The sequence below is a fragment of the Nocardia pneumoniae NBRC 100136 genome (assembly GCF_000308755.1).
Taxonomy (GTDB): Bacteria; Actinomycetota; Actinomycetes; order Mycobacteriales; family Mycobacteriaceae; genus Nocardia; species Nocardia pneumoniae.
In genome coordinates, this window is sequence record NZ_BAGF01000152.1 from 1 (window position 1) to 57,671 (window position 57,671).

Sequence of the window (57,671 nt, forward strand, 5' to 3'; positions counted from 1 at the left end):
CGGATCGTGACGACCGGGCACCCCGCGGCGACGCGTCGCAGGACCGTCGTCGTGGCGGCGAAGGCTCCCGCGTCGGCGGCGGTCGTTCGTTCGATCGGCGTCCGCCGCGTCCGGAAGAACCGGATCTTCCGGACGAGGTGCAGGCCACCGATCTCGACCCGGCCGTCCGGCGTGACCTGCTCAGCCTGGACAAAGGCAATGCCGAGACGGTCGCGCGCCATCTCGTGATGGCCGTGCGCCTCGTCGACGACGATCCGGGTTTGGCTCTCGCGCACGCCCGGGCGGCCCGGCAGCGTGCCGGTCGGATCGCGGTGGTTCGTGAGACCGCGGGGGTGGTGGCTTACCACGCCGGTGAATGGGCGGAGGCTCTGTCGGAGTTGCGGACGGCACGCCGGATGTCCGGTGGCTCCGGCCTGCTGGCCGTGATGGCCGACTGCGAGCGTGGTCTCGGCCGACCGGAGCGCGCGATCGAACTCGGCCGCAGTGACGAGGCGCGAGCTCTGCGCGGAGACGAGGCCACCGAACTGCGCATCGTCGTCGCGGGCGCACGGATGGACCTGGGCCAGTACGACCAAGCGGTCGTCACGTTGCAGACTTCGGACCTGGACCCGTCACGTACCGGTTCGGCCGCGGCCCGCCTGTTCTACGCCTACGCCGACGCCTTGGTCGCCGCGGGCCGGACGGACGAGGGCCTCACCTGGTTCCTCAACGCGGCCTCGGCCGACGTGGACGGCGAAACCGATGCGGAAGAACGCGCTGCCGAACTCACCGGCGACGTCGATCTCTGACCGAATCCCGCTGCGCTCGATCGCGGCCGTGCGTCGGTTGACGCCGGAGAACAGCGCTGGAAACCACTGCACGATTCTGCGCTGCGGGTCGACGTGGTGCCGATGCTCGCCGCCGGACGGACCAGGCACGGGGCCCATCGACGAGGCGCGCACGGGGAATCGGGGTGTCGGCCGCAGCGGATGTTGTTTGCGAGACGCTGGATTGATGCTCGATCGGGCTGGTGCCGCAACGGCGTTGTCGGCACGAAGAAGCGAGTCGGCAACTGCCTCTCGGGCGAACTCTGCTGTCGTTGAAGCTGCATCTCGAGGTCGGTAAGGAGCGAGTCGACTCCGGGGCGTGCGGTGGCGGCCTGGCGGGCGACTCTGCTTGTCGCTGCCGAAGCCGCACCTCGGCGCTGGCACGGTGTGGGTCGACTTCGGCTGCAAGCGCGATTCTGCGCTGGGTCGAGGTGGTGCGGACGGTCGCCGCGGGATGGACCAGGCCGCGACGGCGATGTCGGCTCGAAGGAGGGATGCGGTGGCGAGGCGGGGCCAGCGATTGCGGGCTGCGGGGCGAAAGCGGTGCGCAACGGTCGCAGCGCCATGCGGCCGATTCGGCGAGCTGGCCCATCGGTGCCGGTACTCGGCTGCGCCGCTGAGCCCGAGTTGGGCTGGCGGTCGAGAGTATTGTGGCGCCAACCCGGCGCCGTCGTCCGTGTGGTGTACAGCGATGCCTTCGGAACCACGAGTGACAAGTGCTATGTGGCGGTTGGCATCCGGCCTGGGTGAGTGGCTGACGCCACGTCATTCCGGTCGGCCGTCTGGCGTAATGTTCGAGTGTCTCGGACTCGCCGAGCGGCTGTGCTGCCGGGGAGGCCAGCGGTATGCGAGTCGGCACGGCGCCGATCGGTGACACGGAGTGAGAGTGATGTGAAGCGACTACGGGATCGCTACCGAGCCCTGCTGCTGGATCTGGACGGCACGCTGTATCGCGGACACGAGGTGATCGAGGGCGCGCCGGAGGCGTTGACCGCGAGCGGGGAGGCCGCCCAGCGGCTGGTGTACGTCACGAACAATGCCAGTCGGGGACCGGCGGTCGTGGCCGCGCATTTGGCCGAACTCGGCTTTCCCGCGACTGCCGACGACGTCGTGACCAGCGCCCAAGCGGCCGCCCGGCTGCTGGCCGAGCGACTGGACCCCGGCGCGCAGGTGCTGGTCGTCGGCACCGACGACCTGGCCGCCGAGGTGGACGCGGTCGGGTTGCGCTCGATCCGGCGCTTCAACGGCTCCGCGCCGGCCGCCGTGGTACAAGGCCATTCGCCCCACACCGCATGGCCGGACCTGGCCGAGGCCGCCTACGCGTTGCGCGCGGACGCACTGTGGGTCGCCGCGAACACCGACAAGACCTTGCCGAACGAACGTGGCCTCGCGCCGGGCAACGGTGCGATGGTCGCCGCGCTGCGGGCCGCGTCCGACCGGGAGCCGGTCGTTGCGGGCAAGCCGTACGCGCCCCTGCTGGAGGACGCACTGGTCCGGGCGGACTCGCGCAGCGCACTGGTGGTCGGCGATCGGCTCGACACCGACATCGAAGGCGCCAACCGCGTCGGCCTCGACGCGCTGATGGTGCTGACCGGCGTCAGCACCCTGGACGAGCTGCGCGAAGCGCCGGACGAACGGATCCCCACCTACGTCTGCGACTCCCTCGACGCTCTCAACCACGCACCTGTCGAGTTCGACCCGGATGCCGACCTGGGGGAGGCCCTTCGCCGTAACCCGGGACGAGCTGTGACGGTCCGCGCGTCCGGTTCGGAAATCCGATAGCGTTGACGCCACGATGACTACTCCTACACCCCGTCCGAACGTTCCCGGAACGCCCGCTAGCGGGCATGGTCCCCCCCCCGGGGTTCCCTTCCCCGGTCAGCATCCGGGTGCGCAAGGGCGCCCGGAGCCGGCCGACCCGGATCGGATCCGCGGCGAGGTGGACAGTCTGCTCGCCGAGCTCGAGCGACCCGGCTGGAGCGGGGCGGCGCCCGCCGCCGACAGCGCCGAAGCCGGAGTCGACATCACCCGGCGCGCTCGCATCCTGGAGCAGGCACATGACGTGCTCGTACAGGCACTGGCCACGGTGGACAAGATCTGAGGTGGCCAGACGCACGCGGGTGGACGCGGAACTGGTTCGCCGCGGATTGGCGCGATCGCGAGAGCACGCGGTCGAGCTGATCGGTGCGGGCCGCGTCCTGATAGCCGGAACGGTCGCGGTGAAGGCCGCGACCGCCGTCGAGGCGGGCACGCCGCTGGTGGTGCGCGAGGAGCCCGACGAAGTCTCCTGGGCCTCGCGCGGGGCGCACAAGCTGCTCGGCGCCCTGGAACGGTTCGAGCCGCAGGGGTTGTCGGTCGCGGGCAAGCGCTGCCTGGACGCGGGCGCGTCGACCGGTGGTTTCACCGACGTGCTGCTCAGCAGGGCGGCGCGGGAGGTGGTCGCGGTCGACGTCGGTTACGGGCAGCTGGTCTGGCGCCTGCGCAGCGACGAGCGCGTGCGGGTCTTCGATCGCACCAACGTGCGCAACCTGACGCCCGAAACGATCGGCGGCACGGTCGAACTGGTGGTGGGGGATCTGTCGTTCATCTCGCTCGGCTTGGTGCTGCCCGCGCTCGCGGCCTGCGCCGCGCCGGGCGCCGACCTGTTGCCGATGGTGAAGCCGCAGTTCGAGGTCGGCAAGGAGCGCGTCGGCTCCGGCGGCGTCGTGCGCGATCCTGCGCTGCGTGCCGAAGCGGTGTGCGCGGTCGCGGCGGCCGCGGCGGGCCTCGGCCTGCGTACCGTCGGCGTCGTGGCCAGCCCGCTGCCTGGCCCGTCCGGCAATGTCGAATACTTCCTGTGGCTGCGCAACGACGGGCAGTTCGAATACGACCGCGAGCTGGTTGCGGCGCTGGTCGAGCGTGCGGTTGAGGAGGGTCCACAGTGAACACGCCGGCCCAGCCCTGCGGCCGGGAGATCTTGCTGGTGTCCCATCCGGGCCGGGCGGAAATCATCGAGACCGCCCACCGGGTGGCGAAGATCTTCGCGGACGCGGGCATCTGCCTGCGGGTGCTCGCCGATGAGGCGGACAGCACCCGATTCGAGGCCGAGCCGGGCGGCTATCCGGTGCGCGTGGTCGAGCACGGCCCGGAAGCGGCGGTCGGCTGCGAGATGGTGCTCGTGCTCGGCGGCGACGGAACCTTCCTGCGCGCCGCCGAGTTGGCGCGTCCAGCGGCGGTGCCGGTGCTCGGGATCAACCTGGGGCGCATCGGATTTCTGACCGAGGCCGAGGCCGAGCATCTGGACGAGGCGCTCGCCCAGGTGGTGCGGCGCGACTACCGGATCGAGCATCGGATGACCATCGACCTCACCGTCCGCGTCGACGACGAAGTGGTCGAGAGCGGCTGGGCGCTGAACGAGGCGAGCATCGAGAACGCTTCCCGCATGGGCGTATTGGAAGTGGTGCTGGAAGTCGACGGCAGGCCGGTGTCGGCGTTCGGCTGCGACGGCATCCTGATCGCCACACCCACCGGATCGACCGCCTACGCCTTCTCCGCGGGCGGCCCGGTGGTGTGGCCGGAACTCGAAGCGCTGCTGGTGATCCCGAGCAATGCCCACGCCTTGTTCGCGCGGCCGCTGGTGACCAGCCCGGCTTCCCGAATCGCGGTCGAATCGGTGGCCACCGGACACGATGCGATAGTTTTCCTGGACGGCAGGCGCACGCTCGCACTGCCCAGCGGCGGCCGCGTGGAGGCGGTTCGCGGCGCCGAACCGGTGCGCTGGGTGCGGCTGGACTCCGCACCGTTCGCCGACCGGATGGTGCGCAAGTTCCAATTGCCCGTGACCGGCTGGCGCGGCCGACGGCGAACGGAGAGCACACGTGCTGACAGAGATCAGGATTGACGGCCTGGGCGTCATTTCCACGGCGACCGCGCAGTTCCATGCCGGGCTGACCTGCCTGACCGGCGAGACCGGCGCGGGCAAGACCATGGTGGTGACCAGCCTGCATCTGCTCAGCGGCGCGCGCGCGGACGCGGGCCGGGTCCGGCTCGGCGCGTCCCGTGCCGTGGTGGAGGGCCGATTCACCGTCGAGGACGTCAACGACGCCGCCCGGGCCGAAGTCGCGCAGGTGCTGGAAGCGGCAGCGGCCGAGCAGGACGACGACGGCAGCATCATCGCGATCCGGACGGTCGGCAGTGACGGACGTTCCCGTGCGCATCTGGGCGGACGCGGCGTGCCCGCCTCGGTGCTGGCCGATTTCACCGCGCCGCTGCTGACCGTGCACGGCCAGAACGACCAACTGCGTTTGCAGCGCCCCGACCAGCAGTTGTCCGCGCTGGACCAGTTCGCCGCCGACGCGGTGGGCCCGCTGCTGCGGAAATACCAGGCGCAGCGCCGATCGTGGCTGGACGCGCGCGCCGAACTTCTCGAACGCACCGCGCGCAGCAGGGAATTGGCACTCGAAGCCGATCGGCTGAAGCACTCGCTGAACGAAATCGACGGCATCGCGCCCGAACCCGGCGAGGACGTGCGCATCGTCGACGAGGTGCGCAGGCTCAGCGATCTGGACTCGCTGCGCGAGGCGGCGGCGACCGCGCACGACGCGCTGGCCGGACCGGCCGACGCGTCCCGAGACGGTTCCGGCGCATTGGAATCGCTCGGCGCCGCGCGCGCCCGCATCGAAGCGGCCGACGACCCGGCGCTGGCCGCTCTCGCACCGCGCCTGGCCGATGCGATCGCGGTGGTGGTGGACGTCACCACCGAGCTGAGCGGTTATCTCTCGGATCTGCCGTCCGATCCGGGCGCACTGGATTCGCTGCTCACCCGGCAGGCCGAACTGAAAACGCTGACCCGCAAGTACGCACCCGATATCGACGGCGTGCTGGCCTGGGCGGAGGAGGCACGCGCGCGGCTGGGTTCACTCGACGTCTCCGAGGAGGCGCTGGCCAAGCTGGCCGCCGAGGTGGAGACCGCCGCCGAGCGGGTGCGGGAGACGGCGAAGAAGCTGAGCGCGGCGCGAAGCAAAGCGGCGGGCAAGCTGGCGGCGGCGGTGAGCGCCGAGCTGGGTGGTCTCGCGATGGGCAAGGCGCGTCTCGAGGTCGACGTGCGACCCATGCTCGCGGGCCCCCAGGATTCGGCGCCGCTCACCGTCGACGGGCAGGAGTTGCATGCCGGTCCGGCGGGCATCGACGAGGTCGAGTTCCGCCTGTCCGCGCATTCGGGCGCGCAGTCGCTGCCGTTGAGCAAGAGCGCGTCCGGCGGTGAGCTGTCCCGGGTGATGCTGGCGCTCGAGGTGGTGCTGGCCGGCTCCGATCATGGGGCGACGATGGTGTTCGACGAGGTCGACGCGGGCGTCGGCGGTCGGGCCGCGGTCGAGATCGGTCGCAGGCTGGCCCGGCTGGCGCGCACCCACCAGGTCATCGTGGTGACGCATCTGCCGCAGGTGGCGGCGTTCGCCGATACCCATCTGGTGGTCGACAAGTCCGACGACGGGAAGGGCACCGTCAACAGCGGCGTTCGCGCGCTGACCAACGACGAGCGGGTCATCGAGCTGGCCCGCATGCTGGCCGGTCTCGACGACACCGAGACCGGCCGGGCGCACGCGGAGGAACTCCTGGCGACGGCGCGCGCGGAGAAGGCGGGCGCCGCGGCGACGCGCTGACGGTCAGCGCACCGCCTTCCGCGCGCCGTTCATGAACACGCCGATCAAGTTCTTCAGGCCCAGCTCTACCACCTTGGCGGGCACGGGCAGCTTGGGATCGGATTCCATCGTGTAGGAGACCAGGGTGCCGTTGTCGGCGTCGGCGAAGGTGACGACGCCGACGTGCCGCTTCACCGGCGCGCCCTTGACGACCTTGTATTCCATCCGCTCACCGGGCACCAGCTTGGTGATCTCCTCGGTGACGCCGACCGGGCCGACGCCGATCAGGTGCTGGGCGCCGACGCCTTCGCGTTCGGTCAGGCCGGGCTTGGTCAGCTTGACCTGGACCGGCAGATAGGGGCTGATGCTCTCGCGCTCGGCGAAGAGCCGGTACACGACCTCGCGTGGGGCGGGAATGACGGCGTCGACGGTGGTGCTGGCCATGGTTCTCCTCTTCGAGTTACCTGTGACGGGCAGCATATAGGTACTGCGTCCGCCGCTCGGTGATCGTGTTGTCCGCGTCACATTCGGGGCGATGCGGTGCGTAGGCGGGCCGGAATACCGGTACGGCCGAGTCCCGAACTACCCGACCGGCGGTAGCTGCCCGTTCGCTATTTCGGCGCGCCTCCACCAATGGTTGAGGGTTTGCCGCCATCATCGGCGCATGAAAATGCTGGCGTTGTTGTCGAGGAACACCGAAACGCTGCCAGGTCTGACCGGGACAGCCCGGGTGGATCGCAACACCCGGCGACTGCTCGGGCGCGTCGGCCCGGGTGACATCGTCGTGCTCGACGAGATGGACCTCGACCGGATGACCGCCGACCGGTTGGTCGAGGCCCGGGTGGGCGCGGTGATCAACACCTCGCCGTCCATTTCCGGCCGCTACCCCAATCTCGGTCCGGAAGCCTTGGTGGCCAACGGCATCCTGCTGCTGGACACGGTGAGCTCGGACGCGTTCAGCAAGATCAAGGACGGCGTGCGGGTCCGGATCGACGACGGTGTCGTCTACTCCGACAAGCTGATCAAGAGGGAGCCGGAGGTCCTCGTCGAGGGCATCGAGCTCACCGAGTCGGCCATCGCGGAGCGGATGATCGAGGCGCGCAACGGTCTGGCCGATCACCTGGAGGCGTTCGCGGGCAACACCATCGAGTTCATCCGTACCGAGAGCGCGCTGCTCATCGACGGTTTCGGCGTGCCGGAACTGGATCTGGTGATGAAGCAGCGGCACGTGGTCGTCGTCGCCGACGGCCCGGACCACGCCGAGGACCTGCAGCGGCTGAAGCCGTTCATCAAGGAGTACGCCCCGATCCTGATCGGCGTCGGCCGTGGCGCGGACACGCTCAGGAGGCGCGGCTACCGGCCCGACGTCATCGTCGGCGACCCGGACGAGATCACCTCGGCGACCATGAAATGCGGCGCCGAAGTGATCCTGCCCGCCGACACCGACGGCCACGCGAAGGGACTCGAGCGCATCCAGGATCTCGGCATCGGCGCGACGACCTTCCCCTCGTCGGGTTCGGCCGCCGATCTGGCGCTGCTGCTGGCCGATCACCACGGTGCGGCGCTGATCGTCGTGGCGGGCGCTCCGGCCTCGCTCGACCACTTCTTCGATCGCGGCCGCCGCCACAGCAACCCGGCCACGTTCCTCACCCGGCTCAAGGTCGGGACCAAGCTGGTGGACGCGAAGGCCGTCGCCACGCTGTACCGCAACCGGGTGTCCGGGATCGCCGTCGCGCTGGTGGTGCTCGCCGCGCTGGTCGCGGTGATCGTCGTGCTGCTGGCCTCCAACCGCGGCGCGGACGTCATGGACTGGACCGTCGACAACTGGAACCGCTTCGCGCTCTGGGCGCAGGCGCGCGCCGGTTCGTGGCAATAGCCAAGGGAGAACCGATGATCACGCTGCGTCAGCACGCCACGTCGATTGCCGCGATCTTTCTGGCGCTCGCCATCGGCGTGGTGCTCGGCTCACAGACGCTCGCCGCCGACCTGCTGTCCGGTTTGCGGGCGGACAAGACCGATCTGCGACAGCAGGTCGACACCCTCACCGAGCAGCAGCGGCGGCTCGCGGATCAGGTAACGGCCGCCGACCGGTTCGTCGCCGGGTCCTCGGGCCGGATCCTCGGTGGCTCCCTCGCCGACCGCGGCGTCATCGTGTTCACGACACCGGACGCCGATCCCGGCGACGTGGAGGCGGTGACGAAAGCGCTCGAGACCGCCGGTGCGGCCGTGACCGGCAGGATCGCGTTCACCGACGCTTTCGTCGACGCGACCGAGGGCGACCGGATGCGCACCGCCCTCACCAACGTGATCCCGGCGGGGGCGCAGCTGCGTACCGGCGCGGTCGACCAGGGCAGCATGGCGGGCGATCTGCTCGGCCTGGTGCTGCTGCTCGACCCGGCCAACGGGCAACCCCGGAGCACTCCGCAAGAGCTCGGGCTGGTGCTGGAGACCTTGCGCGGCGGCGGCTTCCTCGCCTACGGCGATACGCCGGTCCGTCCGGCGCAGCTCGCCGTGGTGGTCACCGGAAACGGCGTCGACGCCGCCAAGGACAGCGTGGGCGCGAACACCGCCCGTTTCGCGGGCGCCCTGCGCGGCCGCGGTTCGGGGGTGGTCCTGGCCGGTCGCGCCGGAGCCGCCGAGGGAGACGGGCCGATCGCCGTCGTCCGCGCCGACGCCGCACTCGCCGCCCAGGTCAGCACGGTGGACAACCTCGAAAGGGACCTCGGCCGCGTCACCACGGTGCTGGCGCTGGTCGAACAACTCAACGGCGGCGCGGGCCGCTACGGCACCGGCGCCAAAGCCACTTCTCTGACGTTGGCCGCCCTCCCTGGCTGAGCGACGCGATCGAAGCGCCGTGACGGCCGGACGCCGATCCTCCGGCGTCGGCGTCCACGGTCGGCTTCCGCTTCGGTGAGCCGTTTCATCGCCAGGGCAGCACACCATGGCGATGTGTCCGGCGGCCGTGCCGCGACCCGTTTCACAGTCGGGGTGCCTGTGCTCTGATCCGCGGTCCGGCGATCGGTGGGCAAACGGGCGTGGCATTCGAACTGACGGGCGGATTCGTGTTACCGTGAAGACCCGTGGGTCAAACACGGATTCAGGCGCGAACGGCCACGAAGCACATCTTCGTCAGCGGTGGTGTCGCCTCCTCATTGGGTAAAGGTCTAACCGCCTCCAGCCTCGGGCAGCTGCTGACGGCGCGTGGACTGCGCGTCACGATGCAGAAACTCGACCCGTACTTGAACGTCGATCCCGGCACCATGAACCCCTTCCAGCACGGCGAGGTGTTCGTGACCGAGGACGGCGCCGAGACCGATCTGGACGTCGGCCACTACGAGCGTTTCCTCGACCGGGACCTGTCCCGGGACGCGAATGTGACCACCGGGCAAATCTATTCGTCGGTCATCGCCAAGGAGCGCCGCGGCGAGTACCTGGGCGACACGGTGCAGGTGATCCCGCACATCACCGACGAGATCAAGAACCGCATCCTCGCGATGCGCGGTCCGGACCTGCAAGGGCAGACGCCGGACGTGGTGATCACCGAGATCGGCGGCACCGTCGGCGACATCGAGTCGCAGCCGTTCCTCGAGGCCGCCCGCCAGATCCGCCACGACGTCGGCCGGGACAACGTCTTCTTCCTGCACGTGTCGCTGGTGCCCTACCTCGCCCCCTCCGGCGAGCTGAAGACCAAGCCGACCCAGCACTCGGTGGCCGCGCTGCGCAACATCGGTATCCAGCCCGACGCGCTGATCCTGCGCTGCGACCGGGAGGTTCCGCAGGCGCTGAAGAGCAAGATCGCGCTGATGTGCGACGTCGAGGTGGACGCCTGCATCTCCACCCCCGACGCGCCGTCGATCTACGACATTCCGCGCGTGCTGCATCGCGAGGGCCTGGACGCCTACGTGGTCCGCAGGCTCGGCCTGCCGTTCCGCGACGTGGACTGGACCGTGTGGGGCGACCTGCTCGAGCGGGTGCACTCGCCGCGCGAGACGGTCGAGGTCGCGCTGGTCGGCAAGTACGTCGACCTGCCCGACGCGTATCTCTCGGTCACCGAGGCGCTGCGCGCGGGCGGGTTCGCCTCGCGCGCCAAAGTGAACATCCGCTGGGTGCCCTCCGACGCGTGCGAGACCCCGGCCGGCGCGCAGCAGGCGCTGCGCGACGTCGACGCCGTGCTGATCCCCGGCGGATTCGGCATCCGCGGCATCGAGGGCAAGGTCGGCGCGATCCACTACGCGCGCACCCGCGGCATCCCGCTGCTCGGTCTGTGCCTGGGCCTGCAGTGCGTGGTGATCGAGGCCGCCCGCTCGGTCGGTCTGGCCGAAGCCAACTCGGCCGAATTCGAGCCGGACACACCGCATCCCGTCATCTCCACGATGGCCGACCAGGAACAGGCCGTGGCCGGAGAGGCCGATCTCGGCGGCACCATGCGCCTCGGCGCCTACCCCGCGACCTTGGCCAAGGGCTCGGTCGTCGCCCAGGCCTACGGCAGCGAGCACGTCTCGGAGCGGCACCGTCATCGGTACGAGGTGAACAACGCCTACCGCGACAAGATCGCCGAGAGCGGTTTGACGTTCAGCGGCACCTCGCCGGACGGACATCTGGTCGAGTTCGTCGAGCTGCCCGCCGACGTGCACCCGTTCTTCGTCGCCACCCAGGCCCACCCCGAACTGAAGAGCCGCCCGACCCGGCCGCACCCGCTGTTCGCGGCGCTGATCTCGGCGGCGCTGAAATACAAGGCGGCCGAACGTCTTCCGGTGGACATCCCGGGCGAAGAACTCGCGGGCGCGACCGACAAGGCGTAGCGGAATGTGGGCCGGGCCCGCGGGCGGTCCTCGTCACCGGGGAGTGTCCGCTCCTGCCGATAAGGTCGGGGCATGACCGACGACCGGGCCACGCCTACCGAGGGCGCTGCCGAACCGGGCAGCCACGAATTCGAGATCGTATCCAGCCGGACCGTCTACAGCGGCGCCATTCTGGCGTTGCGGCTCGACCAGGTGTCGATGCCGGGCGGTCGGGTCGTCGAACGCGAGGTGATCGAGCATCACGGCGCCGTCGCCGTCGCCGCGATCGATGGCGACGACAACGTGGTGCTGATCAACCAGTACCGCCACCCGATCGGGGCGCGGCTGCTCGAGCTGCCCGCCGGTCTGCTCGACGTGGCCGGCGAGGACCCGCTGCTCGCCGCGCGGCGGGAGCTGGCCGAGGAGACCGGGCTGGCCGCGCGGGAGTGGTCGGTGCTGGTGGACGTCGTGCTCTCGCCCGGTTTCACCGACGAAGCATTGCGGGTGTACCTGGCACGGGATCTGTACGAGATCGACCGGCCCGAGCCGGAGCTGGAAGAAGCCGACCTCGAAGTGGTCCGGATGCCGGTCGACGCGGCCGTGCGGGCGGCGCTGGCGGGGGAGATCGTCAACGCCACCGCGGTCGCGGGCGTGCTCGCGCTGGCGGCCGCGCGGGTCGGCGGCGCGGAGCTGCGTCCGCCGGACGCGCCGTGGCCCGGACAGCCCACCGCGCTTCTTCGCCGCCAAGCGGCGCGGAAGTCCGAAGACTGAGCGGTCGTGCTCGCCCGCGAGCTCGACGCCTACCTCGACCATCTCGCCGTCGAGCGCGGCCTCGCGCCCAACACCCTCGCCGCCTATCGCCGCGACCTCGGCCGCTACCTGGACTTTCTGAGCGGGCGCGGCATCGATTCGATCGACCAGGTCGGCGAGTCCGACGTCGCGGAGTTCACCGTCACGTTGCGCTCGGGCGGCGGCGGGCACCCGGCGCTGGCGGCCAGCTCGGCGGCACGCGCGCTGATCGCGGTGCGCGGATGGCATCGTTTCGCCGCAGCGGAGGGGTTGACCAGCACCGATGTCGCGCACGCCGTCAAGCCGCCCACGCCGGGCCGCAGGCTGCCCAAAGCGCTGCCCTACGACCAGGTGCTGAAGTTGCTGGAGGCCGCGGGCGGCGGGTCCGCGGACAACCCGGACGCCGCGGCGGGCGCGGACGGGGGCCCGCGTGGCCTGCGCGACCGGGCGCTGCTGGAAATGCTTTACTCCACCGGTGCCCGGATCTCGGAAATGGTCGGGTTGGACGTCGACGATCTGGACACCGAGGAACGGGCGGTCGTGCTGCGCGGCAAGGGCGGCAAGCAGCGCGTGGTGCCGATCGGGCGACCGGCGCTCGCCGCCGTGGACGCCTACCTCGTGCGTGGGCGGTCGATACTCGCCGCGCACGGCAAAGGAAACGCCGGAGCGCTGTTCTTGAACGCCCGCGGCGCCCGCCTGTCCCGGCAGAGCGCGTGGCAGGTGTTGCAGACCGCCGCCGAACGCGCAGGCATCGCGGCGGCGGTCTCGCCGCACACGCTGCGCCACTCCTTCGCCACCCACCTGCTCGACGGTGGGGCCGACGTCCGCGTCGTGCAGGAGTTGCTCGGTCACGCGTCCGTGACGACGACCCAGATCTACACGCTGGTCACGGTCACCACACTGCGCGAGGTCTGGGCCACCGCTCATCCCCGAGCCCGCTGATCCATTCGGCGCTGTCTTCCCGGGTTTCCTGGCGCGTCCGGCCGCCCGAATCGCGGTGTATTCGAACACGCCAGGCTGCCGCGGGATCCTGACGATGCAGTGACGAATCCCTCTGGAGTCAGGGCTATTCGGCGTGCTGGTGGACCGATATCCGAACGCGGTAGGGCTGGGCGGCCGTACGGTGCGCGAAATAAACGGGACCACGGTCCGGTTGTTCGGTCGTCGGGGTTCGCGCGATGCGGACGTCGGCTGCCCGGTCCCGAGCACAACGCGAGGTGAGTTGCATGGCAAAGTCTTTCATCGTCCACGAAGCCGACGTCGAAGCGGTGCCGCTGCCCGGCGGCGGGTCGTTCCGGCTGCTCGAGGACAGCGAGCAATCCGAGGGGCTGTTCGGGGCCAATCGCCTGACGCTCGCTGCCGGGGCGGACGGCACTCGGCCGCATCACCACACCAAGTCGACCGAGATCTTCTATGTCCTGGACGGGATAATGGAATTTCTCGTGGACGGCGAACTGAGCAAGGTGAGCAAAGGCGGTTTGGTGGTGATCCCGCCGAATGCGGTGCACGCCTTCGGCGCCGACGCCGACGGGCCCGCGGAGTTTCTGGCCGTGCTCACACCGGGTATCGTCCGCTTCCAGTACTTCCGGCAACTCGGCCGGATCGCGCGCGGGGAGGCGGACTGGGACAGCATGAACGACTTGCACGACCGGTTCGACGTGCATTTCGATGGCGGCCCGCAATGGCGCTGACCAGCGCGGGGCGAACACGCCGCGCGCAGGCGCGGCACTCGAGTGGCGTCAAGCGGTAGCGTCTATCGAGAGCTGGACCGTACGAAAGCGAGGTCGGGCACTGATCGGCCTCGCTACGCTCGGCGAGGCAACCGGCAGGAACGTATAAGGAGCAGCGGATCGTGACGACAGCCGGCGCGGCAGAACCGCCGATGGGTGCTGGGGCGGAGCCGCTCAAGGGCCCGCGATCGGGTCCGTACTCGGACGCCGCGGCGGAAACGCTGTGGGGCACCGGGGTGGAGCCGGTCCCGGAGGACGCGACGCTCGGCCCCACGGGCCGCCCGTTGCGGCTGGTTCCGGACCCGCCGCCGGTGGGCCAGCACGGCGACGCCCTGATCGTCGCCATGTGCAACCAGAAGGGTGGGGTCGGCAAGACCACCTCCACCATCAACCTGGGCGCCGCACTGGCCGAATACGGCCGCCGCGTGCTGCTGGTGGACTTGGACCCGCAGGGCGCGCTGTCGGCTGGTCTGGGCGTGGCCCACCACACCCTCGATCTGACCGTGCACAACCTGCTCATCGGCTCGAACCACTCCATCGACGACGTGCTGATGCAGACCCGCGTCCCGAACATGGACCTGCTGCCGAGCAACATCGATCTGTCCGCCGCGGAGATCCAGCTGGTCAACGAGGTGGGCCGGGAGCAGTCGCTCGGCCGCGCGCTGGCGCCGGTGCGCAACCGCTACGACTACATCCTCATCGACTGCCAGCCCTCTCTCGGCCTGCTCACGGTCAACGCGCTGGCCTGCTCGGACGGCGTGATCATCCCGATGGAGTGCGAGTATTTCTCGCTACGCGGGCTGGCGCTGCTCAACGACACCGTGGAGAAAGTGCGGGACCGGCTGAACCCGCGGCTGAGCCTGTACGGAATAGTGGTCACCATGTTCGACGCTCGACTGCTGCACTCCCGCCAGGTCATGGCGCGCGTGGTCGAGGTGTTCGGCGACTTGGTCTACGACACCGCGATCGCGCGCACCGTCCGTTTCCCGGACGCCAGCGTCGCGGGCGAGCCCATCACCACGTGGGCGCCGAAATCCAGTGGGGCCGAAGCATACCGGTCGATGGCTCGGGAAGTCATCCACCGGTCGGGCCGGTGAGCGGCCACTCCGGCCCCTCGTCTGCGTCCACCGACAACTCATCCGGCCAGGGGTCTTCCGCGGCCGGTGCCACACCTCCGCGCGAGGCCGATGCGCCGGACGCCGCCGAAGCGCCCGCGCCCCAGAGACCCGCTCGCCCCGCTGACTCTCCTGCGCTCGGAAACGCGGCGGCCGCGTTTATCGCCGCGGGCCGGGACGCGGCGGCGCAACGCCCGAATCCCGTGGTGCCCGGGGGTATCCCAGCGGAGCAAGGCGATTCGTCCGCTGCGCCGGAGGAACCCGTGGTCTCCGCGAGTGCCGCGCAGGAGAATCCGCGGCAGGAGCCCGCTCCGCCCGAGGTACCTGTTGGCTCTGCACCGAGTGGTCCGCCGCAAGCGGCCGACACACCCACGATTGCGACGAGTGCCACGCCGGGGAATCGACAGGCCAGCGATCCATCCGAGGCTACGGTGGGTACTTCGCGGCGAGCCGCCGATACACCTGAGATTCCGGGAAGCGCCGCGCGGAGGCCATCGGGCGACGTGGCCGATCCAGGCGCGAGTGCCGCGCCAGGGGAGTCTTCCCCAGAGACAGCCGCGCAGCCGTCGGCATTCCGACTACGCCTGAGCAACTTCGAGGGGCCTTTCGACCTGCTGCTCACGCTGATCAGCTCGCGCAAGCTGGACGTCACCGAGGTGGCGCTGCACAAGGTCACCGACGAGTTCATCGCCTACACGAAGGCGTTGACCGCGCACGCGGCCGCGCAGAACACCTTGCGGGCGGACAAGATTCTGGACCAGACCACCGAGTTCCTGGTCGTCGCCGCCACGCTGCTGGATTTGAAGGCGGCGCGGCTGCTGCCGTCCGGGGAGATGACCGACGCCGAAGACCTCGAACTGCTGGAGGCGCGCGACCTGCTGTTCGCCCGGCTGCTGCAGTATCGCGCGTTCAAGCAGGTCGCCGAGTTGCTCGGTGAATTGGAGGCCGCGGCGCTGCGCCGGTACCCGCGTGCGGTCGGTCTGGAGGAGCGGTACACCGATCTGCTGCCCGAGGTTACGCTGGGTGTCGGGGCGGCCGAGTTCGCCGCGATCGCCGCGGCGGCCTTCCGGCCCCGCCCGGTGCCGAAGGTCGGGCTCGACCACTTGCACACGCACGCGATCTCGGTGGCCGAGCAGGCGGCGCTGGTGCTGGAACGGCTCAAACAGCGCGGTGCGGGTGCGTGGACAACATTCGGCGAGTTGGTCGCCGACTGCGAAGTCCCCGTCCAGATCGTCGCCCGCTTCCTGGCGCTGCTCGAGCTGTATCGCGGCAAGACGATCGAGTTCGACCAGCCCGATCCGCTCGGTCCCTTGTCGGTCAGCTGGATCGGCGACGACGCGGCCGAGCAGATGGAGGCCGTGACTATCGAGGAGGACTACGGGTGAGCGACCAGCGAGGCGGAGTCATGAGCGAGCAGGTGACTGATCTCACTCCGGAACCGCTCGAGGACGCCGAGTTCCGCTCGGCGCTGGAGGCCATGCTGCTCGTGGTCGACGCTCCCGCCCCGGTGGACCAGCTCGCGGCCGCGCTGGGCGATACCGCCGAGCGGGTGGAGAGCACCCTGCGTGCGATGTCGGCCGAACTGACGGCGCGGTCCAGCGGTATCGATCTGCGTTTCGTCGGTGACGGTTGGCGCTTCTATACTCGCACCGAGTACGCGCCGTATGTGGAGCGGATGCTGCTCGACGGCTCCCGATCGAAATTGACCCGGGCGGCGTTGGAAACGCTGGCGGTGGTGGCATACCGTCAGCCGGTGACCAGGACCAGGGTCAGCGCGGTGCGCGGCGTGAACGTCGACGGGGTGATGCGCACGCTGCTGGCCAGGGGACTCATCGCCGAGGCAGGTGTCGACCCGGAGACCAACGGGACGCTGTACTGCACGACCGAGCTGTTCCTGGAACGGATCGGGCTCCCGTCGCTGAGCGACCTGCCGCCGCTGGCGCCCCTGCTTCCGGGCGTCGACCTGATCGACGAGATCAACGAGAGCCTGGAGACCGACCCCCGGTACACCAGGCTGAAGAAACCCGCCGAGGCCGATTTGGACCTCGGTACCGAAGAATGACAGGACATGATGAATACGCCCGCTCGCCGAGATGGCACACCGGATCGTAGGAAACGCGGCGCCCAGCCCGAACGGGGCGCGAGCCGCACTTCGAGCGCACGCGACGCGCGTTCGGCTCAACGGGGGATCACCGCCCGCGGCGCCCAGCAGGGGAGCGCGGGCCGCCGCGCGGCCGCGCCCGCCCCGACCCCACAGCGGCAGGCGAACCCGGGCGGCAAGAAGAAGCCCAAGCCACAGCGGCAGGTCGCGCAGCCGCCGCTGCTGAGCAACGCCAAGCCCGCGCGCCACCAGAACGTGGCACCCGCCGAAGGGCACACCAAACTGCCGTGGGGAGAAGGGGAGCGGCTGCAGAAGGTCCTCGCCAAGGCGGGCGTCGCCTCGCGCCGCGCCGCCGAGGAGATGATCGCGCAGGGCCGCGTCGAAGTCGACGGCATGATCGTGCGCGAGCAGGGGCTGCGCATCGACCCACAGCACGCGGTGGTGCGCGTCGACGGCACCCGCGTGGTGGTGCGCGAGGAACTGGTGCACGTCGCGCTGAACAAGCCCAAGGGCTGGCAGTCCACCATGTCCGACGATCTGGGCCGTCCCTGCGTCGGCGACATCGTGGCCGAGCGGATCGCCGCCGGTCAGCGCCTCTTCCACGTCGGGAGGCTTGATGCCGACACCGAGGGCCTGCTGCTGCTGACCAACGACGGGGATCTCGCGCACCGGCTCATGCACCCGTCCTTCGAGGTCTCCAAGACCTACCTGGCGACGGTGCAGGGCGAGGTCAACAACCGTGCGGTCGGCAAGCGGCTGCGGGAGGGCGTCGAGCTGGAGGACGGACCCGCCAAGGTCGACCGTTTCCAGGTGCTCGAGCTGGGGGAGGGACGTTCCCTGGTGAAGATCGTGTTGCACGAAGGGCGCAAACACATCGTGCGCCGACTGCTGGACGCGGTCGGCCACCCGGTCATCCGGCTGGTGCGCACGAATATCGGTCCGGTCGCGCTCGGCGACCAGCGGCCCGGCACACTGCGCGTGCTCGGCCGCGATGAAATCGGCAAACTCTACGAGGCGGTGTCGTTGTGAACGGTCTGGAGATCCCGGTGCAGGCGCCGGCGCGCATGTCCGGTACGAGCCCGCTGGTGATCGCCATGGACGGGCCGTCGGGCACCGGGAAGTCGAGCGTTTCGCGGCGCCTGGCCACCCGGCTCGGCGCGCAGTACCTCGACACCGGCGCCATGTACCGGGCGGCGACGCTGCGTGTGCTGCGCGCGGGCATCGAGCTCACCGACACCGCGGCCATCGCCGCCGCGGTCAAGGAGCTGCCGCTGTCCATCGGCACCGAGCCCAGCCGCGAGGTGATCGAGCTCGACGGCGAGGACGTCGCGTCGGAGATCCGCGGCGACGCCGTCACCAAGGCTGTTTCGGCGGTCTCCGCGGTGCCCGAGGTGCGGGAGCTGCTGGTCGCGATGCAGCGCGACATCACGGCGGTCGCGCGCCGGATCGTGGTGGAGGGCCGCGACATCGGCACCGTCGTGCTGCCCACGGCGGACGCGAAGATCTACCTGACCGCCTCCGCGGAGGCGCGCGCCCATCGGCGCAACCAGCAGAACATCGCCGAGGGCCGGGGCGACGACTACGCGGGCGTGCTCGCCGACGTGCAGCGCCGCGACACCCTCGACTCCACCCGCAAGGTGTCCCCGCTGCGCCCGGCCGCGGACGCGGTGCTGGTCGACACCAGCGAGCTGTCCATGGACGAGGTCATCGACGAGCTGTACCGCGTTGTCGCGCGGCAGCTTTCGGCGCTTCAGGCCGGAGGTGACCGGTGAACGGCGACGTGCTGGCCGGTGACGGCGTCTGGAGCGACGAGGCCGACTGGGAGCTGACCGATCTCGAGGGCGAGTTCGAGGATCAGGCGCACGTCGCGATGCCGACGCTCGCGGTGGTCGGCCGCCCGAACGTGGGCAAGTCGACGCTGGTGAACCGGATTCTGGGCCGCCGCGAAGCGGTCGTGGAGGACATTCCCGGGGTCACCCGCGACCGCGTGTCCTACGAGGCGAACTGGGCGGGTCGCCGCTTCCTGGTCCAGGACACCGGCGGCTGGGAGCCCGATGCGAAAGGGCTGCAGCAAGCGGTGGCCAGGCAGGCCGAACTGGCCATGCAGACCGCCGACGCGATCCTGCTGGTGGTCGACGCCGTGGTCGGCGCCACGGCCACCGACGAGGCGGCGGTGAAGAAGCTGCGCCGTTCCTCGGTGCCGGTCATCCTGGTCGCCAACAAGGTCGACGACGAGCGGGTGGAGGCCGAGGCTGCGGCGCTGTGGTCGCTCGGTCTGGGCGAGCCGCGCATGGTCAGCGCCGCGCACGGCCGCGGCACCGGCGACCTGCTCGACGACGTGCTCGCGGTGCTCCCGGAGACCCCGCGGGAGGGGACCGGCGGTACCGGTCCGCGCCGTGTCGCTCTGGTCGGCAAGCCCAATGTGGGCAAATCGAGCCTGCTGAACAAGCTGGCCGGTGACGAGCGGTCGGTGGTGCACGATGTCGCTGGCACGACCGTCGACCCGGTCGACTCGCTGGTCGAATTGGGCGGCAAGGTCTGGAAGTTCGTCGACACCGCCGGGTTGCGCCGCAAGGTCGCCAACGCCAGCGGCACCGAGTTCTACGCGTCGCTGCGCACCAAGTCCGCGCTGGAGGCCTCCGAGGTGGCGATCATGCTGATCGACGCCGCGCAGCCGATCACCGAACAGGATCTGCGCGTGATCAGCATGGTCGCCGACTCGGGGCGCGCGCTGGTGCTGGCGTTCAACAAGTGGGATCTGGTCGACGAGGACCGTCGCCTGCAGTTGGAGCGCGAGGTCGACCGCGATCTGGTGCGGGTGCCGTGGGCGCAGCGGGTGAACATCTCCGCGCACACCGGCCGCGCGGTGCAGAAGCTCGTACCCGCCATGGAAACGGCGCTCGAGTCCTGGGACAAGCGCATTCCGACGGGCCGGCTGAACACCTGGCTGAAGGAAGTGATCGCCGCGACCCCGCCGCCGATGCGCGGCGGCCGGTTGCCCCGCGTGCTGTTCGCGACCCAGGCCACGACCCGGCCGCCCACGTTCGTGCTGTTCACCACCGGCTTCCTGGAGGCGGGCTATCGCCGCTTCCTGGAGCGCCGACTGCGCGAGGAGTTCGGCTTCGACGGGTCGCCGGTCCGCATCTCGGTCCGTGTGCGCGAGAAGCGGGAACGCTCCAAGAAGTAGACCGCTTGCAGACGACCATGGCGATGGGTGCGGGAAGTTCCGAACCGGGGCTTTCCGCATCTATCCCCGAGTGGAGTCCAGGACCATCGCCGGTAGCCGGGGCTGTCGGCCACGGGTGAACTCGGCCGACCACACCGGGTCGTCGGCGACATCGGCGTTTTCGTGTTCGGCCCTGTCGTCGAGTTTCTCTTGGGTCTCGGTTGGTCGGCCATCAGGTGATCGACCTGTGTCATCGCTTCATCCCGTCGCGCCGCCGGACTTCCCGTGCGGGCGGTGGGCTGTTGGGACCGCACACTGGGCGGTCAGGTGGCGAATGCTCAGCGATCATCGCTAATCGGCGAGAGTGGCGTATAAATCCGTTATAGATCTGGCTATTTGTTGCGGCTGTGTTATGTAGCGAGTAAGACGGCGCGCGCTCAGCAAATCTCTGGCATCATCCGGTCATGGCCATTCCCAGTGCTCTCCCGGAAAGCGGACCCCGCGTGCCCGTGTTCGAGACGGGATGGCCGGTGCGCCTGGGCGACACCGGAGGCGACCAGCGCCTGCGGCTGGACGGCGTCGCACGGTACCTGCAAGACATCGGCTACGACCATCTCGAGGTCCTCGACGACGGTGACATCCATCGCCTGTGGGTGGTCCGCAGAACAGTCATCGACGCACTCAAACCGATCGAGTTCGGCGAGTGGGTGACGCTGCGGCGCTGGCCCTCGGCGACGTCCACCCGCTGGTGCGCGATGCGCGTCCAGATCTGCGGCAGCGGGGGTGGCCTGGTGGAGACCGAGGGCTTCCTGATCCACTTCGGCACCGAGTCCGGCGTCCCGGCCCGGATGAGCGACCGCTTTCTGGCGCCCATGCTGGCCTGCACGACCGAACACCGGCTCCGGTGGAAGGCGGAACTCACCGACCCGATGCCGCAGGCCGGTGAGCCCGGCGTGCGGATCCGTCCCTTCCCCTTGCGCGTCACCGACATCGACCTGCTCGATCATGTGAACAACGCGGTCTACCTGACCGCGCTCGAGGAAGTTCTGGCCGATCACGCCGAACTGAAGTCCAACCCGCACCGGGTGGTGATCGAGTACGGGAAGCCGGTGCGGGCCGGGGAGGATCTCCGGCTCGTCTCCCGTCGCACCGGATCGTGCCTGGACGTCTGGTTCGTCGTCGGCGCGGACTCGCGCGCGGTCGCCCGCGTCACGCCGCGATGATGGACGCTGCTGGCGCCTACCGCGCCAACTCCTCGACCGTGGCATGGGCGCCTTTGGTGCGCAGTGAACGCAACGCTGCCAGGTAGGCGGTCACGAAACGAGGCCGGTCGATCAGATCGCCGAATACCGAACGCTCGGCGAGGAATGCGGTGGGCTGCTCGCGTTCCCGCCGCGCGAGTGGAATCAACTGGTCGCGCAGGCGGTCCACGACCTCGATCGGCGCCCCCTGTTCGTCCACGCCCTCGGCATAGCGCGCCCAGCTCGCGACAACCGCGGCCGCGCAGTCGATCTCGCCGCCGGAGTCGAGCTGCGCCCGGATCACCGGCAGCAGCCACTTCGGGATGCGGTCGGAGGATTCCGCGCACAGCCGGGCGATGGTGTCGCCGATCGCGGGGTTGGCGAACCGCTCGAGCAGGGTCCGCTTGTAGCGATCCAGGTCGACGCCGGGAACCGCCCGCAGGGTCGGGGTCGCCTCGGCGTCCATGTAGCGCAGCAGGAATCGCCGGAAGGCCGGGTCCTGCGCGGCCTCGTGGACCAATCGATAGCCGCTCAGATACCCGAAGTAGCACAGCGCCTGGTGGCTGGCGTTGAGCAGCCGCAGTTTCATCAGCTCATACGGTGTCACGTCGTCGACGAGCTGGACGCCGACCTCGTCGAAGGCAGGGCGGCCCAGGCCGAAGGAATCCTCCAGCACCCACTGCGCGAACGGCTCGGTCAGGACCGGCCAGCGGTCGGTGATTCCGTAACGTCGCTCGATCTCGTCGGTCGCGGCCGGGGGCGTCACCGGGGTTATCCGGTCCACCATCGAATTCGGGAAATGCACCCGTTCGGCCACCCAGGCGCCGAGTCCGGGATCGCGCAGCGCGGCGAACGCGCCGAACATCCGGCGCGCGACGTGCCCATTGCCCTCGATGTTGTCACACGAGAGCACGGTGAACGGCGCGAGACCGCGCGACCTGCGTCGCGCCAAAGCCTCGGTGACAAGCCCGAACACCGTGGCGGGCGGCGCGTTGGCGGCGAGATCGGCACGGATGCCGGGATCGTCGGCGTCGAAGTCCCCGGTGTCGGCGGCGACGCGGTAGCCGCCCTCGGTGATGGTGAGCGAGACGATCCGGGTGGCCGGATCGGCGAGCTTCTCCACCACGGCCTCGGGATCGTCCGGCGCGTACCGGTACTCGACGATCGAACCGACGACCCGTGTGGCCCAAGCGCCGTCCGGCGCGAGCGTCGACAGCGTGTACAAGCCGTCCTGCGCCGCGAGGACGTCGCGCATCCGCCGATCGCCGGGGAGCACGCCGACCCCGCAGATGCCCCAGTCGCGCGCGAGCCCGCGTTCGAGCAGCCGGTCGACGTACATCGCCTGATGCGCGCGATGGAACCCGCCGACGCCGAAATGCACTATCCCAGTCGAGATCCGGGATCGGTCGTAGGTCGGCGTCGAGACGCGACCGCGGAACTCCGGCATCGTCGCCGCCCGTAAGGGCGTCGCCGAATCCTCGGGCATCCCGCACCTCCCGGTGTTGTGAAGATCAGATTCTAATGCAGCAGACCGTCTTCGTGGCCGTCGGCATCCGAGCACTGGAAACCACGCGGCCACAGCTGCTTTCGCTGGCATGGACCGAGCCTCCGTCACCATGGCGACTCGACTCGGGTCCGCGTCACCGTCAGTGGATGCCGGGCCGGTATACCCACCCGCCCGGCCGAATGGATCACCCGATGCGCCCGTCTGCGGGGCTGGTTTCGTCGCGCTGCCCGCCCAGTGTCCGGCGCGGGCGCCATGCTCGCCGAGCGAGTTCGCGGGAAGCCGAACTCCGTCAGCTCGGCGGCGGCGGCGTCAGCAGCGAGTCGAGGCCGTGCCGCCGGGCGCCGAGCACCCGCCGCGAGTTCTCCCGCTCTACCTCCGCGGAGAATCCATCGGCGCGCCACCGATCGACGGCCCGCTGCGTGTCCTCCTCGACGAGATCTGCGTTGATCGCCGCACCGGCCGTGACGCCACTGGCGGCGGCCTGCACCACCCCGGCGGCGATGTCGCTGACGTTGCCTGCGACCCAGACTCCGGGAACCGAGGTGCGTCCGCCGACGTCCGCGGCGACATGGGTGCCGAATCCCGAAGGGTGCTCGGCTGTTCCGACGCCGAGACCGAGTAGGAGGGCGTCGCGGGCGACCACTCGCGGCGCGATGGCCAGGGCGGCGATCGGCACCAGGCGGCCGGAATCCAGCCGGGCGCCGGCGAGGCGATCGTCCACGGTCTCGAGTGCGCTGACCACGCCGTCCACGACGGCGATGCCGCGGGCCGCGAGCCGCTCGGCCTGTTCGGTGCTCGGCGCGGGCGAGGAGTGTCGCAGCAACGTCACCTGCGTGCTCCACTGCCGGAACAGCAACGCGTGGTGCACCGAGCCGAGCACCCCGATCGGCCGGTCACGGATCTCCCAGCCGTGGCAGTAGGGGCAGTGCACCACGTCGCGGCCCCACCGTTCCCGCAAACCGGTGATCGGCGGCAGCTCATCCACCAGGCCGCTTGCGACGAGTAACCGGCGACCGCGAAGCGATCCGCGATCGGTGTCCACCACGAAACCATCCTGCGTCCGCCGCGCGGACTCGGCGCGCGCGTAGACGACCCGCCCGCCGTACTGCTCCACCTCGCGCGCACCGACCGCCACCAGCGCGGTCGGCGGCATGCCGTCGCGCGTCAACCATCCGTGCACACCCGCGGCGGGGCGGTTGCGCGGCTCGCGGGCGTCGATCACGACTACCGAGCGGCGCGCCCGCGCCAGCGTCAGCGCCGCCGACAACCCGGCCGCTCCGCCACCGATAACCACTACATCTACCTGTGTTTCATCAACCATGCCCCACGGTGCCGCGGAAGTAATGAATTCGGCAAATATCTTTGCTACTTCGGCAACAAACTCGCAAGCCGGACGTCCGCGGCATCACCGCGCGCATCCCGGCCGGTGATCACCGCGGCCTTGGCGCACTGCCTGCTGGGAAGGTACGGACCTCGGCGAAGACTCTCGGGGTGATGCCGACGTCACCCGGCGGTCCGTCTCGATGGGCGCCGATCGAGGACGAGCCCGCCCGCCGGCTGCGCACGTTCTGACGCGCGGCCGACGACCCTACCGGGAGGTTTAGCGCCGCGCGACTGGGTAGACCGTCGATGACCAGCATCAACGCCAGAAAGGTAGGAGCGATGTCGGAACCCATCACGAGCACGCTGGACCCCGAGCAGCAGCGCATCGCGGGCGAGACACTGCGCGGGACCGTCGTCGACCTGATCGACCTGTCGCTGATCGCCAAGCAGGCGCACTGGAACGTCGTCGGCGCCAATTTCCGGTCGGTCCATCTGGCGCTGGACGAATTGGTCACCGCCGCACGAGAGTTCACCGACGCGGCGGCGGAACGCGCCACCGCCGTCGGGGTCAGCCCGGACGGACGCGCCTCGACAGTGGCCAAGGACTCCGGAGCGCTCGGCATCGGTGAAGGCTGGCAGCAGGACACCGACGTCATCGACGCGATCGTCAGCAACCTCGCCGCCGTGATCAAGCGACTACGCGAGCGGATCGCCGCGACCGAGAAGGCCGACCCGGTGACCCAGGATCTGTTCCTGGACATCGCCGCGCGCCTGGAGCAGTTGCACTGGATGTGGCAAGCCCAGCTCGCCACGGTCTGATGAAGGTGATCACCTGCGCGTTCGGTGCGCATGCCGCCGAGACGACCACGGTCGCGGTGCGGATCCCCGCCGACGAGCGGCACCTGGCCCTGATCCGCGGGCTGGCCGATACCGTGTGCCTGGTCGCCGATCTGCCGTTCGGCGCGGCCGCGGACATCCGGCTGGCGATCAACGAGATCGCCACGATGCTGGTCGCGGGCTCGGTACCCGGCTCGACGCTCGGCTGTGAGTTCACCTACGGCACCGATCGCATGAGCATGCGCGTCGACGCGACCGCCGCGACCGAGGACGAGGTCGGCGGCGATCCGCTGAGCTGGGAACTGGTCCGGATGCTCGCCAGTTCCCTGTCGATTTCCCGTGACCCTTTTGACTCGGACCTTCGTGGGTATCCGACCGTCATCGAATTCAGTTGGGAACGAGGACCATTTGATGACACTCGAGTTCACGACCGATCGGAATGACATGGCTGGGCGCACGCGCGGAGGTGACAGCTACGACAACATCGAACCCTGGTTCGAGAAGCTCGCCGCGGTGGATGAGACCGACCCGCACCACGCGGAGCTGCGCGAAGAGGTGGTGCGGCGGTGTCTTCCGCTCGCGGAGCACATCGCGCGCAAGTTCGCCGGCCGTGGCGAGTCCTTCGACGACCTGCTCCAGATCGCCCGTGTCGGCTTGGTACTGGCGGTGGACCGTTTCGACATCACCCGCGGCAGCTCGTTTCTCGGGTTCGCGGTTCCCACCATCATGGGCGAGGTGCGCAGGCATTTCCGGGACAACACCTGGTCGCTGCGGGTTCCGCGCAGGCTCAAGGAGATCCAGTTGCGCATCGGCCCGACCACCGAGACGCTGTCGCACCGCCTGGGGCGGATGCCGACGGCCAGGGAGATCGCCGCCGAGCTGGACGTCGAGCTGGGCGAGGTCACCCAGGCGCTCATCGCGGGCAACGCCTACCAGACCAACTCGCTGGACTCCGCCAGCCGCAACGACGACGAAGGGACGCCGCAACCGCTCGCGGACACCCTCGGCGCGGAGGAACCGTGCTACCAGCTGCTGGAGCAGGCGATGGCGGTGCGCCCGCTGATCGCCGAGCTGTCGCCGCGCGACCGCCAAGTGCTGATCCTGCGCTTCTTCGAATCCCGGACCCAGGCCCAGATCGCGGAACGGCTGGGCGTCTCGCAGATGCAGGTGTCCCGGATCCTGGCCCGGATCCTCGGCGAACTGCGCGAGCGCGCGCTCGGTAGCGACGAGGTAGCGTCCCGGGCCGCCTGAGCTCACGTGCGGGGGCGGCCGCAGGAGTCGGGTCACGGCGAGGACGACACTTCGCTCGTCCAGCCGCACGGCAGTGCGCAGCTGGCGATGACCTTGGTCTCCATGTCACCGTTGTCGTAGTGCAGCGTGGTGGTCGCCGCGGAAGCGGGATAGCCGCACACACGGCATTTGCCGAAGAAGTCGAGGATCTCTTCCGCGCGGGAGCGCGCGAGTCGTCGGGTGGGCTTGTGGTCCATCACCTCTCCAGCCAGCGTGTCATCCTGCCGAGCAGGCGTCTGCGACGTTAGGAGCGCCGGTCTGCGGGCGCCTCGGTTCCGGCGATCATTGGGCGAATTCACAGCCGCCGTCCCACTCGATTGGGCGTGGTCCCAGGCGCAGGTGAATGCCTGGCAATCGCAGGGGATTTCGCGCGTTTTGCTGGTAGCGGCGATGATGCCGGAGATACTTGACCTCGCTTGTGACTGACGTTACAAAGGAGCTACCCGCCGACCCGAAGTTCTTCGAACCGGCCGACGAGAAGTGCGCGAAGTTGGTTACCGATGTCATCGATGTAGTCGCGGAATTCGCGATCGCCCGCAAAGCCATGTGGGATCTGCTGCTGGAACCGCAGACCTATCCGCGCATGTTCACCGGTATCGGCGCGTGTGAGCAGATCCAATCCGCCGACGGCAACGTCGTGTGGCAGATGCGCGTCGGCACCTATGCGACCGGTATCCGCACGCACCAGATCCGCCTGAGTGTCGGCCGCTGGTACGAGAGCTTCGAAATGCAGTACGCCGCGCTCGGCAGCTTCGCGTCGGTGCGGCTGCACGGCGACGAGGAGCGCACCAAGGTCACGGTCACCTACTTCGCGCCGAGCCGGGTGCATCCGCGCGTCGCGGAGTTGTCCAACGTGGCCATCGCGGACTGGACCAAGAGCGGATTGCGCCGGGTGGCCGATGTGGCCAAGGGCGCGCGGACGTCGCTGATCGTCAACGGCGAGGATTCGCCGATCCGGCGGAACGCGGGCGTCGCACGGCAGATGGTGGCGTCCGGCGTCGTGCTGCCCGTGCGTCCGGATCGCAGCTTCAAACAGCTGCGCTCGCTGGCCAAGTGGGGATTCAACCTGGCGGGCGGGTACGCGGCGGGCGCGGCGTTCGATCCGGAGCGGACCGCGATCGTCGACGACCGCGGCACCCGCTCCTTCGCCGACATGCACGAGCGGACCAACGCGCTCGCCGCGGCGATGGCCGCACTCGGTCTCGGCTCCGGCGACGCCATCGGACTGCTGTCGCGCAACCACGCGGGCATGGTCGAATGCATGGTCGCCGCAGGCAAACTCGGCGTGGACGTGGCCCTGCTCAACTCGGGGCTGGCCGGTCGCACCATCGAGGAGATCGTGCAGCGCGACCGCCTGTCGGCGGTCTTCGTCGACGGTGACCTCGAGCAGCTGGTGCAATACCTGCACGCCGACATCCCGCGCTACAACACCGACGGGCGGCCCCCGGTGCCCGGCCGGATCACCGTGAACGATCTGGTGGCGCAGGGGCACCGCACGTTTCGCACACCGGCGCAGCCGGGACGGCTGATCGTGCTCACCTCCGGGACCAGCGGGACGCCGAAGGGCGCGCGCAGACCGCATCCGAAGGGCTTCGCGTCCATCGCGGCGCTGCTGTCGCGCATCCCGATGCAGATGAACGACGTCGTGCTGATTCCGGCTCCGCTGTTCCACACCTGGGGGCTGGCCGGGCTGCAACTGAGCACCGCCTTGCGCGCGACCGTGGTGCTCCCGGAGCGGTTCGACGCGGAGGACTGCCTGCGCCGCATCGCCGAACACCAGGTCAACACGGTGATCGTGGTACCGACCATGGTGCAGCGCATCCTCGATCTGCCCGCGCACGTGCGCGCACGATACGACACCTCCAGCCTGCGCCACGTGATCAGCTGCGGCGCACCGCTCGCGGGTGCGACCGTCGAGCGATTCATGGAGGCCTACGGCGACGTCCTGTACAACGTCTACGGTTCCACCGAGGTCTCCTGGGCGACCGTCGCCACCCCGGAGGATCTGCACACCTCGCCGACCACGGCGGGCCGTCCGCCGCTGGGCACCAAGATCGCCGTGCTCGGACCGGATCACCGCAGGCTGCCGATCGGCGCCACCGGGCACATCTTCGTCGGCAACCACATGCTGTTCGACGGTTACGTCAACGCGGCGCCGCCGGACGAGGCGCACGGCATGCTCGACACCGGCGACCTGGGCTATCTCGACGCCGCGGGGCGGTTGTTCATCGCGGGCCGCGACGACGAGATGATCATCTCCGGCGGCGAGAACGTCTTCCCGCGTCCGGTCGAGGAGGCGCTCGCGCACCTGCCGCAGGTCAGCGACGTCGCGGTGGTCGGGGTGCCGGACCACGAATTCGGCCAGCGGTTGGTGGCCTTCGTGGTCAAACGCGAAGGAGCCGGGCTGGATTCGGACATGGTCCGCACCTATATCCGAAACCGCTTGAGCCGCTTCTCCGTGCCACGGGAGGTCACCTTCCTCACGGCGCTTCCGCGTGGTGACACCGGCAAGATCCTCAAGCGCCTGCTGGCCGGTCCCAGCGCAACGCCGCAGCCGCTGCCGCCCTCGATCAACGGACTCGGCACGGCGGGCTCGACGTGATCGCGCAACCGGGGCGCGCCAGCCGGTGAGCCGAGCGCCGTCCCTTCCGTGGACGGGCGCGGCGGGCCGGGCTGTCAGTAGACGGTGTCTTCCAGATCCGACAGCGCCGTCTCGAGGTGGTCGAGCAGCGTGGCCACGTCCGGCACGCCGCGGCGGCAGGCGACGATGCCGATGTCGAGGCTGTCGGCGTGACTGGTGAGCGTGATGTTCACCGCCTGGCCGTCCAGCGGGATGGACAGCGGGTAGCTGGCCTCGAGGCGGGCGCCGTTCCAGTACCGAGGTTCGCGCGGGCCGGGAACATTGGAGATGACGATGTTGAACGGCGGGTTGGTCAGAGCGGTCGTGGCGGGAACGAGCAGCGCCAGCGCCAGCGGGCTCAGCGTCAGCGCCGACAGCGAGACCGCCTGCGCAGGGGAGAGCTCGCGATAGATCTCTTTGCTGCGGCGCATCGACGAGCTGATGGCCGCGAGCCGCCGCGCCGGATCGGCCAGATCGGTGGCGAGCCCGCACAGCAGCGCCGCCACCGCGTTGCCGCCGGTGTGACCCTCGTCGGAATCCGGGCGCAGCGAGACCGGCACCATCGCGACCAGCGGTTTGTCCGGCAGGGCGTGATGGGCCATCAGGTAGGCGCGCAGCGCGCCCGCCGCCATGGCCAGCACCACGTCGTTGAGGGTCGTGCCGGTCATCTTCTTGACCTGGCGCAGGCGATCCAGCGGCCACGAGCGGACGGCGCAGCGGCGTGCCCCGCCGATCGGGACGTTGAACAGCGTGCGCGGCGCGGCGAAGGGCAGCGTCAACTGCTGTTCCAGGAGGGCGGTGCGGGCCAGGCGCAAGATCGCGGGCGCCGCGCCCGCCGCGGCGACCATCGCCCGCGCCGCCCCACCGAGCGTGCGCGACCGCGACGGGGTCTCCTCGCGCCGGTCCGAAGGCGGCAGATGCCAGGGCGCCGGCGCTTCGCGGGAGTCCGGGTCGCTGGTCAGCGTGCGCTGCATCAGGCGCTGGGCGGCGACGCCGTCCATGAGGGCGTGGTGCATCTTCGCATAGAAGGCGACGCGGTCACCGGCGAGCCGTTCGATCAGGTGCATTTCCCACAGCGGCCGATGGCGGTCCAGCAGGGTGCTGTGCAGTCCGGCGGTCATCTCCACCAGCGGGTCCGGGCCACCTGTCTCCGGTAGCGCCCACCGCTGTAGGTGGTAGTCGAGTTCGATGGTGCGCTCTACCGTCCACGCCAGCTGCGGTGTGCCGAACAGCCGGGCCGGTCGCTTGCGGAAGGTGCGGTGGAAGTCCTGCTCGGCCGCCAGGGTCGCGTACGCGCGCCGGGCGAACTCCGGTCCCGTGCTGTCCATCGGATCGAAGATCTGGAGTGCTCCGACGTGCATCGGGTGCTCGCGTGATTCCGCGATGAGGAACAAGGCGTCCAGCGGCGAGATGAATTCCATGGGCAGTTCCCTCCTGCGACGCCGCGGCGTCGCCGCGGTCCGGTTCGGCGCGGGGGAGTGTCGGCGACGGGCGTGCCGCGGGGAGCTCATGGCGCCGGAGGAGAACTGCGCCGGTCGAACGACAATCCACCAACGATGATTCGACGCCGAATCCGGACCGGCTGGGCGGTCCGGGATGGATTGTTCCGCGGGGGCCTCAGGACAGCCGGCTCACCGGCCAATCGGCGGGCAGCTCGAGGCGCTGGCTGATCAAGTGGATCGCGCTGTGCAGCGCCTGGATTTCGTCGACGCCGCTGGCCACCGAGGCGCCCTGCTCGCTGATGTGGAACCGGCACAGATGGTGCCGCCGGTCGGCCGCCAGATACGGCCTGCCGATGATGATCGACAGCGAGCTGTCGGCATCGCGCAGCGTGCGCGCGGCGATGAGGGCCTGCGGCTCGTGCACCGCCGTCGTGGCGGCGCGCGACGGGCGGGTCGGGGTGGCGGGGAACCGCGGATCGGACGGCTCGGTCACCTCGAAGTGCGCGCCGCGGTCGTTCGCCTGCCGCAGCTCGTCGGCGATCTCCTGGAACGCGCGATACAGCGCCGCGATGGAATCGGCGCCGTGCGCCCAGCGCTCACCGATGCCCTGGATGCGGAATCCGCACACCACGCCCGTGTCACCCGGTGCCATCTGCGGCTTGCCGACCTCGATCGACACTTCCCGCGCCGCGTCGGCGACGGTGCGGGTGGCGATCACCTCCCGGATGCGACGCCATTTCGTGTTCGCGATCGCACCGCCGTGTTCGGACTCGCGCACTGCGGGCGTGGTCGTGTCCCCAGTGACCCGCGCCGGTATCGCTCTCATAGTGGGGGGAGTACCCAACTCCCGCGCCGGTTATCCTGCGGATCACGTGACCTGGACCGCAGAGCGGCTCGGGACGAGAAATCGCCCGGACGGTGCGGGCGTGGTGGGAGATGTGACCGGCGACACGCCGGATCGAAAGATGGCTACCGGGTAGTTAATGTGCTTCGGGTTTGGCAGGCTGTCGTCGAGATGTGATGGTGGGGCCCGCAACGACGAGGAGGGGCGGACGAAGTGGTAACGATTGCGCAGTTACGAGCGGTTCTGTCGATTCTCCGGGTCGACCCGGACGAGGTCGGTGCGCGGCTGGGAGACGCCGGTCTGCACGGTCCGAACGCGGAGCGTGTCCTTTTGGTCGGTTTGCTACACCGCATCGCGAGCCGGGAACTGCGGCAGGTCGTCACCACGACCATGGACGAGGACGAAGCCGCCCGCGCCGCCGCGGTGAGCACCCGTCCGGTGGACGGCGACAATCCCACGGAACAGGCACGTTTCGACGCGCACTGGCTGCACGACCGCATCGGCGCACTGGCGGCGGGCACCACCGTGGAGCCGGTTCCCGTCTTGCTGGACGCCGCCGCGCGTTCGACGGACGCGGCCGAATCCCTGCTCCTGCTCAGCCGCAACCCGCGCGGCTACGAGGCGGAGATTCGATGGGAGCGGGCGCTGGACGACTTGGGCCGCGCCTACCACTTGGTCAACGACGAACGGGTGGGACGCTCGAACACCACGACCGCGCCGTTGTAGCGGCGGTCGTTGCCCGCACACGGCCGGTCGGAGCTCGAAAGACGCTCCGACCGGCCGGTTTTCGAATCCGATCAGTGCGCCTCGGCCAGCTCGCTCGCCACACCGTCGCGCAGGATCGCCGCGCTGGTGCCCGGCGGCCAGCTCAGCCCCGCGTCCAGCTTGTCCAGCACCTCGGCGCTGGGCCGCCGATTGCGGGACCGTTCGATCTCGCTGACCACTTTGGCCGGTGGACCGCCGTTGCCCGCCACGTCCGCCTGGGTCCACTTCATCTCGCGGCGCCGCGCACGCACGCGCGTCGCGAGCGCGTCGAGGTCGAGCGCGGCGGCGACCTCGACGGCGTCCGCGCGTTCCGCCGCCGGGCTCGGCGAATCGCCGGGTTCTTCCGTTTGCCGCTTTTCGCGCAGGATCCCGCTGGTGATCAGCCTGGACCGCTTCCGCCTACCCATTTTCCCCACACGCTCTCCCATCCTCGGTCGAGTCGATCGGTTACGGCGCACCGTGTCGGCGCCGGGCGGCGCCCACCGCGCCGATGAACGCTGAACATCATGGGGGAGTGCGGTTGCCGACCCGTCGCGACGCGCCGGTCGCCGCCCGGTCCGCGGCGGCACCCGAGGCGCGAGTGAGCGGCGGTCCGGGGATTGTCCGGCAAAAAGGACAGTGGTACCGTCCAGACACATGTCCAGCTAAGTGTCTCTCGGGGCGGTCGTCCGGGTGATCACCGTCCTCGTCACGGCTTGTCGATCGCCGGTGACGGCGAGACCGGCCCTGCCCGAAAGGTTGACCGATGCCAGGTTTCGACCGCGCCGAACTCGACGAAATGATCCAGCGCTGGATCGTGGAGAATCAGCGCTGCGAGGAAAAGGGCGACTGGAAGCCGCTCGCGCAGATGTACACCGAGGACGCCACCTACGGGTGGAACTACGGTCCCACCCAGGAGTTCATGGCCGTCGGCCGCGACGAGATCCGCGATCTCGCCCTCGGCCAGGAGATGGCCGGGCTGGAGGGCTGGACCTACCCGTACCAGGAGTTCGTCGTCGACGAACGCACCGGCAGCGTCATCGGTTTCTGGAAACAGATCAGCGCGGCCGAACGCCCGGACGGGCGCAACTATTCGCCAGAGGGCATCGGCGGCAGCTGGTTCCGTTACGGCGGCGACTTCCAATGGTCCTGGCAGCGTGACTTCTTCGACTTCGGCAATGTCTCCGCGCTGTTCCTGGAGATGATCACGAACAACGCGCTCACCCAGGGCATGCGGCGTCGCATCGAGCGGTCGGTCTCAGGGGAGCCGCTGCCCGGGTGGTATCGGATCGGCGAATCACCCGTCGCGCTGTGGTGACCACCATGGCCGAGCCACGCAGCCGATTCGCCGACCTGGATCGGACCACGCTGGCCGCACTTGTGCCCGAACTGCTCCTGTGCGGCCACCTCATCGACCGCTCCGGCATGGCGCACTCGATCGCCGCGTTCGGCCGGGAGGGCATGACCGCCGTCGCGATCGAGGAGTGGCAGGTCGCGAGCCCGGTCTACACCCGCCGCATGCAGCGCGCACTCGGCTTCGCGGGCGACGGGGTGGAGACCATCTTCAAAGGGCTGCAATTGGATATCGGCGCGCCGCCGCAGTTCATGGATTTCCGTTTCCGGGTCGACGATCACCGGCATGGCGAGTTCTGGCTCGACCACTGCGGCGCGCTCGCCGACGTGGAACCGATGGGCGAGGACTTCGTCGTGTCGATGTGCCACGACATCGAAGACCCGACGTTCGACGCGACCGCCCTGGCCACCAACCCGCACGCGCAGGTCCGGCCGATCCACCGACCACCGCGCCGACCAGCCGACCGGAAACCGGTGTGCGCCTGGACGGTTCGCATCGATCCGGCCCACGTGCCACCGCCGGTGCCGCCCAACGCCGAACTCGTCGCCGAGTCGGTGGCGGCGGGGCTCGAGCTGCCCGCGATCGACCCCGAGGACGAAGGGCGGCCGGATTATTCGGGGCCGTTGCTCAGCGATGTGCGCTTCGCCGACTTCTCCCGCTCGGCGCTGGTTCGCATCGCCGAGGAGGTCTGCCTGCAACATCACCTGCTCACCCTCGGATTCATGATCGCGGTACGCGCACGACTGGACGGGCCCGCGGCACTGGAGATCGGGCGCAAACAGTTCGCCGGTATCGCCGGGCTCACCAGCGAGCGCTTGCGCAATTGCCTCGGCCTCGCCGATGACATCGCAGCGCTGGCAACGGTACTGCGTCTGCATCCCGCTCTGAACCCACTGTGCTACACGGGAATCGAAGTGTATGAAGCCGACAGTCGCGTCCGGTTGACGTTTCCGGCGGCCAGCGGCGCCCACACCGACGGAACGTGGCCGTCGCTGCTCGACCCGCACCACCTCGGCCCGCTGAACGCGCTGGTGCGCGGCGTGAATCCGCGCTTCTCCACGGAGGTCGTCGCCGTGACCGACCAGAGCTGGAGCGCCGAGATCGCGCTCGGCGACCAACCGTTCCGGGAGGCGACCGAGGTCGCGCTGACCCGGTTCAGCACCGGCGCCGCGTTCACCTTCACCGACCGCGGGATCCCTCTGCCCCTCACCGTCGTGTGACAGCGACACCGAGAGATGGAACGACATGGCCAACAATTTCGCCGACCTCTTCGAGCACTCCGTGGACGCCATGCCCGAACGGGTGGCCCTGATCCAGCACGACCGCCAGGTGACCTTCCGCGAACTCGACGTCCGCGCCGATCGGCTCGCCCACCATCTGGTCTCGGCCGGGGTCGGCGCGGGAACCCACGTCGGTTTCCAGATGCACAACAGCATCGAGACGATGGAGACGCTGATCGCCTGCTTCAAGCTCGCGGCCGTCCCGATCAACGTCAACTACCGGTACCGCGCCGCCGAGCTGGCCTACGTCTACGCCAACGCGGATCTCGAGGTGCTCGTGTACCACGCCTGCTACGCCGAGGCCGTCCGTGCGGCCAGGATGAGCACGCCTCTCTTGCGGTACACGATCTGCGTCGACGACGAGTTTGCGTGCGACACTGACGATTCCGCGTCGATGCCCTACGAAGCCGCCCTCGCCTCCGGGAGCGTCGAACGTCCGGTGGTCCGGCGCGGCGCCGACGACCTGTTCATGATGTACACCGGCGGGACTACCGGCATGCCGAAGGGCGTCATGTGGCGCCAAGAGGACATGTGGCGGGTCCTCGGCGGCGGCATCGACTTCTACACCGGCGAACCGGTCGCCGACGAGTACCAGCAGTCGCGCACCGGCGCCGAGCGCGATCCGAGTACCTGGCTGGTGCTGCCGCCGCTGATCCACGCCGCCGCCATGATGCCGACCTTCACCGCGCTGTGGTCGGGCAACACCGTCGTCTTCGAGCCGCGCTTCGACGCGCGGCGGGTGTGGCGGACCGTCGCCGGGCGACGGCCGCAGGTCATGGTGATCACCGGAGACGCCATGGCGAGGCCGCTGATCGAGGCGTTCGGGCGCGAGCCGGTGGACGCGTCCTCGTTGCTGGCGATCGCCTCCGGCGCCGCGCTGCTGTCGCAGTCGGTGAAGAACACCCTGCTGGAGCTGTTCCCGTGGGCGGTGGTCTCGGACTCCATCGGATCCTCGGAAACCGGTTTCGGCGGAATCGGTTTCGCGCAGAAGCACGACGATCCCGCGCGCGGCCCGCGCGTGCAGACCGGCCGCGGCGCGCTCGTCGTGGACGACGACGGCCGCCAGGTCCCGCCCGGCGCGGAGGGCTGGCTGGCCAAGACCGGCAGCGTGCCGCTGGGCTATTACAAAGACCCCGGCAAGACCGAGAAGCTGTTCAAGACCGTCGACGGGGTGCGCATGGTCGTCACCGACGACCGCGCCCGCGCCGAGACCGACGGGTCCATCACCCTGCTCGGCCGCGGCAACATGGTGATCAACACCGGCGGCGAGAAAGTCTTCGTCGAAGAGGTCGAGAGCGTGGTGAAGGCGTACGCCGCGATCGACGACGCGGTGGTGCTCGGCGTGCCGCACGAACGCTGGGGACATCAGGTCGCCGCGGTGGTGTCGCTGGCCGGGCCGATCGAGTTCGCCGATCTGCGGGCGCACGTGTGCCGTTTCCTGGCCGGATACAAAGTGCCGCGGCAGATCTGGATCGCCGACGCGGTTGTCCGCGCGCCGAGCGGCAAACCCGACTACCGGTGGGCCCAGCAGTACGTGGCCGGTCGGGGACCCGACCACAAGATGGACTGACGTGATGTCGCCTTTGCGGGCTCCCCGGCAGCCGATGCCGGGGAGCGCGAGGTCCTCATTCTGGGCCGGGTTTGCGCCGCCGGTAACGGACGGTGCAGGGCTGCGCGAGTTGCACAACCATCTTGGAGTGGTCGTTGCGGTAGCTGTCCGGCGGCTGGGTCATCTCGAACTCCCAGTCCCGCAACAGGAGTGAGAAGATCGCCTTCAACTGCATGAGCGCGAACGCGGCGCCGACGCAGCGGTGGCGGCCCGCGCCGAACGGAATCCAGGTCCAGCGGTTGACGAGGTCGGCCTGATGGGGATCGAGGTAGCGGCCGGGATCGAAAGCGTCCGGATCGGGAAAGTCCTCCGGAATCCGGTTCGAGATGGCCGGGGTGGCGGCCACGTGGTCACCGGGCGCGATGCGATGACCGCGGACATCGAACTCGCCTCGTGCCACACGCATGAGGATGATCAACGGTGGGTGCAGGCGCAGTGTTTCCTTGACCACCGCTTCCAGCCGGGGGATTCGGCGCAGCGCACCGAAGCTGATGTCGGAGCCATCGGCGTAGAGCTCGTCGAGTTCGGCGACGACCTGGCGCAATACGCCGGGGTGGCGCAGCAGTTCGATGATCGTCCAGGCCGCCGTCCCAGAGGTGGTGTGGTGACCGGCGAACATCATGGAGATGAAGATGCCGGTGATCTCGCTGGCGCTGAACCGCGGCCGTCCGTCGTCGCCCGGGATCGAGATGAGCACGTCGAGCATGTCCCGCTCGTCCTTGCCCGCGGGCGGGTTCGCGGCCCTGCGGTCCATGATCGCCTGGACCAGACCGACCAATTCGGCGCGCGCCTGGTCGCGGCGGCGGAAACTCTCGATGGGGGCGTACGGGTCGACGTACGCCAGTGCGTCGGTGCCGCGTTCCAGGTCGTGGTAGAGGCGGGCGAAGCGGTCGTCGAGTTCGTCGCGGAACTTCACGCCGATCAGGCAGGCCGAGGACGTGTAAATGGTCAGCTCGGCGAAGAAGTCGAGCAGGTCGATCTCCCCTTCGTCGCCCCAGCGCGCCAGCATCCGCTCGACTTCCCGGGCGATGGTCGCGGCGTGCCCGCGCATGTGCTCGGCGCGCAATGCCTGGTTGTGCAGCATCTCCTTGCGGCGTTCCGGGCTGGCGTCGAAGACGACCCCGTCGCCGAAGATGGGCTTCATGAACGGATAGGCGGCGGCCTGGTCGAGGTCCTCGTCGCCGGAACGGAAGAAGAATTCGTTGGCCTCCGCGCCGGACAGCAGGATGACCTGGCGCCCAGCCAGATCGAACGACCCGACGTCACCGCACTCGTCGCGGACCCGGCGCATCAGCCCGATCGGATCGACGCGGAACTCCTCCAGATGACCGTGCTCGTGGTCGCCTCCGGATACCCGCCGTGGTGTCACCAGCGTCATGTGGAAATCCTTCCCCGGATCGGTGCCCGAGAACTATCATGGACACGTGTCTGGACAGTACTACGGATAGGAAGTGCCGGGCAAGGGGACCGACCCGCCGCCGTCACGCCGGGTCAGGGCCGATGGCGTTCCTCTCCATACAGCCCGCGGTAAGAGGTGATCGGTGCATCCGAAGCAAGATTCCCGCAAGCGGGCGATGCTGGTCGTGTGGCGGGCCATTCGACTGAAAATCGCTGGGGCGGCGATGATTCTGCTGATCACCGCGGTCGTCGTGCTCGCCGTCTCGATGTACGCGGGACGGTTCCGGTCCACCGTGACGATCACCGTCGAGGCGCCACGCGCGGGGCTGGTGCTCGATCCCGAGGCGAAGGTCCGGATGCGCGGGGTGGTACTCGGGCGGGTGAGCGCAGTGGAATATCGCGACGATCACGTGCGCTTGCGGCTCGCGCTCGATCCCGAGTTGCTGCGGCTGGTGCCCGCCAACGCGACGGTGAATATCCGCTCCACCACGGTGTTCGGCGCCAAGTACGTCACTTTCGTGGTGCCGCCCATGCCGTCGCCGACGCCGATGCGGCCGGGCGCGACGATCCGCGCCGACGCCGTCACCGTCGAATACAACACGCTGTTCCAGCGGCTGAGCGACATCCTCGCCGAGGTCGAACCCGGCAAGCTCAACGCCACGCTGACCGCGCTGGGCACCGCACTGCATGGTCGCGGCGATCAACTCGGCGATCTCCTCGCCCGCGCGGAGGACTATCTGCGGCAGATCAATCCGAGTATGCCCGCTTTGCAACGGGACCTGTCGGCTGCCGGAGATGTCGCCGGGCTGTATGCCGACACTTCTCCCGATCTATTGCGCACCGTGGACAACGCGACCGTGACGAGTGGGACGATCACCGCCAGAGGCCAAGACTTGGATGTCCTGCTGCTCGACCTCATCGGGCTGGCCCACACCACGCGGGCGGTGCTCGCCGAGAACGAGCCCGCTGTCGCCGCGGCGGTGCAACTCCTGCGCCCCACCAGCTCCCTGCTCGACAGGTATGCACCCGTGCTGTACTGCGTGGTCGTCGGCATCGCGAAGGCGACGCCCGCGGCCGAAGCCATCATCGGCGGAACCGTGCCGGGCGCGATCTTCAACGCCAGTTTCATGTACGGCGCTCGGCCCTACACCTATCCCGACGACCTGCCGAAGGTGAACGCCACCGGCGGTCCGCGCTGCGACGGGATCCTCGACCGCGCCCCGGGCAGTCACGCCGACTATGCCGTCACCGACACCAACGAGGGCGCGCCGTATATTCCCTCGACCGCGGTCGTGTTCAACGCTCCCAGTGTCTTTCGCATCCTCTTCGCTGGAATGCCAGGGGTGCCACGCTAGTTCGGTGCACCACGCCACGTTGAGGAGCCAACCTCCGTGGCGAAATGCCTTGCGCCACCGCTCAGGCCGGTTCAGCGGTTCGTGTGCCGTGCAGGACGGTGTGCGGGTCTCCCTGAGCGGCTATCCGTCCGTCGCGCAAGAGGAGACAGTGGTCGGCGCGCAGTGCGTCCTCGCGGCTGTGTGTGGCGTGCACGACCGTGACGCCTTGGTCGCCGACGCGGCGGATCGCCTCGGAAATCTCTTGCTGGGCAACCGAATCCAGCCCTGTTGTCGGTTCGTCGAGCAGAAGCAGGCCGGATTCCTGGGCGAGTGCCTGGGCGAGCAGTGCGCGCTGGCGCTGGCCGCCGGAGAGGGTGTCGAGTCGGCGGTCGGCAAGGTGGGCGATGTCCATCCGGTCGAGGTGTTCGCGCACGATCGTCCGATCCCGCCGGGTGAGGCGGCGCCATGCGCCGCGGTGCGCCCAGCGGCCCATGGCGACGGTTTCGTGGACCGTGATCGGCAAGGTAGCGGGAACGCTGCTCTGTTGCACGACGAATGCCGGTCGGGCATGTCCCAGGCCGAGCGTTCCCGCCGTGGGCGTGATGACACCGGCGAGGACGCCGAGCAGGGTGGATTTGCCGGACCCGTTCGGTCCGACCAGCGCGGTCGCCTGCCCGCCCGGAATCGTGACGCTGACCTCGTGCAGCACCGGATGTCCCCGGTATCCGGCCGACAGTTCGGCGATCCGGATGTCTGGCATCGCAACCCCACTCATTGTAATGATAATCGTTATCATTGTAGAGTGCTGCGCCATGGAGTGGTTGGTCGCCCCGTTCGAGGTTTCCTTCGTGCAGCGGGCCTTGTGCGGCGGACTGCTCGTGTCGTGCCTGTGCGCCATCGCGGGAACGTGGGTGGTGGTGCGCGGCATGGCTTTTCTGAGCGACGCGATGGCGCACGGAATGCTGCCGGGCGTCGCGATAGCCGCCTTGCTGGGCGGAAACCTGTTGGTGGGCGCGGCTTTCAGCGCGGCGGCGATGGCGGTCGGGGTCTCGGTACTGGGCCGCGGCACCAGATTCGCGCCCGACACCGGCATCGGGCTGTTGTTCGTCGGGATGCTGTCGGTCGGTGTGATCGTCGTGTCGCGGTCGCCGTCGTTCGCGGTCGACCTGACCGGATTCCTCTTCGGTGACGTGCTGGCCGTCGCGGAGCGGGATCTGTGGTACTTGGCGGCCGCGGTGGTTCTCGCGGCCGTCGTCTCGGTGCTCGGTCACCGGGCGTTCGTCGCGCTCACCTTCGATCCGCGCAAAGCGCACACCCTCGGGCTGCGGCCTCGGTTCGCGCATGTGGCGCTGATCGGCCTGGTGACCCTGGCGATCGTCGCGTCCTTCCATATCGTCGGCACGCTGCTGGTCTTCGGCCTGCTCATCGCGCCGCCCGCGGCCGCGGTCTACTGGGTGCATCGCATCCGGTCGATCATGCTCACCGCCGCGGTGCTCGGCGCGGCGGCGACGGCGGCCGGGCTGGTGATTTCATGGCACGCGGGCACCGCGGCGGGCGCGACGATCGCCGCGACCGCCGTCGCGTTGTTCGTCCTCTCCACGCTCTCGGCCTGGCTGCGCGACCGGGTTCGCTCGACCGGTCCGCGGTCGAAACCGCTGGCAATGGTCCTGATCCTCGCCGCGATCGCGCCGCTGCTCGGATGCGGGGCGGGCGGGCCGTCGCAGCCGGTGGAGGCGACACCGCACGGCTATGTCGAGGGTGCCGAGGAGACCGCGGAAGCCCAGCCGCGGCTTGTCGTGGCCGACAAGGGGACCGGTGCCGTGCGGGTTGTCGATCTCATCACCGGCGACGTCATCGACCTCGGCCGGACGGACGGTGCCGACAGTATCGGCGGCGACGGCCGTTTCGCTTTCCTGTCCGACGGTGGCCGGGTGCGTACCGTCGACGCGGGCTCGTGGACAGTCGACCACGGCGACCATGTGCACTATTACCGGGCGCCCGCCCGGGATCTCGGAGCGTTCACCGGTGGTGCGGTGTCGGCCGTGCACGGGGACGGCAGTGTCACGGCCGTCGCTTTCGCAACGGGTGGTACGTCTCTGCTGGACCGGTCCGCACTCGGCACCGGCTCGCTGCGGGAGCGCGGCGTGATCGCGGACGGGGTAGCCGTGCCCTACGCCGAGCACTTGCTCGTGTCCGTGCCTGCGCGGGGAGCCATCGAGGTGCGCACCCGGGACGGCGCACCGGTCGCCGTCGTCGCGGAGCGGTGCCCGGACCCGCGCGGCTCGGCGGTGACCCGACGTGGCGTCGTCTTCGGCTGCGCCGACGGCGCATTGGTGGTGACGGCGCGAGACGCGGTGTTCAGGGGTGCGAAGATCCCGTATCCGCTCGCTGTCGCCGACGGCGACCGTGCGGTCGAGTTCTTCCATCGCCCCGGCAGCGCGACGCTGGTGGCGAAGGCAGGGCCCCGCGGAGTCTGGCTGCTCGACATCAGGCGCACGACATGGACCTTGCTGGAGACAGGCCCGGCGGTCGCGGTGAACACGGCGGGGGAGGGCACCCCGGTGCTGGCCCTCACCGAGGACGGACTGCTGCATGGTTACGACCCGGCGTCCGGGCGCGAGTCCACCGCGGCGCGGCGGCTGACCGCGCCGGTAACCGCTGACGCGGCAGCGCCGGTGATTCTCGTCGACGACCACCGCGCCTATGTCAACGATCCCGCGGGACGGGCGATCCACGAGATCGACTACGCGGACAACCTCCGCGGCGCACGAACATTCCCCCTCGACATCAGCCCGGCGATGATGGTGGAGGTCGGTCGGTGAAGCCCGCGATCCGGCTGTGCGCACTGGTCGCCGCGGCGCTGCTCGCGCTGACCGCATGCCTGAATTCCGGCGCCGACCGCGACGGAATCATTGTCACCACCAACATTCTCGGTGACCTCACCCGCGCCGTCGCGGGCGACGCGGTCGAGGTCACCGTCCTGATGCAGCCCAACGCGGATCCGCACTTCTTCGCGATCTCCGCCCAGCAGGCGGCCCAGCTCGAGCGCGCGAGCCTGATCGTCTACAACGGTCTGGGCCTGGAGGAGAACGTGCTGCGCAACGTCGAGGCAGCCGAGAGGTCCGGGGTGGCGACCGTCTCGGTCGGCACGGAGATCGATCCGATCAGCTACTCCGCCGACGACGCGAACGGTCGGCCGGATCCGCACTTCTGGACCGACCCTCGCCGCGTGCGCAGGGCCGTCGAGATCGTCCGCGATCGGATCGTCCATCACGTCGACGGCGTCGACGCCGCCGCGATCCGCGCGGGGGCCGACCGCTACCTGGCCGACCTCGATCACCTCGAGCGCTGGATGACCGAGCGGTTCGCCACGATTCCCGCCGAGCGCCGCAAATTGGTCACCAACCACCACGTCTTCGGTTACCTCGCGGCGCGATTCGGCTTCACGGTGGTTGGCGCCGTGATCCCCGGCGGCACCACGCTCGCCTCGCCGAGCCCGTCGGATCTGGCCGCCCTCGCCGGAACGATCCGGGCCGCGGGGGTCAGCGCGATCTTCGCCGATTCCTCGCAACCCGATCGCCTGGCCCGGGTGCTCGCCGAACAAGCCGGGCTGCACGTGCGGGTGATCCCGCTGTACTCGGAGTCGCTCACCGAACCGGGCGGCGGCGCGGGCACCTACCTGGACATGATGCGTGCCAATACCGAGGCCATCGTGCGCGGTCTCACCGCCGATTAGCGACCGACGAAGAGAAGGAACCCATGCAGCTACGATCCCGGACCACGACATCGGCGGCCTTGGCCGGTTTGATGACCGCCGTTCTCACCGTCGCCGGTTGCGGCGCCGACACGCAGGAAGACCAGGACACCCGGCATCGACACATCGCCGATCCGATCGCGCTCACCCATGACAGCGGAATCTACGTGCTCGACGGAACCACTCTGGAACTCGCGGGCACGGTCGACCTCGACGGCTTCAACCGGCTCAACCCGGCAGGCGACGACCGTCACCTGATCGTCTCCACCAAGGAGGGATTCCGCGTCTTCGACGCCACCGCCGCCGAATTCAGCGGCGCGCGGTTCCCCGGTCCCGAGCCCGGCCACGTGGTCCGCCATGCCGGGCGAACCGTGCTCTTCAGCGACGGCACCGGTGAAGTCACCGTGTTCGATCCCACCGACCTCGCTGAGGGCACACCGAAGACCTCCACCTATCGTGCCGCGGCCCCGCACCACGGCGTCGCGATCGAACTCGCCAACGGCGACCTGGTCGTCACGCTCGGCACCGAAGAAAAGCGGACCGGGATCGCGGTGCTCGACCAGAACCGCACCGAGAAAGCGCGCAACGAGGACTGCCCCGGAGTGCACGGCGAGGCGACCGCCGCGGGCGAGGCCGTCGTGATCGGCTGCCAGAACGGCGTGCTCGTCTACCGCAACGGCACGATCAGCAAAGTGGTCAGCCCCACCGAATACGGCCGCATCGGCAACCAAGCGGGCAGCGACACCTCGCCCATCGTGCTCGGCGACTACAAGCGCGACAAAGACGCCGAACTCGAACGCCCACAGCAGATCTCGCTGATCGATACGGTCACGGGAACGCTGCGGCTGGTCGATCTCGGCACCAGCTACACCTTCCGCTCGCTGGGCCGCGGCCCGCACGGTGAGGCCCTCGTGCTGGGCACGGACGGCCGTCTCCACGTGATCGATCCGGTCGCGGGCGCCGTCGTGCGCACGATTCCGGTCACCGATCCTTGGCAGGAGCCGCTGCAATGGCAGAAACCGCGACCCGCGTTGTTCGTCCGCGGCGGCACCGCGTACGTCTCGGATCCCGCCACCAAGCAGGTGCACCGGATCGATCTGGCGACCGGAGCGAAAACGGCGACTGTCACATTGCCCGGTACGCCGAACGAACTCAGCGGCGTCATCGGTCACTGAGTTCGGGCACGCGAGGAGCGCGACGCCGGAAACGCCGCGGCGAACGGGGGATGGGTTCCGGAGTCCACCGGCGCTACCGTGGGATGGCATGGACACTGCCGCGCTCGCCGTGCCGGAGCCCGTGCGCGTCCCTCGGCCGCCATCGTCGGCGACATTCCGCTTACCGCGCAGGATCCGGGATGCGCGGCCGGTGGTCGTCGCAGCCGGATGTCTCATCCTGGCGCAGCTGGCGATCCGCTGGTGGGTAGCCGACAGCGGCTACTTCTATTGGGACGATCTCATTCTGGTCGGCCGGGCGGCCCGATTCCCGCTGTGGTCGGCGGATCTGCTGCTGTACAACCATGACGGGCACTTCATGCCGTTGGCCTTCGCCACCGCATGGGCGGTGACCGCGATCGCGCCGCTGGCCTGGGGCGGGCCGGTGGTCGTGTTGCTGATACTCCAGCTCGCGGCGTCCGTGGCCGTACTGCGGATGCTGATGGTGCTGGTGGGCGTACGGTGGACGACCCTGCCTCCGCTGGTCTTCTATCTGTTCTGCCCGCTGACGCTTCCGGCGTTCGCGTGGTGGGCGGCTGCCCTGAACGCGCTGCCGCTGCAATTCGCCCTCGCCTGGGTGATCGGCGACGCGATTCTGCTGATCCAGAGCGGACGGCGTCGGTACGCCATCTCAGCGACCGTGGTGTTCGCGGTGGCGCTGCTGTTCTTCGAGAAGTCCGTGATCGTGCCGTTCATCGCGTTCGCGGGCGTGGCCCTCGCTCGCTCTGTCGACGGTGGCGAGTCCCCGATTCGCGTGGTCGCGCGCCGCGGTGCGGCACTGTGGGCGGGCTCGGGCTTGGTGCTGGCCTGCTGGCTGATCGGCTATCTCGCAGTGGTCGGCGGCCCCGCCGTGCCTCAGGACCTGCGCGAACTGCGGGATCTGCTGCCGGGCGCGGCATCACTCGGCATCGTTCCGGCGTTGTTCGGCGGCCCGTGGGTCTGGGAGCGGTGGTTACCGTCCACACCGTGGGCGGATCCGCCGGGCTGGGCCGTGGTGTCGGCTTGGCTCGCGTTGGCCGGGCTGGTGGTTTTGTCGGTCCGTGCCCGGCTCCGGGTGAGTGCGGTCTGGCTGGCGATCGCGGCCTACGTTCTGGTCGTCCAGGTAGCGGTCGCGCTGGCCCGTAGCGGACCGAATACCGCCGCGGAACTGATGCAGTCCCTGCGCTACTTCGCCGACCTGGCGGTGGTGCTGAGTGCCGCGGGTGCGCTGATGGTGCGTGCCCGGCCGAGACCGTCACGCAAACCCATGTCGTTCCGGAGCCGCCGTGTGGTGGTCGCCGCGCTGGTGGTGTTCCTAGTGAGCAGTCTTTGGTCCACCTACACCTTCGTGCGATCGTGGCGCGTCGGCCCGACCAAAACCTATGTGACGAACGTGAAGTCAGCGCTGAACGGGTGGGACGGCGCACCGCTGCTCGAGCAGGAAGTGCCATGGCAAGTGCTGAACCCGCTGGCCTATCCCCAGAATCTGACCAGTCGAGTGCTCGCGCCCATCGCCGCGCCCGGCACCTTCGCCGACTCGACGCCACATCTGCGGATGATCACCGATACCGGCGAGATCGTCGAAGCGACGGTCTGGTGGAATCGAATCATCCTTCCCGGTCCTCAGCCGGGCTGCGGGTACCGGATCAACGGCACCGCGCCGGTCCACCTGCTGCTCGACGGGCTGATGTTCGAGCACGAATGGACCGCGCAACTCAATTATTTCGCCAACCAGGACGGCCGGATCAATGTCGGCTTCGACCACGGGAAAGCCGTCGCCGCAACGGTTCGGAAGGGGCCGAATACGGTGTTCGTTCGCATCGTCGGCGGTGGCACGTCGCTACGGATTTCTTCTGGCACACCAGGACTCGAGCTTTGCGTGGGCGTCGGACCGGTCGGCGTCGCATCGTACGACAACTGAAAGTCCGGCGCGATTCCTCGCCGAGGCGATCATGGGTGACGTGCGATATCGATTCGAATGCTGTCGCTGGCATCGATGATGAATACGCGGTCGCGCTTGGCTTTCCAGTCGTAGGGGATCAGGAAGTAGCGATCCGGAGTCCGGGCGAGCAGGGTCAGGCCGCTGTAGACGTAGCGAAACTTCTCGTCGGGCACGGTGATCGGATCGACGCGAGCGGCGCCGCCTTCGATGGCAAGCCGGTCGACGCTGAACAACAACACCAGCGGGCGATCGGCGAAGTGCGTGTTCTCCGCGGTGACGGCATCCTTTTTCGCCTGGTCGGCGGCATAGCCACCGACCGACCACAGCGTGGCGAGGAAGCCGAGGGTCAGCAGCGCCAGCACGGTGACCCACGGCAACTCCGTCGAGCGGGCTCGGCGATGCCGCCGAGGACCGAGCTGGACGGGAAACCACATCCGCAGCGCTATCGCGTAGCCGAGCAGTGCCGTACCGGCGATCAGCATCAGCGGGAGGTATCGGCTCATCGCTGCGGGCAGCTGCGCACGCAGCAGGATGCCGACTGCCACCGCGGCTTGCAAACTCGCGCCCACCGTGACGACGAAGGCGAACCAGCGGCGCATTGTCTGTCGTGGTCGCCGACTTCGCACTGCGACAAGGATCGGGATCGGACGAAGCCCGGCGATCGCCACCGCGGCAAGCAATCCCAGCAACGCGGGCCAATAGGTGCCGTTGATGCTGCGAACGACGTAATCGGGAATGGAATAGCCGAGCATGCCGAGGTCGATCCCGAAGTGCGCGAACCAGGTTCGCGTGTACACCTGTCCGAAGTAGTACAGCATCGCGGTCACGACCAGCGCCTGCGAGGTGATCGCGCCTGCGGCCGAGAGCACAAGGCGCAGCCCGCGCGGAAGATCGGAGTGCTGTCCCGCGGCGGGACTCATTTCGTCGGTCTGCACGAGATCGGTGCTGATCACCGGGTCGGCTCCGGTGCGTGAGTCGTCGTCAGGGGCGCGGGCGTGGTCACCCGTGGTGTCGGGGTCCCGCTCTCTATTCCGACGCCTGATCGGGCACTGCCAGGGTTCACCGGCGACGTCGTCGGGATGACACTCGACACCGAAACGGTCGCGGTCGGCGTGTTCGCCGGAGGAATAGTCGGCCCGGTCGCTCCCTCCTCGCCATTCTGCTGTGCTGGTGGAGGTGCCGCGGTCGGAGGAAGCATTCCGGTCGCACGGTAGGACGGCGAGGGTGCCCCAGCAGGTGTCTCGCCCGGGGTCGCAGACGCGCTCGACGTGCTGGTCTGCACGGTCGTGGCGGGTGGAATATCCGGGGGCTGCGGAGGCTGTGGACCGCAACCGCACAGAACACCGAGACCCATGGTGCCGGTCACTACGACCATTGCGGCGAAACGCATCAGACCCCCTGACCAGACCACCCGATTGCAGAGAATCGTTCCACAAATCCGAAGTGACACAAGATATCCCATGACGGGATCACGTACTGGTCAGTTGGCGAGGTGGCGCTGGCCAGCGGTCGGCGTGCTCCCCATCGTCGGACCTGTTCGACCCTGACGTAGCAGTCGGCGGCCATTCGGTGATGGCAACCACGGTTCTGACAATTTCATCATTTTCTGCTTGACAGATGCTTTCCTCGTAGCTGATGATTTCATCAGTAACTGTCGTGGAGGTAGCTGTGACGAGCATCGACAAGGGTGTCGGCACCGGGCGGACGGTCCGGGTCGGCGGGCGCGAGATTTTCTTCAGTGCGGCCGGGTCCGGTCCCCCGGTGGTGCTGCTGCACGGTGGCGGGCCTGGGGCGACCGGGCTGTCCAACTACTCGCGCAATATCGACGCGCTGGCGAGGCGTTTCCGGGTGATCGTGCCGGACATGCCCGGCTACGGGCGGTCGGCGAAGTGGATCGATCAGTCCGATCCGTTCGGCTACCTCGCGCGGGCGGTCGGAGGTCTGCTGGACGAGCTCGGCATCGCCTCGGCGCATATGGTCGGCAACTCCTACGGGGGTGCGGCCGCGCTACGGCTGGCGATGGACCGGCCGGAGAAGGTGGGCCGGATGGTGCTGATGGGGCCGGGTGGTGTCGGCTCAACGCGCGCGGTGCCGACCAAGGGCCTGCAAGAGTTGCTGAACTACTACCCGGGCAGCGGGCCGAGCCGGGAGAAGATCATCCGGTTCATCCGCCAGTACCTGGTGTTCGACGGGGCGGCGGTGCCCGACGAGCTGATCGAGGAACGCTACCGGGCCAGCATCGATCCGGAGGTGATCGCGAATCCGCCGCTGCGCCGCCCCTCCGGTCCGCTGGCGCTGCGCACGCTGTGGCGGATGGATTTCACCCGCGACTCGCGCCTGCGCCAGGTCACGCACCCGACGCTGGTGCTCTGGGGCGCCGCGGACAAGGTCAACCGTCCCGATGGCGGTCGCATGCTCGCCGACGCCATGCCCAACTGCGACCTGTACGTGGCGGCCAACATCGGCCACTGGGTGCAGTGGGAACGCGCGGAGCTGTTCAACACGCTGGCCACCGAGTTCCTCCAGGCGAGCTCATGAACGGCTTCCCGCGGCCCGACTCCGGCGATTCGGTCTTCGGCGCGGTCCACCTCGGTTACATCGCGGTGGAGTCGCAGCGGCTCGCCGACTGGCGGCGGTTCGGCGCGGACGCCATCGGGCTGCACGTCGACGAGCTGCGCACGGATGTCCTGCGCTTCCGTCTCGATGACCGCGCCTGCCGGTTCCTCATCCGGCCCGGCCCGGCCGAGGATGTCACCGCGTTGGGTTGGCAGGTCGACGATCACGAGACCTTCGACCGCGTCATCGCCCGTGTCGCCGACCGTGGCGTCCCGATCATCGAGGGCGCCCGGGAGGAGGCCGCGCTGCGCGGCGTGGAGCGATTGTGGCGGTTTCCGGGTCCGAAAGGCATTGCGCAGGAAATCTTCACCGTGCCCGTGACGACGCCCGAGCCGCTGCGGATGCTCAGTTCCGGCTGGGTGACCGGCGAGGCAGGCTTAGGGCATGTGGCGATCGTGTCGCGGGAGCCGGAAGCGATGCGCGGCTACTACCAGACGGTCTTCGACTCCCGGCTGACCGACTACATCGACGAGAACGTCTCCGGGCTGAAGATGAAGATCCGATTCCTGCGCGTCAATGAACGCCATCACTCGATCGCCATCGCCAATATCCGCGGCATCAAGATCGATCCGATTCGCACCCGGGTGCAGCACATCAACATTCAGTCCGCGACGCTGGACGACATGCTGGCCGCGTTCGGCCGGGTGACCGATCTCGGCTTCCGTATGGCGTGGTCGGTCGGCCAGCACACGAATGATCGCGAGCTGTCCTTCTACTGTGTGACACCCTCCGGTTTCGAGCTCGAGGTGGGCTGGAACCCGCTGGTGATCGGTCCCGAACTCGAGTCCACCTGGGAGCCGACAACGTATCAGGGCATCAGCATCTGGGGGCACACCACGGTCGGGGAAACGGTGCTGGACAAGTTCGCCCAGTTTCGCCAAGCGCTGCGGACCGTGCGGACACCGGAGACCACCGTTCCCGGACTGGCGGGCGGACTGTCGCGATGACAACCACGGATTTCGACGTCGTGCTCGTCGGCCTCGGCCCGACCGGCCTGACCCTGGCCAATCTGCTCGGGCGGCGCGGGGTGAGCGTGCTGGTGCTGGAACGTGAGCCGGAGTACTACGGGCTGGCGCGGGCGGTCTACACCGACGACGAAGGCATGCGCGTCTTCCAAACAGCGGGTGCGGCAGAGGAACTCGCCGCCGACATGAACATCGACTGCACGGTGCAGTGGGTCCGCGGCGACGGCCGGGTGCTGGCGCAGTTCAATCAGACCGACCGGCCGCTGGGGTGGCCGGTCGCCAACTTCCTGTACCAGCCGTATCTGGAGAACACCCTCGAACACGCGCTGCTTCGTTACCCGCACGTCAGTGTCCGCCGCGGACGTGAAGTGATCGACTTCGACCAGGACGACGCCGGTGTAAGCGTCGAGCACGCCGCCTGTCGCGGTACCGGATACGGCAAACGCCCACCGGACACCGACCCGCGCACGGCCGAGCGGGTGCGGGCGAAGTTCCTCGTCGGCTGCGACGGCGGTCGCAGCGTGGTACGGACCCGGCTCGGCATCGATATGACCGGCACCAGCTTTCCGGAACGGTGGCTGGTGGTGGACTTGAAAGCCAAAGACGGTGTCGATGCCTTTCGTCATCTGCCGTATTTCAATTTCGTCTGCGATCCGGAACTGCCGATCGTGTCGTGCCCGCAGCCGGACCGGCATCATCGCTTCGAGTTCATGCTCAGCGACGAGCAGACCAAGGAGGAGATGGAGGACCCGGACAACGTCCGTCGCCACATCGCCCGCTTCGTCGACCCGGACGAGGTCGAGGTACTGCGCAGACTCGTCTACACCTTCAACGCCGTCGTCGCCGACCGCTGGCGTGACGGCCGCATCCTGGTCGCCGGTGACGCCGCGCACATGACGCCGCAGTTCATCGGGCAAGGCATGAACTCCGGCGTGCGGGACGCGGACAACCTGTCCTGGAAATTGGCCGCGATCATCAAGAACGGTGCTTCGCTCCAGATTCTGGACACCTACGAGTCCGAGCGGCGTCCGCACGCCAAGGCGATGATCGACCTGTCGGTGTTGAACAAGACGCTCGTCTCCATCGACAACAAACTGGTCGCGGCCGCCAGGGACATCGCGCTCGTCACCGCGTTGCGGGTGCCCGGACTGGGTGGCTGGATTCGCGGCGCCAAGATGAAACCGTCGCCGCGCTTTCGTCGCGGCGCGTATCTGGGCCTGCCCCGGCGTGGACTGCGCGGTGTCGAGGGAACGCTCGCCCCACAGCCGGACGTACGCACCTACGACGGTCGTCATCGCCGTTTCGATGACGTCCTCGGCATGGGATTCGCGCTGCTCGGCTACGGAATCGACCCCAGGGCCGCGCTCAGCCCGGACGACCTGGCCGCGTTGCGGGCGCTGGGCACGCGCTTCGTCACCGTCTACCCGCTCGGCGGGCGACCGCAGGGACAGCCGGGAGATGGCCGGACCGCCGGAGATGATCTCGCCGATATCGAAGACCACACCGGCGCGCTGGCCCGATGGTTCGCCAAGGCGGGTGTAGGTGTGGGAGGACTACTGCTGCTGCGCCCGGATCGGTTCGTCTTCGGCACCGCCGGTCCCGGACGCGGCGGCGCACTGATCGCCGAGCTGCTGCGTCAGCTCACCGGTTCCGCGGTTCGCCCCACCATGCCGGGCGCGACGAACTCCGGTTCGGCCACAGCGCACGCGGAGTCGGTGAACCCGCAATCGGTTTCGGCCGCAACCCGATCGGATTCGGTGCCGGGCCCGGGCAACGACCTCGAGGAGGCGCGATGACAGCAACCGTGACGGGCCTGCCATCGGTCCGGGCTGCCGCCGAGCGGTTGGCCATCGCCGCGAGCACCGGAGTTCCCACCGCTCCGGTTCGTGGTCTGATCGGCCCCGACGACGTCGTGCTCGCGTACGCGGTGCAAAGCATCGGCAACGGTCACCGCCTCGACGCGGGCGCTCGGATCGTCGGCCGCAAGATCGGCCTGACCTCGCCCGCGGTCCAGCGCCAACTCGGGGTGAACCAGCCCGACTTCGGGGTGCTGTTCCACGACATGCACGTCACCGACACACCCGTGGCGCATCGTCCTCGGTTGCTGCAACCCAAGGTCGAGGCGGAGGTGGCGTTCGTCCTGGGCGCCGACCTCGACGTCGGCCAACTCGACGCGATCAGCGTGCGCGGTGCGGTCGACTACGCCGTCGCCGCCCTCGAGATCGTCGACAGCCGTATCGCCGATTGGAACATCAGCTTCGCCGACACCGTCGCCGACAACGCCTCCAGCGGATGGTTCGTCCTCGGTACCGACAAACTTTCGCTGGACGACTTCGAGCCGCGCGAGGTCGGGATGACCATGGCGATCGACGGCGACGTTGTCTCCACCGGGAGCGGTTCCGCCTGCCTGGGTGATCCGCTCAACGCGCTGGCGTGGCTGGCCCGCACCGCCCGCGACCTCGGCGACCCGCTTCGCGCGGGCGAGATCGTCCTGTCCGGCGCACTCGGACCGATGGCGCCGCTGCGGCCGGGCATCCGGGTGCATTCCGAAATATTCAGCAGCACAAAGACACTCGGTACCGTCGACTTCACGCTGGAGGAAACATGAGCCGCACCAAGGTCGCCGTCATCGGCTCGGGAAACATCGGCACCGACCTGATGATCAAAGTGCTGCGGCTTTCCGAGACGCTCGAGATGGGCGCCATGGTCGGCATCGATCCGGCCTCCGACGGCCTGGCCCGCGCGGCTCGGCTGAACGTGCCGACTACCGCGCGCGGTGTCGCGGGCCTGATCGAGATGGAACACTTCGACGAGATCGACATCGTCTTCGACGCGACCTCCGCCAGTGCGCATCGAGCCAACGCCGCCGCCCTCGCCCCCTACGGGAAGCGCCTGATCGACCTGACCCCGGCCGCGATCGGCCCGTTCGTCGTGCCCGCGGTCAATCTCCACCAGCATCTGGACGCGCCCGATGTCAACATGGTGACCTGCGGGGGACAGGCCACCATCCCGATCGTCGCGGCGATCTCTCGCGTCACCGAGGTGCCCTACGCCGAGATCGTCGCCTCGATCGCGTCCAAGTCCGCCGGTCCCGGCACCCGCGCCAATATCGACGAATTCACCGAGACCACCTCGGAGGCGATCGCCGCGGTCGGCGGAGCCGGGCGCGGGCGGGCCATCATCATCCTCAATCCCGCCGATCCTCCGTTGATCATGCGTGACACCGTGCTGGCCCTGATCAACGACGACGATACGAAAACCCATGCGGACGTGCGGGAATCGATCGAGAAGATGGTCGCCGAAGTCGCGGCGTACGTGCCCGGTTACCGGCTCAAACAAGCCGTCCAGATCACCCCGCTCGCTCCGGACGCATCGCTGCGCACGCTGGTCGGCGATGCCGTTGTCACGCATCAGGTTTCGGTGTTCCTCGAAGTCGAAGGCGCCGCCCACTACCTCCCCGCCTATGCCGGGAATCTCGACATCATGACCTCGGCCGCGCTGCGCGTCGCCGAGCGTATGGCCGCATCGACCCGGGAGAGTGTCCGATGAACGCAGCATCGCAGAGCGATTCGGACGGGCGCGAAATCTTTCTCCAGGACGTGACGTTGCGCGATGGCATGCACGCGCTGCGCCACCGCATCACGCCCGCCACGGTCGCCGCCGTCGCCGCCGCCCTGGATGCGGCGGGCGTCGACGCCGTGGAGGTAGCGCACGGCGACGGGCTGTCCGGCGGCAGTCTCACCTACGGGCCCGGCAGCCACACCGACTGGGCATGGCTGGAGGCCGCCGCGGGCGCATTGCGGCACGCCCGGCTGACCACGCTGCTGCTGCCGGGCATCGGCACCATCGAAGACCTGCGCCGAGCCTATGACCTCGGCGTGCGGTCGGTGCGGGTGGCTACCCACTGCACCGAGGCCGACATCGCCGCACAGCACATCGGCTACGCCCGCGAGCTGGGCATGGACGTCTCGGGCTTCCTGATGATGAGCCACCTGAACACCCCGGACGGGCTCGCCGCCCAAGCCCAGCTGATGGAATCCTATGGCGCGCATTGCGTGTACGTCACCGACTCCGGCGGGCGGCTCACCATGGCCGGTGTGCGCGACCGCGTCCGCGCCTACCGGGACGTGCTGGATCGGGGTACCGAGATCGGCATCCACGCCCACCAGAACCTGTCGCTGTCGGTCGCGAACAGCGTCGTCGCCGTCGAAGAAGGCGTCACCCGGGTCGACGCGTCGCTGGCCGGGCTCGGCGCGGGCGCGGGCAACACCCCGCTGGAAGCGTTCGTCGCCGTCGCCGACCTCACCGGCTGGAAGCACCGCGCCGACCTCGACGCACTCACTGACGCCGCCGATGACGTGATCCGCCCGCTCATGGACCGGCCGGTGCAGGTGGACCGCGAAACGCTGGCCCTCGGCTACGCCGGGGTGTACTCGAGCTTCCTACGGCACGCCGAAAAGGCCTCCGCCACTTACGGAGTCGACGTGCGCACGCTGCTCTCCGAAGCGGGACGCCGCGGCCTGGTCGGCGGGCAGGAAGACATGATCGTCGACATCGCGCTCGATCTCACCGCCGCGCGTGCCGGGGCGAGGTGAACCGCGCCGGGCTGCCTGGCCTGCCGCCGAATCGGCGGCGGGCCTACAGCTGTGGCTGCGGCGGAAGCGGCGTCGAGGTCAGCTTCTGTGCCGCCCGTTTGGTCATCCCGAACATGCGCAGCACATGAAACGTCATCTCGTCCGACAGCGCTCCGGCGTCGGCGTCCGGCCGGGCATCCAGCATCTGCAACAGGCCCAGCAGCGACCCGCCCGCGGCCATGACGGCCATGTCCGGATCCATCGGCTCGAACCGGCCCGCCCCCTGCGCGGCGATGATGTCGCGCCGCGCGCGCGGCGCCAGCCCCTCGTCGCGCAGCAGCACCGACATGCCGGAGTTCAGCAGCACCCGGACCATTTCCGGGACTTGCCGCTGCAACCGGCCGGTCATGCGGAAACTCACCGCGAACACCTCGGCCGGATCCTCGTACAACGCCACGATGGCGTCGCGCATCTCGCTGTAGACCTGCAGCACCGAACGTATCGCCTCGTCGAACAACTGCTCTTTCGACTGGAAGTGGTTGTAGAAGGTGCCGAACCCGACGTCGGCGGCATCGGTGATCTCCTGAATGCTCACCGCGGAACGACCCTCGGACAAGAATTTCCGCGCCGCGCCCAGCAGCGCGTTGCGGGTGCGTTCGCGGCGCCGGTCGATGCGATTGCGCACCGCGGGTTCTGCCATCGATCCTCCGATCCTGCGATACCGTTACGAGAATCGTATCTGAGGAAACCATCAGATAAGATCGGGACTTCTGTACGCCCGGTGTGTCGTGAGCTACACCACGCCGAATTCTCGCTCCTGGGGCCGGGCACGCCCGGCCGACCGGCTTATTCCACTGCTCTGCCCTGTGCTTTCCGATTCGAAAAGTGAGGATTCCGTGCCCGAATTCAACTGGCCCTCTGGCGTGCAGATGAACCGCCGCCGCATCTTGGGCGGCGCTGTGGCGGGAACGCTCGGTGTCGCCGCGGCGGCCGGGGCGACACCGTTCGCCCAGGCCGCTCCAGCTCGTACCCAGCAGCCCGCGCCGTCGGGCACCTACCGGATCGACCTGCACGCGCACTTCCTGCCGCCGGACTACCGCGCGGCCCTGCTCGACCACGGCCACGTCACGATAGGCGGCTACCCGACACCGGACTGGTCGCCGGAGCAAGCGCTGGCGTTCATGGACTACTACGGGATTCAGGCCCAGGGGTTGTCGGTGTCCGATCCGGGCGTGTCCTTCCTGCGCGGCAAAGATGCCAACGACATGGCTCGCTACTGCAACACCTACGCCGCGAACCTTTTCAAGACCCACGCCAAGCGTTTCGGCGCCTTCGCGGTGCTGCCGATGCCCGACATTCCCGCCTCCATCGCCGAAGCGATCTACGCGCTGGACGAGCTGCACCTCGACGGTGTGGTCCTGCTGTCGGCGTACGACGGCGTGTATCTCGGCGACCCGCGCTTCGAGCCGCTGATGATCGCGTTGAATCAGCGCGACGCCTACGTCTTCGTCCATCCGGCCGCGATCCCGGCCGACGCGAAGCCGAAGCTCCCGCTGCCGGACTTCCTGGAGGAATTCACCTTCGACACCACCCGCGCCGCGACATTGATGATGACCACCGGCATGACCCAGCGCTACCCGAACATCCGATTCCAGCTGGCACACGCGGGCGGCACGCTTCCGTTCCTGTCCCACCGCGTCAGCGTCGCCGCGCAAACCGTGCTCGGCGAACTGTGGCCCGACGATCTGCCCCGGCCGTCGATTCTCGACACCAAACGCCAGATCGCGAACTTCTACTACGACACCGCGCTCAGCGGGTCGGCCGCCGCGATGGCCAGCGTGCTCGCGGTCAGCGCCCGCGACCACGTCGTCTTCGGTTCGGACTGGCCCTTCAGCGCCCTCACCCTCCCGCAGACCGGCACGCACGATCCGGCTCCCGGACTCAGCGACATCTTCGACGCCGACCAGCGCATGGAGGTCGAACGGCACAACCCGCTGCGGCAGCTGCCCCGACTGGCCGAAGCGGTGAACGCGTGACTCAGTTCTGCGCGACCGCTGCCTCCGCCGCGGCGCGGGCGCGAGACAGCGCTTCGGGCACCGGGATTCGACCCAGATACATTTCGGCGAAGATCGGGTCGATGGCGCGAAGGGCCGCAGGAAAACCGGGGCCGCCGCCCGAGGGGATACGCGGACCGCGCAACACGTCGAAGAACGGGGAGACGTCGACGCCTTTCCCGGCCCAGTAGTCGCGGTAGGCCCGCTGCTCGGAGACGACAGCGGGAATGGCGGCGCCGTCGCGGGCCAGATACCGGTTGCCCGCACCGCTGCCGAGCCAGGCGAGCACCCGCCGCACGGCGTCCGGGTGCCGGGTCGCGGCGTTTCCAGCGACACCGATCGCATTGTTGGTGCTCACTCGGCCGGACGGCCCGTGCGGCAGCGGCGCGACGCCCCACCGGAAGCGGGCCTGCTGGGCGATCCGCGCGAGGTTGAACGTCCCGGATTGGAGCAGCGCCAGTTCGCCCTGCAAGAAAGCATTCTTCGCGAAATCCGGGTTGGTGTTGGTGTCGGCGGGGGCTGGCGCGAGCCGGTCGGCGATCAACCGCAGCACATAGTCGAACGCAGCGACACCCTGCGGGCTGTCGAAGACGAACTGATCGCGCTCATCCTGGAACCGCGCTCCGGCCGAGCCCAGGTACGGCAGCTCGATGGATTGGAAGTCGTGGCCCGCGTTGTAGGCCCAAGGGGCGACCGCGGCCAGCCGGTGCAGCAGCGCGCGGAATGTGTCGTCGTCGCCCGGGCTCCACCGCAGCGCAGTCAATTCGGCGGGATCGATGTGGGCCGCGGCGAGCAAGTCGCGGTTGTAATACACCGCCGTGCCGCCATCCACGAATTGCGGTACCGCCCAAAGGATTCCGTGGCGCGTGTACTGCGCGACCGCCGACGGGTCCCAGGAGCTCGCGGCTTCCGGACCCAGTGCCGCACCGACGTCGATCAACCGTCCGGCGTCGGCGTAGTCCTCGTACAGGTTGGTCCAGAACAGGTCGTCGGCGGTGCCGCCGGCCACGTCCAGCCGCAGCTTCTGCTGATACGACGACCACGGCACGACGGTGATCCGCACTTCGACATCCGGATTCGCGCGCTGGAACTCCTCCAGCGAGGCACGGTAGAGCGGAACGAACGACTCGTCCCAGATCCGCAGACTCACCACGGCGCGGCCGGACCCACCGGCACGACCGAGCCACAGTACGGCCGCGACGAGCAGAACCGCCGCGATCGCGATCGCGAGCACCGCGCGGATAGAGGTCCTCATTTCACCCCCGTCCACGCGATCGAGCGCAGCACCTGTTTCTGGAAGACCACGAACAGCAGCACCAGCGGGGCGATGGCCAGGGTCGTCGCCGCCATCACCAGGGTCCACTGCGCGTTGTACCGGGTCTGCAGATTCGCGGTCGCCACGGTCAGCACCTGCCACCGTTCGCCGCTGCTCGCGACCAGCGGCCACATGAAGTTGTTCCACTGCGAGACGATCGTGATGAGCGTCAGCGTCGCCAGGACCGGACGGCTCATCGGCACCATCACGTGCACGATGACATCCAGCGTGTTCGCGCCGTCCAGCCGCGCCGCGCCGATCAGCTCCTCCGGAATAGCCCGGAAGTATTGCCGCAGCAGGAAGATCGCGTACGGCGAGCCGAACACGAACGG

Annotated in this window: 52 protein-coding genes (1 of these 52 running past the window's edge); 39 read left to right on the plus strand and 13 right to left on the minus strand. The window is 69.0% G+C overall.

Annotated elements, in window-relative coordinates:
* From ON34_RS31875 to recN, 6 genes are all read left to right on the plus strand, one after another.
* The coding region (locus tag ON34_RS31875) for a tetratricopeptide repeat protein (protein ID WP_157172553.1) at positions 1-788 on the plus strand (788 nt) is incomplete at its 5' end.
* 909 nt (positions 789-1,697) lie between these two features.
* Positions 1,698-2,588, plus strand: coding sequence for an HAD-IIA family hydrolase (locus ON34_RS31880; protein ID WP_051023433.1), 891 nt, complete (start codon positions 1,698-1,700; stop codon positions 2,586-2,588).
* Positions 2,589-2,745: 157 nt separating this feature from the next.
* Positions 2,746-2,907: a hypothetical protein gene (locus ON34_RS38710; RefSeq protein ID WP_373291998.1), complete on the plus strand. Its 162-nt coding sequence runs from the start codon at positions 2,746-2,748 to the stop codon at positions 2,905-2,907.
* Between the two features lies 1 nt (position 2,908).
* A complete protein-coding gene (locus tag ON34_RS31890) occupies positions 2,909-3,730 on the plus strand; it encodes a TlyA family RNA methyltransferase (RefSeq protein WP_040786900.1) in 822 nt (273 codons plus the stop codon).
* Positions 3,727-4,686 (plus strand): NAD kinase, encoded by a 960-nt coding sequence (locus ON34_RS31895; RefSeq protein WP_040787347.1) that lies wholly within the window; start codon positions 3,727-3,729, stop codon positions 4,684-4,686. Before ON34_RS31890 ends, ON34_RS31895 begins: the two co-directional genes overlap by 4 nt.
* Complete coding sequence (gene recN / locus ON34_RS31900) at positions 4,664-6,445, plus strand: DNA repair protein RecN (protein ID WP_040786901.1); 1,782 nt, start codon at positions 4,664-4,666, stop codon at positions 6,443-6,445. The genes ON34_RS31895 and recN overlap by 23 nt, the downstream gene beginning before the upstream one ends.
* Positions 6,446-6,448: 3 nt before the next feature.
* Here recN and ON34_RS31905 read toward each other — a convergent pair whose 3' ends face one another.
* Complete coding sequence (locus tag ON34_RS31905; RefSeq protein WP_040786903.1) at positions 6,449-6,868, minus strand: SRPBCC family protein; 420 nt, start codon at positions 6,866-6,868, stop codon at positions 6,449-6,451.
* A gap of 220 nt (positions 6,869-7,088) precedes the next feature.
* Between ON34_RS31905 and steA the strand changes: the two genes are divergently transcribed.
* From steA to ON34_RS31970, 13 genes are all read left to right on the plus strand, one after another.
* Positions 7,089-8,300: a putative cytokinetic ring protein SteA gene (gene steA / locus ON34_RS31910; protein ID WP_040786905.1), complete on the plus strand. Its 1,212-nt coding sequence runs from the start codon at positions 7,089-7,091 to the stop codon at positions 8,298-8,300.
* Between the two features lie 14 nt (positions 8,301-8,314).
* Entirely contained in the window at positions 8,315-9,259 is a 945-nt protein-coding gene (locus ON34_RS31915; protein ID WP_040786906.1) for a copper transporter, read from the plus strand.
* Between the two features lie 245 nt (positions 9,260-9,504).
* A complete protein-coding gene (gene pyrG / locus ON34_RS31920; RefSeq protein WP_040786908.1) occupies positions 9,505-11,226 on the plus strand; it encodes a CTP synthase in 1,722 nt (573 codons plus the stop codon).
* A gap of 72 nt (positions 11,227-11,298) precedes the next feature.
* The gene (locus ON34_RS31925) at positions 11,299-11,976 is read left to right on the plus strand and encodes an NUDIX domain-containing protein (RefSeq protein WP_051023434.1); all 678 of its coding nucleotides are present in this window, start codon (positions 11,299-11,301) and stop codon (positions 11,974-11,976) included.
* 6 nt (positions 11,977-11,982) lie between these two features.
* Positions 11,983-12,936 (plus strand): site-specific tyrosine recombinase XerD, encoded by a 954-nt coding sequence (xerD, locus tag ON34_RS31930; RefSeq protein ID WP_040786911.1) that lies wholly within the window; start codon positions 11,983-11,985, stop codon positions 12,934-12,936.
* A 284-nt stretch (positions 12,937-13,220) separates the two neighbouring features.
* On the plus strand, positions 13,221-13,685 hold the full coding sequence (locus ON34_RS31935) for a cupin domain-containing protein (protein WP_040786914.1): 465 nt from the start codon (positions 13,221-13,223) through the stop codon (positions 13,683-13,685).
* A 191-nt stretch (positions 13,686-13,876) separates the two neighbouring features.
* Positions 13,877-14,821: a ParA family protein gene (locus ON34_RS31940; RefSeq protein WP_040786917.1), complete on the plus strand. Its 945-nt coding sequence runs from the start codon at positions 13,877-13,879 to the stop codon at positions 14,819-14,821.
* Positions 14,822-15,342: 521 nt separating this feature from the next.
* Positions 15,343-16,224 carry a segregation and condensation protein A gene (locus ON34_RS31945; RefSeq protein WP_051023435.1) on the plus strand — a complete coding sequence of 294 codons (882 nt, stop codon included), beginning with the start codon at positions 15,343-15,345 and terminating at the stop codon, positions 16,222-16,224.
* Between the two features lie 20 nt (positions 16,225-16,244).
* Positions 16,245-16,901: an SMC-Scp complex subunit ScpB gene (gene scpB, locus ON34_RS31950; RefSeq protein ID WP_040786919.1), complete on the plus strand. Its 657-nt coding sequence runs from the start codon at positions 16,245-16,247 to the stop codon at positions 16,899-16,901.
* 9 nt (positions 16,902-16,910) lie between these two features.
* Complete coding sequence (locus ON34_RS31955) at positions 16,911-17,969, plus strand: pseudouridine synthase (protein WP_083889979.1); 1,059 nt, start codon at positions 16,911-16,913, stop codon at positions 17,967-17,969.
* Between the two features lie 35 nt (positions 17,970-18,004).
* Complete coding sequence (cmk, locus tag ON34_RS31960) at positions 18,005-18,712, plus strand: (d)CMP kinase (RefSeq protein WP_040787355.1); 708 nt, start codon at positions 18,005-18,007, stop codon at positions 18,710-18,712.
* A complete protein-coding gene (gene der / locus ON34_RS31965; protein ID WP_040786923.1) occupies positions 18,709-20,127 on the plus strand; it encodes a ribosome biogenesis GTPase Der in 1,419 nt (472 codons plus the stop codon). The genes cmk and der overlap by 4 nt, the downstream gene beginning before the upstream one ends.
* A 443-nt stretch (positions 20,128-20,570) precedes the next feature.
* Positions 20,571-21,329, plus strand: a complete 759-nt coding sequence (locus tag ON34_RS31970) for an acyl-[acyl-carrier-protein] thioesterase (protein ID WP_040786927.1) — start codon at positions 20,571-20,573, stop codon at positions 21,327-21,329.
* A 16-nt stretch (positions 21,330-21,345) separates the two neighbouring features.
* Here ON34_RS31970 and ON34_RS31975 read toward each other — a convergent pair whose 3' ends face one another.
* On the minus strand, positions 21,346-22,794 hold the full coding sequence (locus ON34_RS31975; protein WP_040786930.1) for a mannitol dehydrogenase family protein: 1,449 nt from the start codon (positions 22,792-22,794) through the stop codon (positions 21,346-21,348).
* 349 nt (positions 22,795-23,143) lie between these two features.
* Positions 23,144-24,175 carry an NAD(P)/FAD-dependent oxidoreductase gene (locus ON34_RS31980; protein WP_040786933.1) on the minus strand — a complete coding sequence of 344 codons (1,032 nt, stop codon included), beginning with the start codon at positions 24,173-24,175 and terminating at the stop codon, positions 23,144-23,146.
* Positions 24,176-24,516: 341 nt separating this feature from the next.
* Here ON34_RS31980 and ON34_RS31985 point away from each other — a divergent pair, with 341 nt between their 5' ends.
* Genes ON34_RS31985 through ON34_RS31995 form a run of 3 tightly spaced genes read left to right on the plus strand, consistent with a single transcriptional unit; the run spans position 24,517 to position 26,265 of the window.
* Entirely contained in the window at positions 24,517-24,996 is a 480-nt protein-coding gene (locus ON34_RS31985; RefSeq protein WP_040786936.1) for a Dps family protein, read from the plus strand.
* A complete protein-coding gene (locus tag ON34_RS31990) occupies positions 24,996-25,457 on the plus strand; it encodes an ATP-binding protein (RefSeq protein ID WP_063821789.1) in 462 nt (153 codons plus the stop codon). The genes ON34_RS31985 and ON34_RS31990 overlap by 1 nt, the downstream gene beginning before the upstream one ends.
* The gene (locus ON34_RS31995) at positions 25,426-26,265 is read left to right on the plus strand and encodes an RNA polymerase sigma factor SigF (protein WP_083889952.1); all 840 of its coding nucleotides are present in this window, start codon (positions 25,426-25,428) and stop codon (positions 26,263-26,265) included. The genes ON34_RS31990 and ON34_RS31995 overlap by 32 nt, the downstream gene beginning before the upstream one ends.
* 32 nt (positions 26,266-26,297) lie before the next feature.
* Here the strand turns inward: ON34_RS31995 and ON34_RS32000 are convergent, their stop codons facing one another.
* Entirely contained in the window at positions 26,298-26,501 is a 204-nt protein-coding gene (locus tag ON34_RS32000; protein WP_040786939.1) for a hypothetical protein, read from the minus strand.
* A 293-nt stretch (positions 26,502-26,794) separates the two neighbouring features.
* Between ON34_RS32000 and ON34_RS32005 the strand changes: the two genes are divergently transcribed.
* Positions 26,795-28,906: an AMP-binding protein gene (locus ON34_RS32005; RefSeq protein WP_051023486.1), complete on the plus strand. Its 2,112-nt coding sequence runs from the start codon at positions 26,795-26,797 to the stop codon at positions 28,904-28,906.
* A gap of 74 nt (positions 28,907-28,980) precedes the next feature.
* On the opposite strand, the gene ON34_RS32010 is transcribed toward ON34_RS32005, so the two are convergent.
* Both ON34_RS32010 and ON34_RS32015 read right to left on the minus strand, forming a co-directional pair.
* Positions 28,981-30,345 carry a WS/DGAT/MGAT family O-acyltransferase gene (locus ON34_RS32010; protein WP_040786942.1) on the minus strand — a complete coding sequence of 455 codons (1,365 nt, stop codon included), beginning with the start codon at positions 30,343-30,345 and terminating at the stop codon, positions 28,981-28,983.
* A gap of 196 nt (positions 30,346-30,541) precedes the next feature.
* A complete protein-coding gene (locus tag ON34_RS32015) occupies positions 30,542-31,192 on the minus strand; it encodes a DUF6968 family protein (RefSeq protein WP_157172554.1) in 651 nt (216 codons plus the stop codon).
* Between the two features lie 231 nt (positions 31,193-31,423).
* On the opposite strand from ON34_RS32015, the gene ON34_RS32020 reads away from it, so the two are divergent.
* Complete coding sequence (locus tag ON34_RS32020; protein WP_040786947.1) at positions 31,424-31,936, plus strand: hypothetical protein; 513 nt, start codon at positions 31,424-31,426, stop codon at positions 31,934-31,936.
* A 71-nt stretch (positions 31,937-32,007) separates the two neighbouring features.
* On the opposite strand, the gene ON34_RS36620 is transcribed toward ON34_RS32020, so the two are convergent.
* A complete protein-coding gene (locus ON34_RS36620) occupies positions 32,008-32,382 on the minus strand; it encodes a helix-turn-helix domain-containing protein (protein ID WP_040786949.1) in 375 nt (124 codons plus the stop codon).
* 338 nt (positions 32,383-32,720) lie between these two features.
* Between ON34_RS36620 and ON34_RS32030 the strand changes: the two genes are divergently transcribed.
* Genes ON34_RS32030 through ON34_RS32040 form a run of 3 tightly spaced genes read left to right on the plus strand, consistent with a single transcriptional unit; the run spans position 32,721 to position 36,158 of the window.
* Positions 32,721-33,272, plus strand: a complete 552-nt coding sequence (locus ON34_RS32030; protein ID WP_040786954.1) for a nuclear transport factor 2-like protein — start codon at positions 32,721-32,723, stop codon at positions 33,270-33,272.
* Between the two features lie 5 nt (positions 33,273-33,277).
* Positions 33,278-34,528 carry a hypothetical protein gene (locus ON34_RS32035; RefSeq protein ID WP_040787367.1) on the plus strand — a complete coding sequence of 417 codons (1,251 nt, stop codon included), beginning with the start codon at positions 33,278-33,280 and terminating at the stop codon, positions 34,526-34,528.
* A gap of 25 nt (positions 34,529-34,553) precedes the next feature.
* Positions 34,554-36,158 carry an acyl-CoA synthetase gene (locus tag ON34_RS32040; RefSeq protein WP_040786958.1) on the plus strand — a complete coding sequence of 535 codons (1,605 nt, stop codon included), beginning with the start codon at positions 34,554-34,556 and terminating at the stop codon, positions 36,156-36,158.
* A gap of 55 nt (positions 36,159-36,213) precedes the next feature.
* On the opposite strand, the gene cyp51 is transcribed toward ON34_RS32040, so the two are convergent.
* Positions 36,214-37,575, minus strand: coding sequence for a lanosterol 14-alpha demethylase (cyp51, locus tag ON34_RS32045; protein ID WP_040786961.1), 1,362 nt, complete (start codon positions 37,573-37,575; stop codon positions 36,214-36,216).
* A 163-nt stretch (positions 37,576-37,738) separates the two neighbouring features.
* Here cyp51 and ON34_RS32050 point away from each other — a divergent pair, with 163 nt between their 5' ends.
* A complete protein-coding gene (locus ON34_RS32050; RefSeq protein WP_306303666.1) occupies positions 37,739-38,950 on the plus strand; it encodes an MCE family protein in 1,212 nt (403 codons plus the stop codon).
* A 61-nt stretch (positions 38,951-39,011) separates the two neighbouring features.
* Here ON34_RS32050 and aztA read toward each other — a convergent pair whose 3' ends face one another.
* Complete coding sequence (aztA, locus tag ON34_RS32055; protein WP_245548297.1) at positions 39,012-39,689, minus strand: zinc ABC transporter ATP-binding protein AztA; 678 nt, start codon at positions 39,687-39,689, stop codon at positions 39,012-39,014.
* Between the two features lie 52 nt (positions 39,690-39,741).
* Here aztA and aztB point away from each other — a divergent pair, with 52 nt between their 5' ends.
* The 4 genes from aztB (at position 39,742) to ON34_RS32075 (ending at position 45,794) form a co-directional block, all read left to right on the plus strand.
* Entirely contained in the window at positions 39,742-41,751 is a 2,010-nt protein-coding gene (gene aztB / locus ON34_RS32060) for a zinc ABC transporter permease AztB (protein ID WP_040786970.1), read from the plus strand.
* A complete protein-coding gene (gene aztC, locus ON34_RS32065; RefSeq protein ID WP_083889954.1) occupies positions 41,748-42,665 on the plus strand; it encodes a zinc ABC transporter substrate-binding protein AztC in 918 nt (305 codons plus the stop codon). The genes aztB and aztC overlap by 4 nt, the downstream gene beginning before the upstream one ends.
* A 23-nt stretch (positions 42,666-42,688) precedes the next feature.
* Positions 42,689-43,858 carry a zinc metallochaperone AztD gene (aztD, locus tag ON34_RS32070; protein ID WP_040786973.1) on the plus strand — a complete coding sequence of 390 codons (1,170 nt, stop codon included), beginning with the start codon at positions 42,689-42,691 and terminating at the stop codon, positions 43,856-43,858.
* Positions 43,859-43,946: 88 nt separating this feature from the next.
* Entirely contained in the window at positions 43,947-45,794 is a 1,848-nt protein-coding gene (locus tag ON34_RS32075; RefSeq protein WP_245548298.1) for a hypothetical protein, read from the plus strand.
* A 29-nt stretch (positions 45,795-45,823) separates the two neighbouring features.
* On the opposite strand, the gene ON34_RS32080 is transcribed toward ON34_RS32075, so the two are convergent.
* Positions 45,824-46,768 (minus strand): hypothetical protein, encoded by a 945-nt coding sequence (locus ON34_RS32080; protein WP_157172555.1) that lies wholly within the window; start codon positions 46,766-46,768, stop codon positions 45,824-45,826.
* Positions 46,769-47,492: 724 nt separating this feature from the next.
* On the opposite strand from ON34_RS32080, the gene ON34_RS32085 reads away from it, so the two are divergent.
* Genes ON34_RS32085 through dmpG form a run of 6 tightly spaced genes read left to right on the plus strand, consistent with a single transcriptional unit; the run spans position 47,493 to position 53,991 of the window.
* Positions 47,493-48,353 (plus strand): alpha/beta fold hydrolase, encoded by an 861-nt coding sequence (locus ON34_RS32085; RefSeq protein ID WP_245548313.1) that lies wholly within the window; start codon positions 47,493-47,495, stop codon positions 48,351-48,353.
* Positions 48,350-49,378 carry a VOC family protein gene (locus ON34_RS32090; protein WP_040786978.1) on the plus strand — a complete coding sequence of 343 codons (1,029 nt, stop codon included), beginning with the start codon at positions 48,350-48,352 and terminating at the stop codon, positions 49,376-49,378. Before ON34_RS32085 ends, ON34_RS32090 begins: the two co-directional genes overlap by 4 nt.
* Entirely contained in the window at positions 49,375-51,192 is a 1,818-nt protein-coding gene (mhpA, locus tag ON34_RS32095; RefSeq protein WP_083889955.1) for a bifunctional 3-(3-hydroxy-phenyl)propionate/3-hydroxycinnamic acid hydroxylase MhpA, read from the plus strand. The genes ON34_RS32090 and mhpA overlap by 4 nt, the downstream gene beginning before the upstream one ends.
* Positions 51,189-52,004: a 2-keto-4-pentenoate hydratase gene (locus tag ON34_RS32100; RefSeq protein ID WP_040786980.1), complete on the plus strand. Its 816-nt coding sequence runs from the start codon at positions 51,189-51,191 to the stop codon at positions 52,002-52,004. Before mhpA ends, ON34_RS32100 begins: the two co-directional genes overlap by 4 nt.
* The gene (locus tag ON34_RS32105) at positions 52,001-52,945 is read left to right on the plus strand and encodes an acetaldehyde dehydrogenase (acetylating) (RefSeq protein ID WP_040786982.1); all 945 of its coding nucleotides are present in this window, start codon (positions 52,001-52,003) and stop codon (positions 52,943-52,945) included. Before ON34_RS32100 ends, ON34_RS32105 begins: the two co-directional genes overlap by 4 nt.
* Positions 52,942-53,991 carry a 4-hydroxy-2-oxovalerate aldolase gene (gene dmpG, locus ON34_RS32110; RefSeq protein WP_051023438.1) on the plus strand — a complete coding sequence of 350 codons (1,050 nt, stop codon included), beginning with the start codon at positions 52,942-52,944 and terminating at the stop codon, positions 53,989-53,991. Before ON34_RS32105 ends, dmpG begins: the two co-directional genes overlap by 4 nt.
* Before the next feature lie 43 nt (positions 53,992-54,034).
* On the opposite strand, the gene ON34_RS32115 is transcribed toward dmpG, so the two are convergent.
* Entirely contained in the window at positions 54,035-54,670 is a 636-nt protein-coding gene (locus ON34_RS32115) for a TetR/AcrR family transcriptional regulator (RefSeq protein WP_040786984.1), read from the minus strand.
* A gap of 196 nt (positions 54,671-54,866) precedes the next feature.
* Here ON34_RS32115 and ON34_RS32120 point away from each other — a divergent pair, with 196 nt between their 5' ends.
* Positions 54,867-56,006 carry an amidohydrolase family protein gene (locus ON34_RS32120; protein ID WP_245548299.1) on the plus strand — a complete coding sequence of 380 codons (1,140 nt, stop codon included), beginning with the start codon at positions 54,867-54,869 and terminating at the stop codon, positions 56,004-56,006.
* Position 56,007: 1 nt separating this feature from the next.
* Here the strand turns inward: ON34_RS32120 and ON34_RS32125 are convergent, their stop codons facing one another.
* Together ON34_RS32125 and ON34_RS32130 are read right to left on the minus strand one after the other, a co-directional pair.
* Complete coding sequence (locus tag ON34_RS32125; protein ID WP_040786985.1) at positions 56,008-57,279, minus strand: ABC transporter substrate-binding protein; 1,272 nt, start codon at positions 57,277-57,279, stop codon at positions 56,008-56,010.
* Positions 57,276-57,671 carry the end of a carbohydrate ABC transporter permease gene (locus ON34_RS32130; protein WP_040786987.1) on the minus strand. 426 nt of this gene lie beyond the right edge of the window, so 396 of the gene's 822 nt are visible here — the last part of the coding sequence; the start codon falls outside the window, past its right edge — the gene reads right to left on this strand; its stop codon occupies positions 57,276-57,278. The genes ON34_RS32125 and ON34_RS32130 overlap by 4 nt, the downstream gene beginning before the upstream one ends.

Bases quoted from the DNA above. Each gene is read 5' to 3' on its own strand.
- ON34_RS31905 (WP_040786903.1), bottom strand. From the start codon at position 6,868: ATGGCCAGCACCACCGTCGACGCCGTCATTCCCGCCCCACGCGAGGTC.
- steA (WP_040786905.1), top strand. From the start codon at position 7,089: ATGAAAATGCTGGCGTTGTTGTCGAGGAACACCGAAACGCTGCCAGGT.
- ON34_RS31915 (WP_040786906.1), top strand. From the start codon at position 8,315: ATGATCACGCTGCGTCAGCACGCCACGTCGATTGCCGCGATCTTTCTG.
- ON34_RS31925 (WP_051023434.1), top strand. From the start codon at position 11,299: ATGACCGACGACCGGGCCACGCCTACCGAGGGCGCTGCCGAACCGGGC.
- ON34_RS31935 (WP_040786914.1), top strand. From the start codon at position 13,221: ATGGCAAAGTCTTTCATCGTCCACGAAGCCGACGTCGAAGCGGTGCCG.
- ON34_RS31940 (WP_040786917.1), top strand. From the start codon at position 13,877: ATGGGTGCTGGGGCGGAGCCGCTCAAGGGCCCGCGATCGGGTCCGTAC.
- scpB (WP_040786919.1), top strand. From the start codon at position 16,245: ATGAGCGAGCAGGTGACTGATCTCACTCCGGAACCGCTCGAGGACGCC.
- ON34_RS31955 (WP_083889979.1), top strand. From the start codon at position 16,911: ATGAATACGCCCGCTCGCCGAGATGGCACACCGGATCGTAGGAAACGC.
- cmk (WP_040787355.1), top strand. From the start codon at position 18,005: ATGTCCGGTACGAGCCCGCTGGTGATCGCCATGGACGGGCCGTCGGGC.
- ON34_RS31970 (WP_040786927.1), top strand. From the start codon at position 20,571: ATGGCCATTCCCAGTGCTCTCCCGGAAAGCGGACCCCGCGTGCCCGTG.
- ON34_RS31975 (WP_040786930.1), bottom strand. From the start codon at position 22,794: ATGCCGGAGTTCCGCGGTCGCGTCTCGACGCCGACCTACGACCGATCC.
- ON34_RS31980 (WP_040786933.1), bottom strand. From the start codon at position 24,175: ATGGTTGATGAAACACAGGTAGATGTAGTGGTTATCGGTGGCGGAGCG.
- ON34_RS31985 (WP_040786936.1), top strand. From the start codon at position 24,517: ATGTCGGAACCCATCACGAGCACGCTGGACCCCGAGCAGCAGCGCATC.
- ON34_RS31990 (WP_063821789.1), top strand. From the start codon at position 24,996: ATGAAGGTGATCACCTGCGCGTTCGGTGCGCATGCCGCCGAGACGACC.
- ON34_RS31995 (WP_083889952.1), top strand. From the start codon at position 25,426: ATGACACTCGAGTTCACGACCGATCGGAATGACATGGCTGGGCGCACG.
- ON34_RS32000 (WP_040786939.1), bottom strand. From the start codon at position 26,501: ATGGACCACAAGCCCACCCGACGACTCGCGCGCTCCCGCGCGGAAGAG.
- ON34_RS32010 (WP_040786942.1), bottom strand. From the start codon at position 30,345: ATGGAATTCATCTCGCCGCTGGACGCCTTGTTCCTCATCGCGGAATCA.
- ON34_RS32015 (WP_157172554.1), bottom strand. From the start codon at position 31,192: ATGAGAGCGATACCGGCGCGGGTCACTGGGGACACGACCACGCCCGCA.
- ON34_RS36620 (WP_040786949.1), bottom strand. From the start codon at position 32,382: ATGGGTAGGCGGAAGCGGTCCAGGCTGATCACCAGCGGGATCCTGCGC.
- ON34_RS32030 (WP_040786954.1), top strand. From the start codon at position 32,721: ATGCCAGGTTTCGACCGCGCCGAACTCGACGAAATGATCCAGCGCTGG.
- ON34_RS32035 (WP_040787367.1), top strand. From the start codon at position 33,278: ATGGCCGAGCCACGCAGCCGATTCGCCGACCTGGATCGGACCACGCTG.
- ON34_RS32040 (WP_040786958.1), top strand. From the start codon at position 34,554: ATGGCCAACAATTTCGCCGACCTCTTCGAGCACTCCGTGGACGCCATG.
- cyp51 (WP_040786961.1), bottom strand. From the start codon at position 37,575: ATGACGCTGGTGACACCACGGCGGGTATCCGGAGGCGACCACGAGCAC.
- aztA (WP_245548297.1), bottom strand. From the start codon at position 39,689: ATGCCAGACATCCGGATCGCCGAACTGTCGGCCGGATACCGGGGACAT.
- aztB (WP_040786970.1), top strand. From the start codon at position 39,742: ATGGAGTGGTTGGTCGCCCCGTTCGAGGTTTCCTTCGTGCAGCGGGCC.
- aztD (WP_040786973.1), top strand. From the start codon at position 42,689: ATGCAGCTACGATCCCGGACCACGACATCGGCGGCCTTGGCCGGTTTG.
- ON34_RS32075 (WP_245548298.1), top strand. From the start codon at position 43,947: ATGGACACTGCCGCGCTCGCCGTGCCGGAGCCCGTGCGCGTCCCTCGG.
- ON34_RS32090 (WP_040786978.1), top strand. From the start codon at position 48,350: ATGAACGGCTTCCCGCGGCCCGACTCCGGCGATTCGGTCTTCGGCGCG.
- mhpA (WP_083889955.1), top strand. From the start codon at position 49,375: ATGACAACCACGGATTTCGACGTCGTGCTCGTCGGCCTCGGCCCGACC.
- ON34_RS32100 (WP_040786980.1), top strand. From the start codon at position 51,189: ATGACAGCAACCGTGACGGGCCTGCCATCGGTCCGGGCTGCCGCCGAG.
- ON34_RS32105 (WP_040786982.1), top strand. From the start codon at position 52,001: ATGAGCCGCACCAAGGTCGCCGTCATCGGCTCGGGAAACATCGGCACC.
- dmpG (WP_051023438.1), top strand. From the start codon at position 52,942: ATGAACGCAGCATCGCAGAGCGATTCGGACGGGCGCGAAATCTTTCTC.
- ON34_RS32115 (WP_040786984.1), bottom strand. From the start codon at position 54,670: ATGGCAGAACCCGCGGTGCGCAATCGCATCGACCGGCGCCGCGAACGC.
- ON34_RS32125 (WP_040786985.1), bottom strand. From the start codon at position 57,279: ATGAGGACCTCTATCCGCGCGGTGCTCGCGATCGCGATCGCGGCGGTT.